This window comes from Clostridium sp. AM27-28 (assembly GCF_003480955.1).
Lineage (GTDB): Bacteria > Bacillota > Clostridia > Lachnospirales > Lachnospiraceae > Otoolea > Otoolea fessa.
Window position 1 is genome coordinate 115,344 of the sequence record NZ_QUJT01000008.1, and the last position, 51,542, is coordinate 166,885.

Consider the following 51,542-nt stretch of genomic DNA (forward strand, 5'->3'; position numbering starts at 1 on the left):
ATCTCATTTTCTGATACACATCCCAACGGCTCATCGACGCATGTTCTTCTAATTGATAGTTTCTTCCCAGCTGCCGGTATGCATGAAGCCCCAGTCTATGATATGGCAGAAATTCCAATTCCTGACAATTTTTAAGTTCCTGGCATAACTGCGCCGTTTTCCGAATATTTTCCACATCATCATTGACTCCTTCTACCAGCGGCACACGGACATGAATCGAATGCGGCGCGCAGATCGCATCGGCTTTGCGGATATTTTCCAGAATACAGGCATTGTCCTGCCCCGTCCATTTCTTATGCTTTTCCGGATCCATGGTTTTCACATCCACATAAAACATCTGCAGATGCGGCACGATCCGTTTCACATTTTCAAACGAAGTAAACATATCTAACTCTGCCGCCGCATTGATACAGGCATCATCACAGGCCTCCAGCAGTGCTTCCGCAAAATCCGTCTGACAGAACAGATCACCTCCTGAAAGTGTCACGCCACCACCAGAATAGAAGAAAAACATCTCATCCTTCTGGATCTCGCGCATTACCTCTTTTACGGTCATCTCCTTGCCATAGATCTGCTGTGCCCGGTAATTGCAGGCATCCACACACTGAAAGCACTGTTTACAGCTGCTGTAATCCCTCACGATCTCTCCCGTTTTTTCGCTCCGGCGAAGTGCCTGTTCCGGACAGACCTGGATGCAGGCACCGCATCCGGTGCAGCGCTCTTTCATATAGTAGACTTCCCGCTGCCCCGACTGTGACTCCGGTGTCGAACACCAGGCACAGCGCAGGGGACAGCCCTTAAAAAATACAACCGTCCGCATTCCCTTCCCATCGGAGAGGGATAACCGCTCAATCCGAAGAATATTTGCTTTTAATTCCATACGCTGTTCCTCCTGTCAAGTACACCTTGCCTGCTGCCCGCCACCGCGCATGATGCACATCCCCGGTAGCTGATTTGCCGTATTTTTTATGAAACACGGCAGATTTCACTCTTTTTCCTAGCAGATATTGGAATGTGAAGTTCTGGAAATGATATCGTCCTGTACTTCTTTTCCAAGCTCTGTAAAATATGCTGTATAACCAGCTACACGTACCAGCAGTCCGTTGTAATCCTCCGGATGCTTCTGTGCTTCTTTTAAGGTCTCCGTATCGATGACATTGAACTGTGTGTGGAATACGCCCAGGGAGCAGAGACTCCGCAGGTAGTTCATCAGTTCTTTTGTCGAGTTCGGGCTGTCGCGGAATACCGTATCCATCTTTACATTCAGCAGGGTTCCCTGATTGAAACGGCCATGCGGAATGTGGGAAATGGATTTCAATACAGCGCCCATGCCCTCGGTATCGGTTCCCTGGTTCGGAGATACGCCGTCTGCTAACGGTTTCCAAGCCAGGCGTCCGGACGGAAGTGCACCGACCTCCAGACCAAACGGAGTATTTCCAGATACCGGAAGAATACCTGGCGTCATCTTGCCGAATTTGCTGTGGAACGACTCGATATAGTCCGCGATAAAACAGAACATATCACCGGTCAGCTCGTTTACTTCGTCGTCATCATTGCCGTACTTCGGAGCTTCATCACACATCTTCTTGACATCCTCATAACCCACAAAGTTTGCATCCAGTGCATCCAGAAGACGCTGCATCGTTACTTTTTTCTCATCAAATACAAGTTTCTTTACTGCAATCAGGCTGTTGATCAGGTCTGCTACGCCGATCGCATCAATACCATTTCCAAGGTTATATTTCGCACCGCCCCATGCGTAATCTTTCGCATTCTCTACGCACTCATAGAAAGAAAGGGAAAGTGCCGGAACGACCCTCTGGAAGCCAATGTCATCGCATACATGGCTGGAAGCCACGGTTCCGCGAAGTTCATAGCGGATCTGCTCTTTGACTGCCTCTTCAAACTCTTCGTAGGTATTAAAGGCAGTCGGATCGCCGGTCGCCTCAGATGCCTGAATGCCATATTTACGGCTCTTGCCGTTTAACAGGGCAAATTCAACCGCAGAACCTAAGTTGAAGTCTGCATATGCGGTGTAGCATCTCTGTTTTCCTTCCAGGTTCGTCTCTACACAGCCGCATGGATTCCAGTTATATGCTTCTTTTAACGGGATTCCCTTGTTCAGGAGCATCTCGATACCAACTTCATCGTTGTGGAATGCCGGGAAACCGGTTCCAAGCTTGATAACCTCTGCAATCTTCTTTAAGAAGCTGCTCGGATTCTTCGCCATATTGTAGCGGACAGACAGGGACGGCTGATATAACTGTACTTCTGCGGTTGCCTGCAGAATCAGGTACGACACGTCATTGACTGCGTCCATGCCGCGCTCATCCACACCGCCGCAGCATACGTTCTGGAACATTGGGTAACCGGCGGAAAACTGTGCAGTTACCTGATCCTGGAACAGGCACTGCTCAGAGAATTTAACCCATAAGCAGTCCAAAAGTTCCTGCGCCTCTTCCTCTGTCAAACGGCCAGCCTCGATATCTGCCTTATAAAATGGGTAAAGATACTGATCCATACGTCCCGGGTTGTAGCTTGCTGCATTCTGCTCCATGAAAATACAGGTCTGGTAAATATACATCGACTGAATCGCCTCGCGGAAGGTACGCGCCGGTTTTTCCGGAACCTGATCGCAGGTCCCTGCAATCTGTAACAGTTCTTTTCTGCGCTTCTCATCCGGCTCTGCCTCTGCCAGCTTTCTCGCCTCTGCCGCATAGCGGTGTCCCAATGCGGAGATACCGTCAGCTGCCAGCTCCATCGCTTTCAGGTATTCAATCTTCTCATAGTCACCCGGACGGGTAATATCAAGTGTATCAAGCACTTTATGGATATGCGCCTTGATTCCCTCCATGCCTTCTTTAATGACTCTGGAATAACCCGCAGTCGTCTCGCCCCAGCCACGAACCGATTTACGGTTGATGTAAAGAGCGCCGCAGTCACGTAAGGTTGCCGCAAAATCTGGGCATTGTACCAGCCACTGCTCATACGTGGAACGTCCCTTCCAGTACGGGCGGATGATCTCCTCAAATGCCTTCCGATCCTCTGGGCGCAGATAGAATGGGTCATATGGACGGGTACTGATGGTATCCAGCTCCTCATCCAGAACCGACCAGCAGGTATCGACACTTAAAATACCGCCGCGCTGCTTGCTTCCGGCATTGCCGACAATCAGCTCATCCCCCCAGATTTTTACAGTTTTCTCCAGGCACTGTTTCTTAAATGCATATGCTTTCCGGATGCACAGCGGCTGTCCCTCTGATTCCTGGAAGCCCTTTGTCAGGATAATTGCATTTTCCAGATCCATCTCTGGCTTGGTCTTTAATACTCTCTGTTTTAATCGGTCAATCCGATCCATGTATGGTTTTCTTTCGATTGCTGCCATCTGATTTCCTCCTATTTTTTACTCACATTCCCATTCTGTGGGATTTATTTTTTTAGCACCTGATATAAATCTCTTTTCGTTTAAAAGTATAGCAATTCTTATGTGGAAATGGTACAATATCAATAACTAAAAATACCAAAATCTTAACATATTGAATTTTTATAGAAAGAAGGGATCCTTTGAAATCTACTTCCCAGTTACAGGAAGTCAACCACTATCAAGATCAAGATTTTCCGGTCAATGTCTACTATTCTGATATTCATTCCATGCAGCCGCCGGGACGCTGGCTGCGCGACTTCCACTGGCATGATGAGCTGCAGTTTACCCTCGTACTAAGCGGAACATTGACAATGCAGGCAGATAATCTTTCTCTGCCCGGACAGGCTGGAGATCTGATTTTCGTCAACACCTCCCTGATTCATGCCGTCACACAGATGTCGGAAGACGGCTCCTATGCGAGCCTCAATTTTCCTTACCGCCTTCTTGCCTTTTTTCCTGGAAGCCGCATGGATCAGGACTACGTCCTGCCCTATACCGCCGGCGGGAAATTCTCCGCTTTCTCTATTCACCCGGAATCCGAATGGCAGAAAGAGTTGATCGGACTGCACAAAAAAATAACCGATTTATTTCTTTCCAATCAGGTTAAAGGCAATGAATATTCTATCTGCATTAAGATTGCCTCGATGTGGAATCTGCTGATTTCCAATTTTCACAGCAGTGGGAATTCTACCTCTATTAACCTCCTGCGCCAGCAGCGCCTGCAATCCATTCTCCTGTTCATCTATGCACATTACGCAGATGATTTACAGCTCTCAGACCTGGCTGCATCAGCCAATATCAGCGTCGGAGAATGCTGCCGGATTTTTCAAAATATTCTTCACACAACTCCCTATGGATATTTAACTAATTACCGCATCCAGACCAGTGTTTCCCTCCTTCACCGCGATCTGCCCATCTCACAGATTGCCGGACTGGTCGGATACAACCAGGTCAGCAATTACATCGCCACATTCAAACGGATCATTGGCTGCACACCGGCACAGTACCGGAAACAGCACTTATCAAAACCAGATATCCCAAGCAGTTAATGGAAAACCGGTCGGCTTCTCTTTATCAGAGAAACCGACCGGCTGCTAAGGTGGTATAAAAATATAAAGGGGGGCTTTTTCAGGATGATGCAACGATTATTTTAATTTTCCAATTTCATCAAATCGTTTATAAGCATCGACAACTGCATTGATCACGCTGCTGCGGAATCCACGGTCTTCCAGTGTCTTCACACCGATCATCGCCGGACCAGCCGGAGAACACACATCATCTTTTAAATTCTCAAGATGCTTTTCGCTCTGTAAAAACAGCTGCACGGTTCCAAGGATTCCTTCCAGTGCATATCTTCTCGCCTGATAACGTAGAAGACCATTGTAAACGCCGCCGTCTGCCAGAGAATTAGCAAACATTGCGATAAACGCCGGGGATGTAGATGTTAATACTGTGCCTGCCACAAACTGGGAGGCCGGAAGGCTGTCAAATCCACCGGCTTCACGTAGAATATACCGGAATTCGTCCTCCTGTTCCTTCGTGTAGCTGTCGCCCTGTTCGATCAGGATAAAACCTTTTCCAATCAAGCAGGCTGTATTCGGGAGAATACGGATAACCGGAACATTCTTTCCTTCTAACTCTAATTCTTTCATATAGGTTGAAACCTCAACACCCGCTACAATCGAAACGATAATTTTTTCCTGCCCTTCTTCTGCACATGCCGCAAAGACCGGTTTCACCTCTTCCAGAACACTCTTTAAAAACTGCGGTTTTACACAGAACACAACATAATGAGCTGCCTTGATCGCTTCTCCATTGGTCTCAACAAAGTTGCATCCCAGCTCGTCCGCTAATTTCTGTCCTTTTTCTGTAACCACATCTGTAATCACAACTTCCGATGGATCAATTCCCTTGCAGGCTGCCGTTGCAAGAGCTGTACCCATAGTTCCACTTCCAATAAAAGCAATTTTTTTCATAGCTGGTCTCCTTTCAACTTAAAGTCCGAGTTAGTAATATACTTCAAATATATCTTATGTGGCTTATATTTCCCTTCGCCTTTCAGCGAAGGGAAGTTCCCGCTCTCAGCGGATAAATTTTTCTTTAAATGCCTGAACATGCGCTTTCTGAACCGATATCAATTTATCTACATCTCTCTCCTGAAGACAACGATAAATTTCCTCATGATGTCCAATATCCATATCATCAATCGAAGATAAATTAATCCGGTTTAAAAACAGAAGACGAATACTCAAATCCTGGTAATTATTCATCTCCCGCTCAAGAAACGGATTCCTAGTCATAGAAGAAATAATTCTATGAAATGCTCGATCCAAAAGAACTCTTTCTTCCGCATCTGTCTCCTCTCTCAGGACTTCCAGGCTGTCTTTCAGCCGCTTTAAATCTTCTTCCGTCCGATTCATAGCAGCAAGCTCTGATTCAAGTGGAGACAGAGCAAATCTCATCTGATAAATCGATTCCACTTCATATAAGGAAATCTCATTTACCATAATACATTGTCTCGGGACAATTTTCACAAAGTTTTCCCATGCCAGTCGATTCAGTGCCTCACGGATGGGAGTTCGTCCCATCCCCAGCTCTTCCATCAATTCAGCCTCTACTAATGTCTGTCCGGGGCGAAGTCTGGCTGTAATAATCATCATCTTAATCTTCTCGTATGCCACATCACTAACTCGCATTGTTTCCCTCATCTTTCTTGTAGAACAAATCTGTGATTTGCATCCAACTTCTTTTAGTCTACAGGAATGCTTATTTTTATAATAGCGCAAATAAGGATCAAATTCAATTAGACTTTTGTATATACCCCGTTTCTGATATAGTTACTGTTCACGCATACATGCCCAGTAACCTGATATGCCCTATTTTTTTTATAATTTTTCGACGCATCGCTTGTAATTTTCTTCCGCGTTGCCGCCCTTATGCCAGATATCCGCGATCGCTTCCGCGATTGGAAGCGGATCCGATTCATTGTACATAACATTTCGTCCCAGCAAGATTCCGCGGATATTGCTGCTGATTCCGATCTCTTTCGTGTACTCTTCTACAACCTCAATCGGCTCACTCTTTACCTCGTCTGGAACTACCAGCACCGGACAGGTGGTCGCCGCCGTCGGAACTGCATATTCATGATTCAGCGGAACTTCAATCCATTTGCCGGATGCACGGCAGCCAAGAGCGCCTACCACGCCGACTACCTTACACAGACTCTCTGAATCCGTCTTCATCGTAAACCCCGTTTCCGTTGTTTCTACATACAGCGCCTCGATAAAAATTGGAAGACCAGCTGACTCTGCTGCATTGACAGCTTCTGCACAGTACCGAACCGTATATTTGCTTCGCTCATCCATCGGATTCAGACGGATCATAAACTTTACACCGTCCATTCGAAGTTTCACTAGGCGATCGACTGTATAACAGGACGGCATATCGTCCATCTCCCATACTGTATTTTTCAGACCGCCCCGGTTCACAGTGCCAACCAGCATCTTCCCATCCAGAAACGCCTTTTCTCCACGTTCCCGCTGCAATTTATTGAGGATAAATAAATCTTCAATAATATCCGGTGTCGCCTCGATTCCATCAATCTGATCACTCTGCAGCATCCGCACCAGGCGGGATAAATACTCCCGCCTATTACTTAAACCAATCGGATTTCCTTTGTACTCATTGATCATTCTGGCATTGTGATCCGCTGCCGCAAATACCAGCTTATCATGCGGAAATCCCGGTTTTTTTCGCGCCGCCGCTTCCTGCTCAACAACCTCCGGAGAAAAGGCTTTTATCTTGTTTAATTCTTCAAAAATCTTGTCGTTCAAAAAACTTTGATAATCAAATCCCATATACACCTTTGCCTTTCTCTGTCACTGAACACATTTTATTTTCCAAAATTAACGATTGCGTCAATTTTATCTCTTCCGCCTACTTTATCGCCCCACTGATCATATACGCTCTGGGCTGCCTCGATAAATGGTTCGCGATCCGGCTCTGTGATTTCGATGCCCTCTCCCTTTAACAGTTCCAGGCACTCATCCTCAGATGCTGTATAAAGTTCTCTCTCTTTATCGATCATTTCTTTGGTGCACTCATCGATAATCTGTTTGTGCTCGTCCGAAAGAGAATCATAGAAATTCTTAGCAACTACGCAGATACCTAAGTCGTTGGTCCATCCAACCATTGCCCAGTGCGGCGCTGCCTCATAAAACTTCTTGGAATAATAGTTTGTATTGGCCGCTTCTGCACCGTCAATGATGTTCTGCTGCAGCGCTGTGTATAATTCGCCGTATGCCATCGGCAGCGGGCTTGCGCCGAATGCGGTAAAGGAATCCAGCTGTACCTGATTTTCCATGGTACGGATCTTGAGGTTCTTTAAATCTTCGATGCTGTTGATCGTCTTCTGCGTTGTCATGATATGTCTGGTTCCCAAATCCAGGAAGCCCATCAGATGGAAGCCTTTCTCCTCACAGTCACCGCTATAGGACATTCCAATCTCGTCAGAGTCCAGAACGGAATACATATGTTCCTTATCTCTCCAGAGGAACGGAAGGCAGAATATATTAACAGATGGAACAAAGCTGGAGAACGGCGCTACCGACGTCATCGCCATCTCTACAGTGCCAAGCTGCATACCCTCAATGACATCTCGCTCGTTGCCAAGCTGGTTATCCGGATATACTTCTACTTTAATTTCGCCATTGGAGCGCTCTTCCACAATCTCTTTAAAATACTCCGCTGCTTTTACCGGAGGTTCGGTTGCTGCCTGTGATAAGGAAACCTTTACGGTCACCGCACCACCGGATGAACCGCCTGTATTAGCCGCTGCCTTTGCGGACTCTCCTGTGGAAGCGCTGCCGCCTCCTCCACATCCTGCCAGAGAACCAGCTGCCACCAGCATCGCCATCGTCATGCTTACAAACCGTTTCACATTTTTCTTCATAACAATAAATCCTCCTTTCATTTCATCTTTTTATCCCATTAACTGCGGCAGCCATAAATAGGTCTGCGGGAAATATGTAACAATAATCAGTACAACTAACATTGCAAGAATCGTAGGAATTACAAACGGGAATACCTCTCTTACACTTTTGCCGGTCAATCCACAGGCAACGAATAAAGTTGCTCCATAAGGCGGTGTTACGTATCCAATCGCCAGGTTGATGCAGACAATAACACCAAAGTGAATCGGGTCGATTCCATAAGCGGTTGCTACCGGGAATAAGATCGGCATTAAAACGATAATTGCAGAGAAACTTTCCATAAACATTCCAACTAAGAACAGCGCAATATTTAAGAAAATAAGGAATGCAGTCTTACTTGTGATGAATGTATTCATAACCTGGATTAAGAGCTGCGGCAGCTGTTTTGCTGTGATAAACCATGCAAAGATATAAGCGCAGCCTGTGATAATCATGATGCCAGCCGCTGTCTGCGCGGACTTAACAAAAATACCAGGTAAATCTTTCAATGTAATTTCTTTGTAAATAAACATACCTACCAGGAAGCCATAGACAACCGCCACAGCCGCTGCTTCAGTTGCAGAAAAGATACCGCTGATGATACCACCGATAATGATAATCGGAAGTCCTAAACCAGGAAGTGCAGAAAACATCGTTCTCCGTACTTCTTTCGGATCAAACTTGGTTGTCTGGATATATGCATCTCCGCCCCTGGAAGCGTGAATATAGGAGTAGACCATCAGTGCCACACCAATCATAACTCCAGGAATAGCGCCTCCGAGGAATAACTGACCAACAGATGCACCTGTGGAATATCCAATCAGAACCATTAAGATACTTGGCGGAATAATCGGTCCGATACTTCCTGCTGCTGAGAGCAGAACCGTTACGAAACTCATGTTATAGCCTTTTTCTTTAAATGCAGGCGTCATGATCGAACCGATTGCTGCTGTTCCAGCCGTTGCTGAACCGGAAATTGCCGCGAAAATCATGGATGCCAGTACGGCTACCATCGCCAGACTTCCTTTTACAAAGCCGATCGACGCACTTGCAAAATCTACAATCCGTTTGGACATACCGCCCTGATCCATCAGATTTCCTGCCAGCATGAACATCGGAATCGCCATGATCGGCCAGCTGTCAAGACCCGCAAACATTCTCTGCGGTACCAGAACCAATGGGAAATTTCCCTCAAGCATAATCGAAAGTGTCGTTCCCATTCCGAGTGCAACAAAAATAGGGGCTCCGATTAGAAACAGACACAAAATACAGATAAATAAAAATCCTAACATATCGCAGCCTCCTTTACTAATCTATAAATTCTCTCGGTTCTTCCGGTGCATTCTTGTTTTTTAAGCGTTCGATAAAGGTAAGGAGCTGTTCCATAATCATCAAAACTCCACCGGTTGGGAATGCCGCGTAAATCAAAGCCATCGGAATCTGCATCGCCGGAGACGTCTGAGCCGTCGTAGACTGTACTACTTTGAACCCGAAATATGTCATAATACATAAGAAAACAATCGTTAAAAGATCTACAATCGCGGTCAAAATGCGTTTCGGCTTTTGCGGAAGTGCAGATGTCAGAACATCTACCTGAAGGTGAGAACGATTTCTCATCGCAATCGCCGATGCCATCAATACCAGCCATATCATCAGATATCTCGCTAATTCTTCGGTCCATCTAAGAGGACTCTGTATTACAAAACGAAAAAAAACCTGAATAATAACTGTAATTGTCATCGCAAGGAAAAGAACAACTACTACCGCATCATTTACATTTCGAATTATCTGGAGAAGTGGGTTCCCCTTTTCTTTCATAATGTATCCCCCTTTCCTGGATAGTTTTTACAAAGGCGGCAGCCGGTGAAACTGCCGCCGGTTTTTTATTAGATCTTTCTCTCTAAGCCGCGTTTCTCATAGTAAGAATCCGGGATATCTTTCGGATCTTTGTACATAACCATCACGCACTTACCGTCACTGCCGATAGTCGGCACATCCATAATGAATAATGGCCATCCAAACCATTTGTACCAACCAAACTCCCACATGGTTGTACAGTTCAGGCAGTAGCACTGGAATCCTTCCTTATTATAAGCTCTTGGATCCGGTTTATCTAAAGTCTGTACCTTGTCTTGACATTCGGTTACCAGCCAGCCGCCGCTGTTACAACGCGGAAGTGTAAAGGTAATCTTCTCCTCATCCTCTTCCCAAATCTGATCGCCGTTATCATGAAGAGCAGACCATAATACTGCACGGTTCTCCAGGAAATCTTCCATTGGGAAATCTTTATATGTAGCCTGACCCGCTTTATATTTCTCCATCCAGTCCTGCAGACATGGCGGATAGCACCATAATGCATAGTCTTCCATACATTCAAAGATCGCCTCATCCGGTGCCCATTTCTTGAAATTGCGTAATGTCTGATTTACCCAGCGGACTGCGAAATGGTGAAATCCTGTCTTTTTCTCTACATTTAATTTGTGCAGCTCCAGCGCTTTTTCCATATCACCGGCTTTGATCGCTGCCTCTAATTTATCAATATTGCGAACCGCATAATCATTGCGAACCTTTTCCAACGTCTCTGTATACATCTTCTTTTCCATAATCTATACCTCCTTATTACCAAGCTGTCTTCTTTCCGTATTTTTCATCTTCCTGGATCGGGAAATGCACTTCTTTACCAAGGTCGCTCGACTGATAAATCGCACGGATAAATTCAAGTGTTCTTCTTCCCTCTACGCCGTCTACCATCGGCTCACGATCTTCTTTGATCGCATGGATGAAATCAGTAAGCTGTCTTCTGTGATTTTCGGTTGCCACATAGCCAGCACCCGTTGCTGTATCACCAGAGTCAACTTTTACCTTGGTCAGGTAATCATCCTCGTTCATGCCTTCTACTTTCCATTCTACGATCTCTTCTTCCACAATCTTGATCGTACCTTTTTCACCATGGATTTCGATGTGACGCGGATAACCCGGACGGACTGCACTACTACTTACCAGGCTTCCCAACGCCCCATTCTTAAATTTGAATATTGCGTTGGCTACGTCATCTACTTCAATATCCGGATGCAGGGTTGTCATATAATTACCAGTCAGTCTCTCTACATCGCCGACTAAATAAAGCATTAAGTCAATAAAATGAACGGTCTGGCTAATCAGGGAACCGCCGCCCTCACCTTTCCATGTACCTCTCCATGCACCGGAAGCATAGTATTCATCGCTTCGGAAGCATTTTCCAGAACAATCAACCGAAAGAAGTTTACCAAGCTTGCCTTCATCCAGCGCTTTCTTGATCAGCTGAGCCTGATCCATGAAACGGTACATAAAGATAACACCAAATTTAACGCCCGCTTCTTTACATGCTGCAATCATCCTGTCAGCTGCATTACAATCGACAGAAATTGGTTTCTCACACATTACGTGTTTGCCAGCCTTCGCACAGTCCACAACCATCTGCTCATGCAGGAATGGAGGTGTTACTACACAGACAGCATCGATATCATCTCGTTTCAGCATCTCTTTATAATCCGTGTAATAAGACGGAATATTGTACTCTTTGCTGAATTCCTTTGCCACATCCTCTTTCACGTCACAGAATGCAACAACCTCTGCTTCCGGGATATCCCGAAGTGCTCCTGCATTTAACGGACCTGCCATACCGCCGCCGATAATACCAAATCTGATTTTGTCGCCCATACTCTTTTTCCTTCCTTTCTTTTTTAATCTTTTATTAGTACATGCACTTTGTTTTCTTTAATATATCTCAGATATCTTACTGATATATTAGCACTTTATTTTTTTATTTTCAAGTCGTTTTCTGATTTTATTTGACGAACTTTAAATCGTATTGATCTTTTATCATGTTTTATTTCATTGTATTGTACATTTCCAATCCATTTTCCCCCATATTTCCCTTATTGCATAAACAATCGGTCAATTTTATTCTCATTCAAATATTCTTCCGCCATTGATTCCACATAAATCTTGAACAGATTTCATAGAACAATTCTTTTCTACAAAACAAAGAAGAGCCATTTAATGTCTCTGCATCAAATGACTCTTCTCATTTTCAATTCTTTACTGCCCAATCTCCGCCGCCGGACCCACTGCCGGTTCCTGCGCCGGACCGTGTCCTGGTCCGATGTCGCTGCCCGGTCCTGCCGGCACGATCGTCGTGCTAGATTCTGCCGGATCTTCAACTGTCTCGGCAGGTGTTTCCGGCACCACCGCCGGGGCTGAATACCGTTTTCCTGCCGTACCCGTCTTGTGGATCCGCTGCATCCGCTCTTTGATGGATTCGCTCTTGATCTGCTCGATCTTGGCGCTGGCGTCTTCTTTTAACTCCTTGCTGCTGCGGCCGGAATCGCCGCTCTTTGCAGACTCCAGAAGCTTCGCCGCCTCATCCGAGAGCAAATGATCCCTTCTGAAATTCGCCGCGGTATATCCGCTGGTTGTGATTTCAAATGCATCCGGATGACCTGCCAGATAGGTTCCTTCTCCGCGTCCATTGTCCGTCTCCGGGGTATCAAAGGACGCCGCCGGAAGCCCCTCTACCATCTTTTCCATCGCATTTTTCCAGATCTTCGCCGGATACGTGCCGCCGTACAGGCTGGAAAGTGTCTTCTGCTGGTCGTAGCCAACCCAGACCGTCATCGTATAATATGGCGTCATGCCGCAGAACCAGCCGTCACGGCTGCCGTTGGTCGTACCGGTCTTTCCGGCCGCCTCTATATTGCCGCTCCACCCCATCGATGCCGCCGTACCTTTTGTGACAACTCCCTTTAAAATATCGGTCATCATCACGGCGCTGCTCTCCTGGTAAACCTGAACCGATTCATAATCTTCAAAAATATCTTCGCCCTGGTTATTGATCATCTTGATAATACAGGTCGGTTCGCGGTACTGTCCCCGGTCTGACAGCGCTGCATAAGCGCCCGCCATCTCCTCGGTCGTCATACCGGTGGTAAAGCCGCCCAGGGAGGTCGCCGGATAATAGTCCGCCGCCTGCACGCTCGCGAAGCGCATCTGGGTTAAATATGCCATGCCGACATCCGGTGTGATATCATCATAGATATACCATGCCACACCATTTTTACTTCGCTCGACCGCATTTCGAAGCTCCAGCCTCTCGCCGGAAAGGGACTTCACATCCACGCCCTTCTGCTTCGCCGCGTCAATATCGATATTCGGAATCTTTGTTTCCGATGTGTAACCATTTTCCAGTGCCGGTGTATACACGATCAACGGTTTGATAGAACTTCCCGGCTGTCTCGGGCTCTGGAACGCACGGTTTAATGTGTAGGTATCCGTCTCCTGACTACGTCCACCCACAATCGCCACGACGCGGTTCGTCTTGTTGTCAATAACGGTGGACGCGCCTTGCAGCTTGTAAACGCCGTTTTCGGATGTATTGCCATCAAAGGACAAAACTCCATCTAATGCATCCTGCAGGATCGTCTGCTTGTCCGGATCCAACGAGGTATAAAGGTTATAGCCGCCCGTGTAGAGCGCATCGCGCTCCTGGTTGTACACCTCGTTGTAATTGGCATTGTACTCTTTGTAAGCCTCGTCGCTGCGGAATCCATACTGGAATTCAAAGCCGTCACGGCGCATCAGATAGCGAATCGCACAGTCGATCGCATACGTCGTCTCATAGTTGTGCAGCGGCACTCTCTGGCGGTTGACCGTGATCTCCTCCGCCTTTGCCTCTTTGCACGCTTTCTCCGTAATAAATCCCATACTCAGCATATCTTCCAGAATCTTATCGCGGCGTGTCAGCGCATTTTCCGGATGACGGTACGGGTTGTAATACGTCGGCGAGTTCGGAATCGCACACAAATATGCCGTCTGGCTCAAGGACAGTTCATCCGCATCCTTGCCAAAATAACCTCTTGCAGCCGCCTGAAGCCCGTAGTACGTGTTCGCGAAGCTGATATCATTGATATAGAACTCCATAATCTGCTCTTTGGTGTATTTCTTCGTCAGATCTAAGGAAATCAGCATCTCCTTGATCTTCCGCTCCATCGACACCTCGCGGGTCAGAAAACGGTTTCTCGCTAACTGCTGGGTGATCGTACTCGCGCCGTGCTTTTCTGCTCCCTCAGTCAAAAAGTAATTGACTGCGACACGGAAAATACCTTTTATATCAATGCCTGGATTTTCCCAGAACGTCCGATCCTCGATCGCCACAAATGCGTTGACTGCATTCTGCGGTATCTGGTCATACTTCAAATAACTGGAATCCTCGTCTCCCGTCAGCTTCGCCAGCACATTACCGTTGGAATCATAAATATAACTTGCCTCCTGCAAACGGAATGTATCCAGCGTACTGTTTTCCACCACTCCCTCTATCTGGCTTTTATAGTCCTCATAGAGCGGAATCAGCTTATATGCTCCAAATCCGGCACCGCCAATCACCAGCAGTACCAGACACACCAGAAGCGTCTTGAACATGGTTCCAAAGATCCTTGCCATCGCATGGAACACGATCCGCCCACCGCTCCAGCTGTTATTTTTGCCCGCTTTCTTTCGCTTGCCGACATCGATTTTCCCGCTTTTCTTTGCGGTGCCCCGCCTGCCCGAAGATCGTGCGGATGAAGCTGCCGGTTTCTTTCGAACGCCGGAGGCGTCCTCTCTCGTCTGTTTCTCCCTCATCTCTTCCCTCATCTTCCTATGTATCTATGATTGCTGCCATTCTAATTTCATGCGGCACCTCAGGCTTCAATAATGCCAGTCTGCGGACAGCAACTTTTTATACTTTTCTGACAAAATCAGCTTGGACTCCATTTTATTATAAGTTTTTTTGTCCAAAAGAACAAGCCTGTTTTCGAAATCTGCCCAATCTCCTACCGCGTGTTACTGTTCACGCACACATGCCCAGTAACGGATTTTTCCGTGGCTTCAAAAATGCCTATCTGTAAACTGCATTTTCGCTATATCAATGCCGTTTCCGAAAAAGAAATGCTAGAAGTTCATGCACTAACAGCGGCGTGGCGGATAACAGGAGAAGCGCCAGCCACTCTGCCGGGCGCAGCCGCACCGTGTGAAGGAGTTTCATCAAAAAAGGAATCTCCGTCACCGCAACCTGCATCAGAATCCCCACAAGGACTGCCGCAAGCATCAGCGGATTTTTCCCAAGACTGCGTGAAAATGCCGAGCCCGTAAGCGAGCGCATGCCGACCGCATGAAAGAGCTCCGACAGCCCCAGAACGGTAAATGCATACGTCTGTGCCCGCAAAAGCTCCTGTCTGCTGAAAAATGCCCCCAGCGTGACTGCTGCAATCAGAGACCCGTAAAATACCATGCAGAACCACCCGCCTCCGGCAAACAGCGACTCGCCCGTCCGGCGCGGCGGCTGACGCATCAAGTTCTCCCGGTCGTTTCCATCCATGCCGAGTGCCAGCGCCGGAAGCGAGTCCGTAATCAGATTGATCCAAAGGATGTGCCCGGCTCCCAGCGGCGCCGGTATTCCGATAGCAACGGCGGCAAACATGGTTAAAATCTCCCCCAGATTGGAGGAAAGCAGAAACAGTATAGATTTTCGTATATTTTCATAGATGCCGCGCCCTTCCTCAATTGCCCTCTCGATCGTCGCAAAATTATCATCCGTCAAAATCATATCCGCCGCCTGCCGCGCCACATCGGTTCCGCCTTTTCCCATCGCGATCCCGATATCGGCTGATTTAAGCGCCGGCGCATCATTTACGCCGTCCCCGGTCATCGCCGTCACGCACCCGGCGCGTTTTAAAGCCCGCACAATCCGGACTTTATGTTCCGGCGACACCCGTGCAAAGACTGATACAGAACCGATTCGTTCCTCCAGAGCTCCCTCATCCAGCGTTTCCAGCTGCGCCCCCGTCATGCATTCTTCCCGCCGTTTGGCAATCCCCAGCTGCCTGGCGATCGCAAGCGCCGTGTCTGCATGATCTCCAGTGATCATGACCGTCCGCACAGATGCCCTGCGAAATGCCTCAACTGCCCCGGCTGCTGCCTCCCTCGGCGGATCCATCATGCCTGCCAGACCCAGAAATACCAGGTTCTGCTCCAGCTGTCCCACCTGTTTCTCCCACTTTCCATCCGGCATTTTTCCTGTTTGAAGCTCCCTATACGCCCCCGCGAGTACTCGCAGGGCACGCGCGGACATACGCGTGATCTCCGCCTCAATCTCTGTCCGCCTCTCCCTGGTCAGCGGCACAATTTTGTCCTCTTCCATCTCATAACGACACCTTTTAAGAATCACATCCGGCGCCCCTTTTACACAAGAAATCCAGTTTTCTCCCTGCTCATGCACCGTCGTCATTCTCTTCCGATCCGAATCAAAGGGAATCTCCCCTTTCCGCGGATATCTCCGACGCAGATGCTCCGGAGAAACACCACAATTTTCACAAAATCCGTACAGCGCCCGCTCGGTGGCATCCCCCACCGTCTCCCCGGCATCGCTGCACAGCGCAAATACCTCCAGAAGCCGTTTTCCCACTTCTCTTTCCTTAGAGCGCGCCAATTCCTGTTCCGTATACTCCTGTCGATTTACATAACATGTCGTCACCGTCATCTCATTTTTCGTCAGCGTCCCCGTTTTATCTGAGCAGACCACGCTGACTGCCCCCAGTGTTTCCACGGACGGAAGACGGCGCACGATCGTGCCAGCCCGCGCCATTTTCGTCACTCCCAGCGCCAGCACAATCGTCACCGTCGTCGGAAGCCCCTCCGGCACGGCAGCTACCGCCAGGGAAATCGCAGTGAGCAGCATTTCCATCACGTCGCGCTTCTGCCAGACGGCGAGGGCAAATAATAAAACGCACAGCCCGATCGTAAGAATACTCAATAGTTTCCCCAGATCCGACAGCCTTTTTTGCAACGGTGTCTCCTCCTCCGGCGCCTCGCGGATCAGAGAAGCAATCCGCCCTACCTCCGTATTCATGCCGGTGGCGATGACAATTCCCTTTCCCCGCCCTGCCGTCACGTAAGAAGTCATAAATGTCTCATTTTTACGCTCTGCCACCGGAAGCGCACCGGCGGCTAAAAAATGGCTGTTTTTCTCAACCGCCCGCGATTCGCCGGTCAGCGCTGATTCTTCTGCCCGCATTTCAGCTGTCTCGGTAAGACGCAGGTCGGCTGGAACCTGCCGCCCGGCATCGAGCACGACCAGATCCCCCGGCACCAGCTCCCGCGCGGCAATCTCCCGCTCTTTTCCTTCCCGGATCACAACCGCCTCCAGCTGCGTCATCCGTTTTAAGGATTCGAGCGCTTTCTCCGCCTTCCCCTCCTGAATCACGCCCACCGTGGCATTTAATACGACAACCGCCAGAATTACCCCCGCATCGCCGTACTCGCCCAAAAGCAGGGAGATCCCGGCTGCCGCAAACAACACAAAAATCAGGGAGTCGCAAAGCTGTGCCCCGATGCGCACAATCAGACTCCGCGGTGGTGCTTCCCGCAGCTCATTTTCCCCATAATGGCGCTGCCGCACCTCCACTTCCGCTGCCGATAAGCCTGTCCGCAAATCGACCGAAAACTCCCTGCACACCTCTTCCACCGTCCGGTTCTCATACATGCGCATTTCCCCCTTTTTCTGTCCCTGTTCTGTACTTTTCACAGACTGCATTTATTCATATGCGGAAAATAGGGGGGATTAGAACTGAATGGTTGGAATAAAGAAATGGAAAGCATAGTCCTGTTTGATGCTCAAATGGCATCGGAACTCTTATTGTTTCGATGCCATTCTATAAATTCTATGATTTAATTTTATCGTTCTGTTTCGGTCACATACCTTACACCTGTGGTTCCGGCTCCTGCGTCTGCGCGGCCGGTTTGCGCTCCATCGGCATATAACCTTCTTTCTTCCGCTGTATCGGCTGTACAGGCACCGTTGCTGCCGTATCCCGGAACGCCGGGAGGCTGCCTGTCTCCATGTAAGCGCGGAACGGAATTTCGCCCTGCGCCGGATCTCTCACGACCTCATTTTTCTCCACTTCTGGTCGTTCTCCTCTGCGCGGTGGACGGCGCTCAAACCGCTCCCGTCTTCCAGAAGCCGGGCGGTCTTCCCGTTTCTCATTTTCCGGCACCGCGCGGTTTCCGCTACGTCTGTCCGCTGCTCTCTCGGCTCCCGAAACACGCGCTGCCCTCTCTCTCTCTGAGCAAGCTCTTTCTCTGCCCTGCGTGCGCTCAGTATTCCCCTCAGCAGCACGATCCGCTGTACGGTTCCGATAGCTTCTCTCCGATCGTTCCGGTCTGTCACTGCCAGACGGACGTTCTTGTGCGCTGCGCTCCTGTTCCGGCTTTTCGGCTTTTTCCGGTGTTTCCAGACGTGTTCCCCTATTCGGACCACTTACGCCTCTTGGCGCCTGTGTCCGCTCCGAAAGAGGTCGAACCTGCATCTTATTTTTCTTTTCCTTCTCCCGGAAGCTTTTAAGTACGATCGCCGCCGAATACTGGTACGCATAGATACAGCTTTTCATCAGTTCCTGCTCTTCCTCCGTCTTGCAGGAACTCAAGAGCATCTCTTCCTCTTCTTTTTCCAGATATGCCTCTCCGTTCGTATCGCGTTCCTTTACCGGCTTGTAGATCCGGTATTTCTTGTAATACGGTGGACATGGAAACTGCTTATTCTTAACCGGTTCCGGTACAATCCGCAGTTTGTAGGTATCGGACATGCGCGCCAGAACATTATGTATTTTCTCACAATTCTCTCTCGTATTTGTCTCCCGCGCCGGGATACAAAGTAAATAATCCATCTATTTTCCCTCACATCTATCAAACGATCCTTTTCAAAATCGTTTTCTTCTCAAATTTTCTACATTTACGCCAATCTTTATTGTATCATGTCAGAGAAAAACGGGCAAGTGAAAAAGAATGTGCCTCACGACAATTTCCTGTTACACAAAAAAAGGCTGCCACACGAATGCCAAACGAACGATTTCCGTCCGGGGCCTTCTGTTTGTGACAGCCTGTCTTCCTTTATCTAACGCAGCCATATTTACCTGCGTGTTACTGTTCATGCATACGTGTCCAGTAACACCTGCGTTCCTCAGTCTCTTACACCATCCAGTCTTTCAGCACGCCGTGATCGCGCAGCAGCTTTCCAACCACCGTCTTGTCAATCTTCCGGAGAATCGGCTTTTTGAGTGCTTCAAGCGGCATCGGCAGCTTCATTTCCAGGGGCGATCTGCCGTCCATCAGCTTGACCGTGCTGTCCAGAAGCTCGCGGATATCGTAGACACTTCCCCATACCTCCGGTACGCCGCGGTCTACGCCGCACAAGCCGTACACCGCTTCCATCGCGGTGCGGACGGAATACTCGGTCGTGAAAATAGTATCACGCGGGGTCTCCGCAAACTGCCCCAGAAATGCCGCATTGACACATCCATCCGGGATAACGTCCGGGCGGTCTCCGGCACGCCGCGGCATAAAGAATGCTGTAATATACGGCATCATCGTCGGCGTACAGTTCGCATGGTTCTCAGCCAGTTCCTCGATCTGATCCTCCGGGATTCCGAGATGGTACAGCCATTCTTCGGTGATCTCCTTGCCCGTGCAGGCGCGCATCGGCTTCTTCACATAATCGCCCGGTACATCCGTAAATAAACTGTATACCCAGACGCAGATCTCGTCCTTATTCTGCGCTTTGAACTGTCCCTGACGGTTGATCGTCCAGCTGAGCAGCCAGCTTGAATCACGGCAGCTCACGATACCGCCTGTTACGACGCGTCCACTTCTCGGATCCCTGCGGCAAATCTTGCGGATCTGGGAAATGATTGTCTCATCCGAAGTCGTGACCGTCGCAGACTCCCAGTTCGTCTTCTGGATATCCGAGCAGAATTTCTCCGGATGTCCAAATGCCGGATCCTGCGCAGCAATCTGACGCCACAGACTCCAGCAGCCGCTGGTACGCACTTCCGCACCTTCTACCGGTGCCTGATTCTGGTCGCCGTAGATCGTTCCCTCAGTACAGCTTCCGTTCGTAATAAAGACAAAATCATCCTCAGTCAACGCGATTTCCTTCTTCTCGCCGCCCTTCACGTACTCGATCGCCTTCGCAACCTTTTTCTCACCCTGGATGTCAAACCGCACATTCGTAACCTCAGTGCCAAACTGGATCTGGACGCCTGCCGCCTCCAGATATTTCTGCATCGGCAGAATCAACGACTCATACTGGTTGTAACGCGTAAATTTGAGTGCCGAGAAATCCGGAAGTCCGCCGATGTGGTGGATAAAACGCTGAAAATAGCGTTTCATCTCTAATGCACTGTGCCAATTTTCAAACGCAAACATTGTTCTCCAGTACAGCCAGAAATCCGAATCAAACACCTCATTATCAAACACATCCTCAATGGATTTGTCATACAGATCCTCATCCTTCGTGAAGAACAGCTTCATGATCTCCATGCTGCCTTTCTGGCTCAAGCGGAATTTGCCGTCCGTGTGTGCGTCCTCGCCTCGGTTGACCGTCGCACGACAGAGCGAGTAGTTCGGATCGTGTTTATTCAGCCAGTAATATTCATCGAGAACTGATGCCCCCGGCACCTCCAGGGACGGGATGCTGCGGAACAGATCCCACAGGCACTCAAAATGATCCTCCATCTCGCGGCCGCCGCGCATCACATATCCACGGGTCGGATCCTGAATACCGTCACATGCACCACCTGCTACCTCCATCGCCTCCAGAATATGGATATTTTCTCCCGGCATCTGTGCGTCTCTCACTAGAAAACACGCCGCCGCCAGAGAAGCCAATCCACTTCCGACGATATAAGCCGATTTGCCCTCGATTCCCGCCGGTTTCTCCGGACGTGCAAATGCCTCATAATTTCCCTTTGAATAATAAATTCCCTTGCTGTTTTTCTCCTGGCTGCCGCGTTCCGTATTCCGGTAATCCGAAGCCGACTTAACCACTTTTCCTGCCTTTTTCCGCTTCGACGCCGCTGCCGCCAGCCCCGCTCCAACTGCCAGTGCCGATACCGCACCCGCTTTCCATGCTTTCTTATTCATGTCCTGATCGCCCCTGCCTTTCTTCAACTTTCAAACCACTTCTTTTTTACATTACCCCGATATCTAGTTTTTAATACTATCTAATAGTAGTTTGATAGTAAAACTTTTTTGGAGAAAAGTCAAGGGCATCATCTTCTGGCACTTCCTGTTTGCCTTTGGTCATTCCATTTTCTTACTACCTTTTGTACTGACTTTTCATGAGCTTTGGCTTTATACTTCTTGGCTTTGAATTGATTGTAAAATGTGAATCCCAAGTATTTTATCTCTATTGGTCTTCCTATTTTACTTTTCTTGCGATTTACTTTTAGAAGTAGCTTAGATTCAATATATTTTGTAATTGAGTCCATCACTCTTTGGGCAGTTTTCTGACTTATTACTTCTATGTAATGAATTATAAAAAGCTTTCATTTATTATTTTTTTGCCTTGCAAAAATAAAAAGCACGATTAATAAAATAACCGGGAACAATAGCCCAACTCCCATACCTGCACGAATATTGTCTCCTGCACTTTGTGTAACACGTCCAACAATCCCCGGACCTATGCTTCCACCCAGGTCCCCCGCCATAGCAAGCAAAGCAAACATAGCCGTTCCACCTGCCGGAAATCTTTCTGATGAAATACTGATTGTGCCGGGCCACATAATCCCAACAGAAAAGCCACAGATAATACATCCAATCAAACCTGATATCGGATTCAACGATACAGAAACAAGCAGGTAGCATATCACACATAAAATTCCAGATCCGATCATAAATTTCATCAGATCCATTTTATCACCATATTTTCCGAAAATTATACGACTGATCCCCATTGTAACAGCAAACATGCAGGGACCGGCCAGGTCACCAACTGTCTTTGACAGCCCCAGAGCAGCTTCCGCATAAGCAGATGCCCATTGTGCCATAGCCAGTTCTGATGCACCGGAGCAAATCATCAAGCATATGGAAAGCCAGAAAAGAGGTTTTCGAAACAGTTCTTTTATTCCCATTCCTTCCCCCTCATCTACCAAATGCTCGATCGGACAGGTTGCAAAATTATAGATATTTATGGCCGGAACAAGCGCCCATAAGACAGCCAGCCATTTCCAGCTGTCCATGCCAAACACCGCAAAAAACAGTGTAGAGATCACAATCGTTCCCACTGCTCCCCAACAATAAAAAGAGTGAAGCAGACTCATCGTTGCCTCTTTGTTATCAAATGGACACGCCTCCACGATCGGGCTGCAAAGCACTTCAATCAGACCACTTCCGACTGCATATACAATCACACTCAGGATAATTCCAACAAGCGGTTCCGGCAAAAGCTCCGGCAAAAAAGCCAGACCAACCAATCCTGCTGCGGAACATACCTCAGAAGTAACAATACAGATGCGATACCCTATTTTGTCCACAAACTTTGCACAAAACAGGTCTACCAACAACTGTGTAAGGAAAAAGCAGGTAGAAATCAACGCGATTTTTCCAAGTGCAATCTGATAATCATTATGAAATTTCAAAAATAACAATGGGGCAAAATTAGCTGCAATTGCCTGTGTAATAAATCCCATATAACAGGCTATTTTTGTTTTCCGGTAATTTGGCACGGTCATCACTCCTCGTTTTTTATTGAATTATATAACATAACATCTTTATTTTCATTGATTTATTTCCGAAATTTATTGTATAATATCGTAAAGTATGTTTCAAAGAGTGGGGTTTCTATGAATATAAATACAACCTATACCAAAATCATTACAGGTGAAGATTTGATGGAGACAGCTCAGCACGGAAGCACTCTCTATCCTTTCCAGTTTTACTATGAAGATCTGTCCGTTTTTGATTTCAACTGTATCGAATGGCACTGGCATACTGAATTGGAGTTTATTTATATTGAATCCGGAACCGTTACTTTGTGGATTGGAGAAGACCAATTTCATTTAACCGAAGGAAATGGCATATTCATTAATACAAAGGTACTCCATCGCCTTTATTCTCCCTCAAAAGCCCTCATTCCCAATTTTGTATTTATGCCTTCTTTTATTGCCCCTTGCGACAGCCTGATTTATCAGAAATATATTCTGCCGATCATTTCTTCCTCATTGCCATTTCTCGTATTTCATAAAAAAGTATGCTGGCAAGCAAAGGTTTTATCTATCATGCGGCAAATTATTTCTGCACAGGATTCCGTTCTATCCAAAGAACTCCTTACCAGTTCTCTCCTTCAGAATCTCTGGCTGGAAATATTTGAAAACACAGACATTTCATACCAGGAAGAACACAAGGATCATTCAACCGCTTCTCAAGCCCGGTTACAGCTCATGCTTCAATTTATCCATCTAAATTACTCACGGAGTATCTCATTGGATGACATTGCAGAACAGGCAATGGTCAGTAAAAGTACCGCTTTGAATCTATTTCGGAAATATTTACATATAACGCCGGTTAACTATCTCATTAACTACCGTTTAAAACAGGCCGGTCAGTTGCTTTCAAAAACCGAGAAAAAAGTCAGTCTCATTTCTTCTGAGACAGGATTTCATAACGTTGACTATTTTTGCAGATTATTCAAAAAACGCTACCAATTAACCCCAACGGAATACCGGAAACAGAAAAGCCGCTGATTGGGACGGCGCTGCATTTCCGGCTGCCATCCGCGGGATTCTGGTCAATGCCTTGCCGAAACTCATGCATCCGACACACAGCTTGGAGATTTGAATATCCTCTGCACCAAAAATGGCGATTTCCATATTTATATTTGAGATTCTGATAAGCATTACAGCGGCTTTTGAAAAATCTGTATTGATTTTTCTGAGCGAGGTGTTATAATCGGTATATACCGAAAATAAAAGGAGGAACGCGTCCATGCCAAGACCGCCACGGTGCCGTCGGATTTGTGGCGCACCACAAGTTGATACCTTCTGCCCCAATGGGTGCGAGAATACCAAGCCGATCCTGCTGACGCTAGACGAATACGAGGTCATTCGTCTGGTTGACTTGGAGCAGCAAACCCACGAACAGTGTGCCGCGCAAATGGACATTTCACGCTCTACCGTGCAGGAGATTTACGAAGTCGCACGGCGCAAGATCGCAGCGTGTCTTGTCCACGGGAAACCACTGCACATCACCGGGGGAAACTACCGCATCTGCGGAGGACAGGAGGCAGCCCACTGCGGCCGTTGGTGCCGGATGCAGAGAGCCAACACAGAAAAATCCAACAAAAAATGCAAAGGAGATTCCATTATGAAAATTGCAGTTACCTATGAAAAGGGTCAAATTTTTCAGCATTTCGGCCACACCGAACAGTTCAAGCTTTATGAAGCTGTGGACGGCAAAATCACTCATGTGGAAGTTGTTGATACCAACGGCAGCGGTCACGGCGCACTGGCAGGCTTCCTGATGCAGAACGGCGTGGACGCTTTGATTTGCGGAGGCATCGGCGGCGGTGCTCAGGCAGCACTCGCCGAAGCGGGGATCAAGCTCTACGGCGGTGTCAGCGGGGACGCTGATGCAGCGGTGAGCGCATTGCTCAGCGGAAATCTGGGCTATGACCCCAATGTTCATTGTGATCACCATGACCATGAGCACGGCGAGAAAGGTCACACCTGCGGTAACCACGGCTGCGGCAAGCATAGCTGCCATTGATATGGAACGAACACTGACACAGCTTCCGTTCTGGTCATCCTTGACCGAACACGAAATGGACACGCTTTTCTGATGTGATGTGGGCGATGCAGCAGATCATGTTCAAGGGATTGGATCGGCGGCTGGCAGAGTTTCTCCTTGCCGAAGCGGAGCGTACCGGCTCCGACACGATACGCATGACCCATGAGCAGATCGCGGCGTTGTTCCTTAAAACCGCTGACAACGAAAAGGAACACGCCAAGCTGTGGTTCAAAGAACTGAACGGCATTGGCGATACCTCTGAAAATCTTCTCTCTGCCGCTGAGGGCGAGAACTACGAGTGGACGGATATGTACGACGGCTTTTCCAAAACCGCCGATGAAGAAGGCTTTCATGAACTGGCGCAGCGGTTCCGTCTGGTCGCCGCCATTGAAAAGCACCACGAGGAGCGCTACCGCGCCCTGCTGCACAATCTGGAGATGGCAGAGGTCTTTGCTAGGAGCGAAGTCAAGGTGTGGGAGTGCCGCAACTGCGGTCATATCGTGATCGGTGAGAAGGCGCCCGAGATCTGCCCTGCCTGCAATCATCCCCAGAGCTACTTTGAAATTCACGCGGAGAATTATTAAAGAAAGAAAAGGAGAATCATCATGGAGCAGAAGTTTTACATTTGCAAGCATTGCGGCAACATCATTGCCAAAGTTAAGGACGCAGGTGTCCCTGTCATCTGCTGCGGCGAGCCGATGAGCGAGATCGTTCCCGGCACCACCGACGCCGCCGTGGAGAAGCATGTTCCCGTCTGGACGGTAGAAAACGGCATCGTCCATGTCAAGGTCGGCTCCTTGGAGCATCCTATGCTGCCGGAGCACTACATCGAATGGGTATCTCTCCAGACCAAGCAAGGCAATCAGCGCAAGGAACTGCATCCCGGCGAAAAGCCGGAGGTCTGCTTCGCTCTCTGCGAGGGCGATGAAGTCGAAGCGGTCTACGCCTATTGTAACCTCCATAGTCTGTGGAAAGCGTGATTCATCTTTCAAAAACCCGGTGCTTTTTGAGCACCGGATTTTTTTATCAATGTGACTTCGTCACAGAAAAATGCTTTGCCCTGCGGTATGATAAAGCCACAATCATGAAACAAGAAAGAGGTGGTGAACATGAAAATCAAGTTCAATCCCGATCCGGAGATTGTCAATACCATCAAAGAAGGACTCAAGCGCACCGACGGATACTGTCCCTGCCGCAGGGAGCGCACAGAGGCAACCAAGTGTATGTGCCAGGAGTTTAAGGATCAAATTGCAGATCCCGGCTTCGAGGGATTTTGCCACTGTATGCTCTATTACAAATCCTTGCAGGATTAAGGGAGGAACGCTATGCTGTCAAAGAAACTGACTGCCGTAGATAAGACGCGGTGCGTCGCCTGCGGTGTGTGTGAAAATACCTGTCCACTGGGGGCTGTCAGGGTGCGCCGCGGCTGCTACGCCGCCGTGGAGGCGGAACGATGCGTAGGCTGCGGCAAGTGTGTATTCATCCTACTTGTCACGCTGGCGAATGCGGCAGGCGCTTTGCTGATCCCTACCATCACCGCCGACAAGATCAACATTGCCGTGGAGGGCAGACACATGGATTGCGATCCTCGGCGGTGGGATGCTTATGAAAGGCAGCCTGACCCCCGGCACGTTCCAGGCCTTTTTCCAGTACATGAACATGTCCAGCGAACCGATCACAGAGCTTTCCTATATGACAAACTCTCTGCAATCGGCGCTGGCCTCCATGGAGCGGGTATATGAGCTGCTGGATGAGCCGGAGATGGAAGCAGAGCCGGAAGCACCGAAGCGAATCGGCCATGCGCTGGGAGCGGTGGAGTTTTCCCACGTTCGCTTTGGCCAATTATTGGTGAATCGACATTTTGTTTCCTTTATCCACTCATTTTTATGATGTTCCAAGCACTTGATTCAAGGCAGAAAGTCATGTCGCATCACTTAATACTACAGCCCCTTCTTTATTTCTTCAATTGTCATCTCATATACTTCTGTTACTTTTTCCATTGCTTCCGGTATCCCCGGCTGCTCTCCGGTTCTATCTCTCAAAAGTTCTGTCAACTCATGACTAACCTCATACAGACGGTCAAAAGAAAGATTCTGACACACCCCTTTCAGTGTGTGTGCACCGCGAAAAGCATCTTCATAATTTTTATTTTCCAATGCCTGTTTTAACTGTATATAACTCTGATCTTCAAGGAACTTTAATGCAAATCTCCGAATCAGTGCTTCGCTGTGAAGGCGTCCCAAGACAGCTTCATAGTTTCCTCCAATAGCTTCGTAACACTCTTGCATTGTCATATTTTAGTCCTCCTGTCAATTGTATTCCACTAATTCATGAACCTCTGCTAATCAATTATATACATACCTTAAAATCGTTTTTATAACTTCATCAATCACAATCGGCTTTGACAAATGTGCGTTCATTCCTGCATCCAGTGATGCCTGAACATCTTCTGCAAATGAATTAGCTGTCATTGCTATAATAGGAATGTTTTTTCCATCCGGTCTGTCATTCATTGCCCTGATTGCTTTTGCTGCTTCATAACCATTCATTTCAGGCATCATGATATCCATCAGGATTACATCAAATGTGCCTTCCGGATGATTTCTGAAAATCTCAACAGCATTCTTTCCATCCACAACTCTTTCTACATTCATCCCGAACTCTTCCAACTGCACGGCAGCAATCTCTGCATTCAGTTCATTATCCTCTGCAAGAAGGACATTCACACCTGTAAGATTCACCTTTTCAGAAATACCTGTGTCTGACTTATTACATTCCTTATCTGTAATTTCCAAAGGAATATCCACAGTAAATGTGGTTCCCTCATGCTTTTTACTCTGCACGGAAATGGTTCCACCCATCATATCTACATACTTCTTTACGATAGCCATCCCCAGTCCAACTCCATGGTACTGCGTTCTCACATCGGAATCTTCCTGTGCAAATTCCTCAAAAACTTCTTTTGTAAATTCCTCACTCATGCCAATACCAGTATCCGAAATGCGGTAACGCATATTTATATATCCATCCCCGCCCTTTTCCAGACACCGGGCTTCAAATGTAATCGTCCCTCCATCCGGAGTGTATTTTACGGCATTGCTCAGAATATTGACCAGCACATCACGCAGGCGTGCAGGATCCGCAAGTACATTTGGAATCTTTGCTTCTTCACGCTGAATCTTAAAGTTGATATCCCTGTTCGTAAGAAAGCCTTTTGTAATATCCAATGCAGAATCTGTAATGCTTTTCACATCCGCCGGTACCGGATTGTATTTCACTTTTCCACTTTCGATGCGGGTCAGATCTAATACATCATTGAGCAGCGACAGTAAATGCTCTGAGCTTTCGTCAATCTTTTCCAGACAATTTTTCACCTCGTCTGACGGATTGTTTTTCATTGCAATACCAGTAAATCCTATGATTGCATTCATCGGTGTCCTCATATCATGGGACATATGTGACAGAAATGCTGTTTTTGCCTTGGTTGCAGCCTGTGCATGCTCTGCCAATTCCGCCATTTCCTCAGCTTTCTCCTGGGCCGCCTTCTGCGCTTTTTTTCTTGCACTGAGACGCACCATTATCACAGCCATAGCAGTCAGCAGCCATCCAAAAATAAGAAGAACCCAAACAGTAACAGCAGGATGCAGACGGATCCAGTCAACAAATGTCAGCTCTGTTGCTTTGTGTGTAGTATACTGTGCTGCAAGATCTTCAATAAGATATTGTGGCATGGCATACATTGCTTTCGTCAGAATACCAGCCAGCGCATGGTTCTCAGTTGATGAAATTACCATGCGGTAGGTGAATGTAGGCTGCTCCAGCAGAGTATATGTCATGGTGCCCGTAGTGTCACTGTTCACAAACGCCTGTGCCATGTAATAGTAGACGAAGGTAGCATCTGCTTTACCCTTACGGACAGCTTCCATCATTTCCTGTCGGGTACTGCACATCAGCTTTTCTGCACCGGGTGCCATTGCATCTTCAATTGACTTTGATGCTGTCTGGTCAACAGTAGCAACAACATTAATTTTTCCATCAAAGTCACGCCGTGTCACCCTTGCCAGCTGCATCGTAATGAAAGGTGCAGTAATCCCCCATTTTTTCGTTTCAGCATAGTTATCTGTTTCCAGGCGTGCATCGATGCTCATATCTGTGGTTTCCGTATTTTTCTGATAAGCAATATACTCATCTCTGGTGGCAGGTGTAAGAAACTCATAGGAAATCCCGGCATAGTCTGCAATTTTCCGGAAGTAATCCGGGATAATACCCTTCATCTCACCATTTTCATTATAAGAATATGGATAACGGGTCGGATCACACAGAACATGAAGCGGGTTGTCCTTGGTATACTGTGAAATAATACTTTTTTCTTTCTCCGTATATTCCAGATTCTTAGTTTCGATGCTTTCATAATTTTTATTATAAAGTGTCGTTTTCCAGTCACCCTCAACTGCATTCATCTGGTCGATTGCATAATTGATCTCATTCAGCAATTCTGTATTACCTTTTTTAACAATGACATAGAAATCGCTGCTGCCAAATTTATCCACGATTCGCTCATTGTTTGTTTTTCTCAGAGAACTGGTAACAATCGCATCAACTTTTTCGCTCTGAAGGGCTTCCTTCATTTCTGCGGTCGTATCAAAATAAGATGGAACATATGTAAATCCTTTGTTGTCTGCAAAATCCGCAAACTCTTCATTCCGGGTGTTTCCGTTCAAAAGCGCCACACGCATACCGTTGTAAGTGCTGTAATTGCCGTCCACAATCGTGCTGTTGTCACTGAGGACGGTCAGCATCCCATAATTGGTTCCGATGGGACGTGAAAAATCAAACTTTTCTTCTCTGTCCGGTGTTTTGCGGGCAGATGTTACCATGTCGATCTCGCCATCTTCAAGCATCTGCTGCATATCATCCCAGCTCTTATCATATCCGACATATTCGTAATCTACATCCCAATAACGGGCCATCAGCCGAAGAAAATCATAGCCATACCCACTGCGGTTGCCTTCTTCATCCATCACATGATAACCATCCATGGCAAAGAAACCGACTTTGACAGTTTCATGCTGCGAACTGTCCTCGGCTGCATATGCAGTCTGGGGAGAAAATATCATACACACGCATACAAAAGTCAGTAACACTGCCACATATTTCTTAGCTCTCGAAATCATATTAAATCTCCTGGTCAACCTCCTGGTTTAATAAAATTGCACTGTCGCATCAAATCCATTTGTCACTGTTCAGTGACCTGCGGTTCGGTACCCCCCCCCACCAGATTTTATGCTTCTGATCGTCTTTTCCAGCACCTTCATCTCAACCGGTTTTGAAATATGTGCATTCATACCGGCTGCCAAAGAATTCTGAATGTCCTCCGAGAATGCATTGGCAGACATTGCAATGATTGGAATCTTCTTTGCCGCTTCATGGGAGCTTCTGCGGATTGCCTTCGTTGCATCATAACCATTCATAACAGGCATCTGCACATCCATCAGAATCATGTCATAATCACCTGGAGCAGACTGTTCAAATGCTTCCAAAATCTCTTCGCCATTTTCACAAATGGTACATTCCGCACCTTCAATTTTTAACAGTTCTATCAGGATCTCCGCGTTCAACTCATTATCCTCTGCACACAGGAATTTCATTCCCTGCAGAATATTTCCATCCTGCTCATCTGTTTCTTCTTGTGCCGCCAGAGCAACCGTTCTATCCTCTGCAATTTTCAGATCCAAGAGAACCTCAAAACAGCTTCCCTGTCCCAATTCACTCTCCACATCAATGGTACCTCCCATTGCCTCAACCAGATTCTTAGTAATCGCCATTCCAAGTCCGGTTCCCTGTATTTTATTTGTAAGGGAACTTTCCGCACGGGTAAACGCATCAAAAATTGTATCCTTGAAATCTGCCGACATTCCCATACCATTATCGCTAACTAAGAAACGGTACTTTGCATAGACAGATGACTTTGTCTCACATTCTTCTACAAAGAACTGAATTTCCCCACCTTCCTGGGTATACTTCACTGCATTGGAAAGCAGGTTGCTGAAAATCTGCATCAGGTGAACCTGATCCGCATTCACCCACTCATGCTGAATATTTTCTTTTATGATTGTAAGGGTCTGCTGCTTTTCATATATTTGAGTATGAAATATAGTGTCAAGTTCCTGTACAAGATCCAGAATAGAAAAGTCAGAATACTTGAAGACTGTTTTTCCTGCCTCAATCTTGCTCATATCCAGAACATCATTGATAATTCCTAACAGGTGCTGTGATGAAATGTCTATTTTTTCTGCATACTCTATAACTTTTGCTTTATTACCTGCATCATGTCTGATCAAAGATGTGATACCAATGATTGCATTCATAGGTGTACGAATATCATGTGACATATTAGACAGGAAATCCGTTTTCGCCTTATTTGCATTTTCAGCTGTCTGCAAAGCCTCTGTTGCAACGTTCTTTGCCTTTTTCAGTTTTTGATTGACTACTTCCATTTCCTTCATTGTTTGTAAATGAAGTTCATTATTTCTTTTTTCATATTCTGCTTTTTGATCTGCAAGACTAAGTCTGGAAATACTGTAGAATAATCCGGCAAAAAGTAAAAATATATAACCTGCCATGAGTATTGTTGTAAACAACACCGTTTTCTGGTAATCCCTCAGCACATTGTCAACAACTCCCCTTTCCACAATACATACCAAAATGGTGTTGTTGCTTTCTATCGGGCAATACCCCAGATAATAGGGGTTCTGTTTTCCCAAAAGTGCAACTCCGGATTCTCTGTTATCAAACTTCTTTTTGAACAAATCAGCCTCTTCTTCTGTAATAGCCTGTTCTCCTTTTAAATGTTTTAACAGAGAATAATTACGCAGGTATTTATCACCACTCTGGTTCGTATATGTAATATTTCCGTCATTATCCAGCATGAACAAATATGCTTTCCCGTCATAACCTTTCAGTTTTAACATGGAATCCAGTTTCGAATGATCAAACACAGCTCCAATTGCCGTATAAGTTTCCCCATTGATGGTATATTCCTGACATGGAATCGCAACCAGATAACCGTCTTTTTTCTTCTGAGCATAATCAAGACGCACCAGTTTTCCAATATTGTATCCGTTCTTTAAATCCAGCAGAAGTTTACTTGGCATATCAATCCGCATTTTTGTTCCACCTGCTGATATTGCCTGACCATTTTCCTGAAGGAATATAAGTGTACTTTTCAATTCTTTTTCCCATGCTTCAAAGAAACTTTTGTTCACATCCGTTTCAAGAGACAGCTCCCTCTCATGAAGTAAAAATTCCTCAACCAACTGCAGCTGGCTGTAGTACCCACTCACTTGAAGATCATAGGTCTGCTGCATCTGTTCAACAACAGCTCCCATACTGCTTTTTCCATTTTCACTGATATACTTGCTAGACTTACTTATAAGATACTTTATACAAACTACGCTTAAAAGAATAATAAGTAGTATAAGCAACAGCCTTGTTATTTTTTTTCTTTTATTTACCGTTTGTTCTATCTCCACTTTTACTGTTCAACCTCTATATAATCTTCCGGTGCTGACGGCTGCTGTCCTTTTGACATTGCTTCGATCCATGCACTTGATAATGTTGTATCTTTAAGCTGCTCAATCTCACATTTCGGATTTATTTTTTTCAAAACAGACATTGTGGTGTCTGTAAGAAGAATCGAGTATTCCTTTTCTTTGTCTATTTTCTTATCATTAACTGTCAAGTCCTTTAATGAAAATCCACTTTCCTCTTGATTGACGATCATTTTCATACCGGATGCAATTGGTAATTCGTATTTATTGGTTACATAAAAATTCTCATCCGCATCGGTGAAATAATTTTCCACGAGTTCACAAACCTGTTTACCACTAATTTTTGTAAAATATAATGCTGTATCTGAACTCTTTGCTGTCATCATGCCAACCCGGCTATTGGTGCATTCTCCTTTATATATAGAAGAAGTGAAATAATAATATGGTGCCAGAGCCAGCTGTGCATCATTTTCTTCTCTGATCGTAGTTAAAATGGAAGATGCTGCATCACGGCCATTTCTATCGTTCAGTGAAATGGAATATTCATTTTCAAAATTCACCGTTGCTTTTTCTTCTGGAGCTTTACGATTCATTACACTGCGCAAAGTATCATAAGCCTGCGTTTCATCCATTTCCCCTGACAGTAATCCGTGAACAGCCTCAAGACTTGCATCAAATGATTTTTGAGCGGAATATCGGATATAAACAGCATTATTTTTAATTTCCTCTTCCAGTCCAGGTACATCCTGCATCATGGTTGGAACGTCTGTATTCAATGAAATAACACCGCTTCCATCCGCAATCAGCTTTTGCCCCTCTTCTGAAATCATACAATCCAGCACATCCAGTGCAGTATCCAGTTTCTCCCGGTCTTTTTCCAGGTTTTTGTTAAATGCAATGTTTAATGACGGAGTCATGTACACATAGGATTCATCCGATGTCTGTGAAAAGTAAGGAATACGGAGCAGCTCCGCATCCATCTGTTTCTGCAGCTGCTGCATAACCGTCGGATGTCCATGAAACATTGCTGATTTTCCCTCGACAAACATCTGGGTTCCTGTATTGATGTCAATATTGATATCTTCTTTGCCAAAATGCGAGTCCTTAAGAAACTGACTGGTTTCTGAAAAAATACGTTTCCATAATATATCATCAAACTTCACTTCATCCGCTGCAGTCTCTGCACCGTTTCGCCATTCAATACCATCCAGGCTTGTAAACTCACCGATTGCCGCCGCCTGGATGATTTCATTATTAGACCAGTCTTCCCCAAGATCCATGGAATACGGTTTTATGCCCTTATCATAAAACTGCTGACAGGCCTGTACATATTCCTCATAATTTTCTGGAATCTTTACGCCATACTGATCAAACAGTGTTTTGTTGGCAATGATCGTCTGAGGAATACCACAGATTGGCAGCCACTGGATTTCATCCTCCGCATTCTTATAATATTGCACCGCATAGGAATAATACTTAGAAACAACATCATAAGAAGCAAAATCCATAAGATAAGGCTGTAAGTCCTGTGCATCTGTTCCGGAAAATCGACGTACTGTTATGATATCCGGTAATTCATCATGTTCTTTAAAATAACTGTATAAATCGGTATCATTGTTCCCAATAATAAATTCAATATCCTGATCAGGAAACTGTTCATGGATATAGGGTGCAATATTTTTCATCAAACGATTTTCCCACAGATAAACGGTAAGATGATCATCATTTTTAGATACTTCTTTCTTTGACTGTCCACATCCAGACAAGACAGCAGTTGCTACAAGTACACCTGACACCACTGCTATCAGACAATGTTTTGCCTTTTTCATACTTTACCTCTTTCTTTCCTGATAAAGTCATTATAGTTACGCCTATGAAATAACACCACAAAAAAGCACTGTCAGACAGACAGTGCACCTCATTTTATGCAACTGGCTGCCATTTTACAGGCCCTGTAGCTTTGCGTCCCAGACTTTCATCTGGTTTGCCGATTTCCTTATTATAGCTTTTAAACTTATGCAAAAAACTGGTTTTATTATACTATAGCGCTCTACTGTACACAAGAAAAACATTACCGTTTTAACACCTGAAAACAAAAAAAGAACAGCCGATATATATACTCGAACTGTTCTTCTACTTCCGAAGTCCACGAAGCATTGACATTACTGTTTCCTGCTCATTTGCATTCAGATTGTTCCATATCCCTAGAACTTCTTTCTGTTTTTCTGTCAGATTCTCTGAATTACCTTCCTGAAAAAACTGCGATAATGTCACGCCCAAAGCTGCACATATTTTTTCAAGTGTGATCAGCGACGGCAGGTTTTCCTGCGCCATGATCCTTCCCAGTGACGACTGGGAAATTCCCGACAGCTGCGATAATCTGTATTTACTGATATCACGCTTTTCACATAAAGATGTTATTTTATCCGCAATATACTTCTCTACCTGCAAGTAACTATACCTCATTTCCGCTATTACATGTTCTTATTGTACCTGTAATAATGAAAAAATATTAGTAATCAACTTTGCAAGTATTTATCCCCATCATGGGAAGTATACGGATAAAAAAATATAAAGATACTTTCGTTTCCGCAAAAGTCATTTTCGCTTATATCATTTTTATAATAACACAGACAGTTATGTTTGTCACATAAAAGTTTGAAACCCCAAACAAAAAAATAAACCTTCTCATACCGCAAAGCCGCATATCCACGGATAAATCCCCATCCCAGAGGGATCACCCTTCTGATGAATATAAAGGCTATTCGCAGATGGCTACGCAATCTGACATGGATGCCTTTTCACAGAAAGTTCACAGCTCATATAATGACACTATATTGACGTGACACGAGTATGTGAGTATACTGTAAGCCATGTGGAGGTTGTGCGTATGTCAGCAACAAATCTGAACATCCGAACGGATAAGGAAACAATTAAAGGATAAATCTGAAAAGCGAATCAGCTGATGGAAAAATGCACGCTCTGCAGATGCGGTATTTACATCAGCCCCTTCCACATATTTCTATGAAATAAAAAGTGGAGTCAAATTGAATGAAAACACAAGCAGACAAGAAGTCAGTCAAAGACATCCAAGAGTTAAAGCAGAGATTTACCAAGTTTTCCATAGGTTTATTTGCAATTTTGACGCTTTCAATCACATTGTTGGCATCAGCATATACATATATTCTGCAAAAATCGTATACAGATATCGCCCTTGAAACGGAACTCAAACGTGATATGGAAAATGCAGATGCAATTCATAAATTGGTAAATAAAAAAATCGGAAGAGAAGAATTTGCCACGCTCCGCCATCAATCTGATGAAAATACAGAAATGTATCACGAGGTTTCCTCGTTTCTAAATGAAATTCGAACGCTGAATTCAACCAGATATTTATACACCGCCACCCGAAATGAAGAAAACAGGCTGATCTATGTGGTGGACGGTCTGGATCCCAACGCAGGAGATGTCAGACATCCGGGAGACTATATTGAGGATGAAATGATTCCGTATATTAACAAGGCTCTTTCAGGAGAAACGGTGTATTCGCAGAACATTGTTGATACGACATGGGGTCCTATTTTCACAGCCTGTTATCCTATAACGGGCGATTCGGATGAAATAGTTGGTGCTTTATGCATTGAAATGGATATGCAGTCTGTGAATGGGCTTGTAGAGCGAACAAGAAGAGCATCCGTTTATGTTGGAGCTATGGCAGGATGTGTGCTGTTTTTGCTTTGTGCTGTCTGCTTTATCGGCTACAAAAGAAAAAGAGAAGATGAAATTGAACAGACGATTTTGTTGCGCGAGGCTGCGGAAAAAGCAGAGACCGCAAACAGAGCAAAATCATCCTTCTTACTTAACATGTCACATGATATTCGATCACCTATGAATGCTATTATCGGATTTACGGACATTGCACTGAACCAGACAAATGTATCTGAAATTCACGATAGTCTGCAAAAGGTAAAAATAAGTTCAGAGCATCTGCTGTTGTTATTGAATAATGTACTGGATCTTAGCCGTATCGAGAACGGAAAGGTAAGCTTCTCACCTGAGCCGGAGAATTTGCCTGTCCTAATAGATAATGTGATTGCTATCGTGGATGGACTCCTACTGAATCGTGATTTAACATTTGAGATACATCGCAACATCCCCAAAGAACTTTATGTTCTGACGGATGCAACAAAAATTCGTGAGATATTGACGAATCTTCTGAGCAATTCGGTCAAGTTTACAAAAGATGGCGGAACGATTACTTTTGAAATTAGTATCAAACCGGGCATAGACGAACGGCATATTGTAAGCAGTTATGCGGTAAAAGACAATGGCATTGGTATGAGTGAAGAATTTCAAAAAAGGCTGTTTGAACCCTTTTCACAGGAGGATAACGGCGCACGAACCCATTATGCCGGAACGGGGCTTGGAATGGCAATTTCCAAGCAATATGTAGAACTGATGGGCGGTACAATTACGGTTCACAGCAAGAAAGGGTGTGGTTCGTCTTTTACAGTAGAAATTCCTATGGAACTTGCAGACCCAAAACAGATACCTGAGCTGAATCTGATACAGAATGTCAGCCTTAATGGAGTAAAGGTTCTTCTCGCAGAAGATAATGAGCTGAATGCGGAATTGGCAATCACGCTGCTCGAAGAAGCAGGTATGCATGTAACTCGTGCAGTAGACGGACAGGACGCAGTTGCTTGTTTTGCCAACAATCCAGCAGACACATATGATGTGATTCTAATGGATGTCCTGATGCCTAAAATGAATGGGCATCAGGCGGCAAGGGCAATTCGTGCAATGAGCAAGGAGCGCCCAGACGCTGCGAAAATTCCAATCATCGCACAATCTGCAAATGCTTTCAAGGAAGATGTACAGGCATCCTTGGATTCTGGAATGAACGGACACATTTCAAAGCCATTCAATATAGATGCAGTGACCACTGCAATAAAACAAAATATAAAGAGATAGAAGATTGAGCAACAATCCGCTAACTATCAGAGCATCGTTCAAGGGTTATTTGGACGGTGCTTTTTCTATACCCATTTTGCAGAGAGGTGGTGCGCTATTTCATAAAGCAGCAGCCCGCACACCTGGAAGCTTTCGACGAAGCCCTGGTAAAGCGCTGGCTTGAGCGGATCATTGTCTGGGAGGACCACTTCACTGTGGAGCTTAAGTCCGGACTGAAAATTGATATTGGAGGGTAATCCCGTAAATGCACGAAACCCTCTCGACCATGATGGCCGGGAGGGCATTTTCTATATCCACAAACTAAAACTTCATTCCATTTGAATACTAATAATGCCGTATATTTGTCTCTAAAGGGCAAATATGCAGCATTTCTTTATTCTTTATGTGCGTGATCGTACATCTTTTGAATATCCTCCGGCAACTTATCCGGTATCATACTATGTACCCGATCTTCGTTGCCATCCTGCATGGCTTGTTCATAATACCAGCGCTTGAATTTAATCATATCCAACACACGACTTAAATGTTCAATTTCAGCTTCCACTGTTTTCTTTTGCTTCTCAAACAGTTCTTTTCGTTGAGGATAAGTAGCTACTCCCTCCACACACCAGTCCATAAACTGTTTAATATCCTTGATTTCCAGACCGGAGCGTTTCAGGCACTCAATTACACGTAATGTTTCAATCTCTTTCTCACTGAATTTACGGATGCCGGAAATTCTTTCCATTCCCGGAAAAAGCCCCTGCTTGTCATAATAGCGCAAAGTTGAAATCGGAAGTCCAAACATTTCCGAAACCTGTCCAATCGTATACATGTATGCCTCCACAAAAAGTTAACAAATTTATTTTGCAAACCTCTTGACCTAAAGTTAGGTTTAGGTTTTATCATTAGTATAGCAGTTATACAGAAAGATTGCAATGGCTAACATGGATTATGAAAAAAGTTATATCGTTGTTACTCATACTTTTCATGTGTTTTGCCTTATCTGCCTGCAATAGCAGTCAAAATGCCGAAACAACAGAAACTACCGGGTATACCGTTTCAGAAGAAAGTAATGCCGCAAAAGAAGAAAGTAGCAGCACACAACAAGATGAGAATGGAGATACAGAGACTATGAAAGTTCTAGTAGCATACTTTTCCCGCACTGGTGAAAATTATGGTGTCGGGCATATTGAAAAAGGAAACACTCACATAATAGCAGATATGATTGCAGAACAGGTCGATGCTGACCTATTCGAAATCAGCACCGTTGTGCCATATCCCGATGAATACGAAGCTTGTACAGAAACCGCAAGGCAGGAGCAGGAAGAAGATGCTCGTCCCGAACTGTCAGCTACCGTGGAAAGCATGGAAGATTATGATGTTATCTTTCTCGGTTACCCGATTTGGTGGAGCGACATGCCGATGGCAGTCTACACATTTCTTGAGAGTTATGATTTTTCGGGAAAGACAATCATTCCGTTCTGTACCCACGAAGGCAGTGGTCTTTCTTCCACCGACAGCAGCATTGCTGAAATCTGCACAGGTGCAGATGTTTTGGATGGATTAGAAATAAGAGGTTCTGTGGCACAAAATTCGCAGGATGAAGCATTAACAGCAGTTACAGACTGGCTTGATAAAATTGAAATTTTAGACGAGAACTAAGGAGATATTACCATCATGGAAAAATTAAATTTAACACAAGAATGGGACAAGGTGTTCCCGAAAAGCGACAAGGTGGATCACAAAAAAGTGACTTTCCATAACCGCTACGGCATCACACTGGCGGCGGATATGTACACGCCAAAAAGTGTGGTGGGCAAGCTTCCCGCTATTGCCGTCAGCGGTCCGTTCGGTGCGGTCAAGGAGCAATCCTCCGGTCTATATGCTCAAAAAATGGCAGAGTACGGATTTTTGACCGTTGCTTTTGACCCGTCCTTTACAGGCGAAAGCGGTGGTAGTCCTCGTTATGTGGCTTCTCCGGACATCAATACGGAAGATTTCTGTGCGGCTGTGGATTTTTTGTCCGTACAGGAGAATGTTGACACAGACAGAATTGGTATCATCGGTATCTGCGGCTGGGGCGGTATGGCAATCAACGCTGCTGCACAGGACACCCGTATCAAAGCAACTGCGGCAATGACCATGTACGATATGACCCGTGTAAATGCCAACGGTTATTTTGACAATGAAAACACACCCGAGGCTCGTTTCGCCAAAAAACTGGCAATGAATACCCAGCGTACTGAGGATTATAAAAATGGCAGTTATGCCCTTGCAGGCGGTGTCATCGATCCTTTGCCGGACAATGCCCCACAGTTTGTAAAAGATTATTATGCTTACTATAAAACCGAGCGTGGTTATCATCCTCGTTCTCTTAATTCCAACAACGGATGGAATGTGACCTCTCCTCTGTCCTTTATGAATATGCCAATTTTGCAGTATGCCGCTGAAATTCGGTCTGCGGTTCTACTGGTACATGGAGAAAAAGCGCATTCCCGTTACTTCAGTGAGGGAGCTTATGAAAAAATGGCCGGAGATAATAAAGAACTGCTTATCATTCCGGGAGCGAGCCATGTTGATCTTTATGACAATTTAGATGTCATTCCTTTTGAAAAGCTGAACAGCTTTTTTAATATGCATCTTAAATAAGGATAGAAAAATCTGAAAGCTTTTGTCAAGGGGGTGCGTGGATATTTTTCATATTACTTACGCAGATTCTCTCTCTGCTTCTGCCTGAATAATGCGTTTCAACCTGTCCTCCGCAGTCAAACCGCTACTATGGTCAAAAAACACTTTGACTTTATAATTTGTTTTGCCTTGCTTAATCACAAAAACTCCATCCGGTTTGTTTTTCTCCGAATGGTTATTTGGGGTGGGTAGTGTACTGTTCACAATATTTGTCATACGATATTCCTCCTTGAATGAAAAAGCCCGACAAGGAAAGGTCTGACAACGAAGTTCCGACAACGGACATCAGAAAACCTTTTTTCTTTATCGGGCGATACTATCTTTTTACTATTTCCTTTTTCTTTATAATATTGGTTGTCATGGTTGTCAGAGAGGGAAAAGTGCCGCAATATCAAGGCTTTCGGGATTTTTGCCCGACAACCAGACCGACAACCGGCTCGACAACCGAAGCGACAACGGGCTTTTATTTTTGCTTCAACCATTCTTCCGGAAGTCCTAACTGTTCCATTTCCTCTGTCGGGATTTCTTGAAAACCATCCATGCTGTTGTCAGGCTCGTTGTCATTCCTGATACGCTCCCAGCCCTTTTGTCGGCGGTAAGGCTCTGGAAAATACCTCGGATTGCTGAACGCCCTCCAGCCTGTGACAGCGTTATTCATAATGTCGTTGATCTCTCGCAGCTCCCATTGTTTCGGTTCGTCATAATCATGCCCCAGTGCTTCCTTGTAAAGCTGCTTAGAGCAGACTATGCTGCCGGAATAGCGTTCCAAATAGTCTAAAATCTGTCCTGCCTTTGTGTCCTCCGGCATAAAGTCCTTTTGGTGGGCTTTCAGATAAGCGTTCATAGCCGGACTGAATCTCAGACGGAAATTGCCACTTCTGTAAATCTCCATAGCTTCTGCCCACATCTGATTGATATACTCTCTGGAAGCCTGTTCATCTGCCAAAATATGAACCTCAGCCCTTTCAGGATAGACCATAACCGGAACGAAGCGGCGGTTGCCTGTTCGGTCAAGGGGAAGAAAGTCAAGGGTATTAGAAGAACCTCCAAACACACATTGTCTTTTTCTGTCTGCCGGATGTGTTTCATAGGGTATCTTATAGGTTTCCTTTTGGCGGCTCAGAAAGGACTTGATTTCTTCAATGCTCTTAGCGTTGGCGGTTGCAATCATTTCCGACATTTCAATAATCCAATGCCCCTGCATTTTGCGGTACACATTTTCATCATCCAGCTTTTTCAAGTCATCAGAGAACCAGTCATCATTGACCGCAAGCAAACGGAAGAAAGAGGACTTTCCGGCTCCCTGACCGCCCACAAGACAGAGCATAACCTCAAATTTGCACCCCGGCTTAAAAGCTCGTGAGATAGCACCCAGCAGAAACAACTTCAATGCTTCATAGGTGTAATCATCTGTATCAGAACCGAGAAAGCGGTGCAGACAGAAGCGTATGCGTTCTGTTCCGTCCCATTGCAAGGCATTGAGAAAATCACAGACAGGGTGGTAACGATTTTCATTGGCAATAACCGCAACTGCGTCTATGATTTTCTTCTCTACGGTCAATCCATAGTTTTCTTCAAAATATAGGAGCAGATATTTCACATCCACATCCGTCAATGTCGGGCTGTCACGATACCAACCGAGGGGCTTCACAATGTCGATTCTTTCGGTCAGAAGATTTTTTCGGATAGCCCCTTTCAAAAGTGGGTCATATTGCAGAACACGCTTATAATTTGCGGCAGTATTATAAACCTTACCTTTCTCGCTCTGCTCTAAGCTGTTTCGGATTTCTTCTACTGTGCATGGTTCTGTCTGCTGACAGTTCTGCAATTCGCTGTTCAAGTTTTAACACCTCCTTTCTCTGTTCTGCCACAAGTGCTTTTCGTTCCTCCAATGAACCATACAGAAGAATATCAAGTAGATATTCGATATAGTTCTTCTTATACAGTGCTTCTGCAAACAGGGGATTCCATTCCTCATCCGGCTGTTTAGGAGCGTATTTCTTTTCCCATTCTCTAAGAAGATGAAAATAATCCGTCAGCACCTTGTAGCAATGATTTTCTTCTTTTTGATACTTCTGTTCCGGTGTCGGCTCACGAATACGAGGGCGAATACTGGGCTTTTGTCGGCTGTCATAGTTAAGACCAAAATCTTCAGCAAGTTTGACAGCAGCTTCCCTCAGCCCGATACCGAATAGCTTCGCTGTCAGATCAACAGCGTCTCCAGTTGCTCCGCAGCCAAAACAGTAATAGCGTTCATCCAGCTTCATACTGGGGGACTTATCCGAGTGAAACGGACAGCACGCCATACCAGTGCGACCCACTTTCAAGCCATAGGCTTCTGCGGCTTGTCGGGCAGTAACATTTTCTTTTACAACTTCAAATACATTCATGTGACTCCTTTCCAGAAACGAAAAAAAGCACCTGTCATTTTCAAAACGAAAATAGCAAGTGCCTTAAAGTTCCATATCCTGTTTTTTGCTTTTCGCCGGAATTGTCCGGCTGACTTCACGCTCTGCCATTTCCTTCTTCTTGCGGCTCAACTGCTCTATAATGGAACTTTTGGCTTTCTTCTTGATTTGCTCCGTTCCGGCTTTTTTGACCTCCGGTTTCATCAGCGTAGTTTGGATTTTCTGAATAGTTGATTTCATAGCATTTGTGATTCTGCCAATCACGCCATCCAATCGTTTCACTGCATACTCAACTTCTTTCTTTGAAGCCTTACGCTCAGGGGAGAGAACCCACGCCTTAGACTGCTCCACCAGCTTAATATCCTCCTTGTGCGTTTCCAGTTTTACAGTATCAGCAACGACCTCAACCGCCTTGTCATAGGCAATATCGGCAACCTCGTCCACCAAAGCTTCCACATCTTCAATCTTCATCGTGAGTTCTTCCAACTTTTGCTCCTGTGCTGCCAGTTGCTCCTTTTGCTTGAAAAGAATATAGTCCTGTTTTTCCAGATATGCACGACCACCATATTCCGGTTCTTCTTCCAGTTGTAAGCCATGCTTTTTCGCCACATCAAACAGCAGCACTCGGCAAGCTGAATCGAAAGTCATCTTGCGGTTGTTTTTTCTTCCGACTGGCTTCTCCGGTTCCGGCAGTTCAAACCCCAATGCTTCCAAAGCCTTTTCCTGTTGTGGGGCAATCTCTCCATATTGATTTTCACAGTCGAACACATGACGCTCGTGAATATGAGGGGTGCTTTCATCCAAGTGCAGCGCCCAATTCAGGATATGGACATGAGAGCCGAAACGCTCATTTGCGATTTCCATAAATTCTGTGACGATCTCAATGAGCAATTCCGGCGGAACATGATTGTCAAGCGTTCCAATCTGATAGACCGTTTCCTCTGGACAGGTCTTTTTGCTTTTGAGTAAATCTCCAGTTTCCTTATTTCTTTCAGGGTGTCGGTTCTTCACATTTCTTTCATTCTGTCCTGTTACAAAATCATGATACCGCTGACGATAAAAAAGCTGTTCCACATCTTCAAAAGTGGCAGACAGCTCATTTTCCTTTTCGGGATTTTTGAAATTGCGAAAGCCATTGTAACAGTCCCAATAGAGATTTTGTTTGGCTCGTTCTTCGTCAATGTGTTCGCTGTTGGCAATGTCAAAACTGCGGTCATTGTGCTTCGGGTTATAAACGCCATTCTTTCCGGCTCGTCCATTGTGTCTTGTTAATTTCACATGAGTTCCTCCTTTTCTTTTTGATTTCCCCGACAGGGGAGAAGGGCAGCGAAGCTGATTCCTTGCGGCTTTCTGCGTCAAGTAATACCCAGTATTAAGTGGCGAAGCGCCACTTAACTGGGCAAGGCTGCCGCCCTTGACCTGCACAGGGGTATTGCATTCCCTGTACCCATGCACAAAGGGTTGCACCCTCTGTACTCCCGCCCGAACAAACTGACTTCGCCCCGTCCCAAGCTCTGTCAGTTCCTTCGGTTTTACAAAACAGTCCACCGGACTATTTTGCAAAAAGAAAAACCGACGCATGATCGCTTTACGCTCAATACATCGGTTTCTTCATCTGACCTTGACGGTCATATTCAGTTGTGGCAGATTAGCCAATTTAAAAAATTACTCTGGCACATCTACTGAATAACTTAGATTGTTTCCTCTCTTGTCGCTCTTTAAATCATCATAATACCATAGATACATCGTTCTGTCATATACATTGATTTCAATAACACCATCTGGCTTTTGACCTTCTACTTCTAATGAGTAAATTTCCTTATCATGTGCATAGCCAAAAACAAATCTGGTATCTGGATAATTTGGATTCAAGTCCTGTTGAAAATCACTTAATTTTAAAGATGAACGAATTAGTTCTGTAATATCAGATATAAGAATGCTATCCGCTTTAGTTGTAACCGGTGTAGCATTCATAAATGCATATTGTACACTTGCTTCCTCCACCTGTTTTTTGCAGCGTGCCATCACAAAACCTTGAACGGGATTGTTATCACTTCCTGCTCGATAGAAAATCGTATCATACTGTTTGCCATTCCATATATGCAATATTTCATCAACATGATTAAGAAAATCTTCTGGAACAGAAAATTCTTCATTTTCAGCATTCAAAGGAGAATTCAAAATAGCTTCTTCGACAGAACTATAATATATGAGTTCAGAATCCTTTTTATCGTAATCACTCAAATTGAATTCGACATATGCATTGTCTTTATTGTCATCTTCCGGAACATAAGTATAGCGACCATTTTCAATATGGTCATCATAATCAACAAACAGTCCAATACATATCAGCGCTGCAAAAATCAAAAAAACTATTCCTACAATGATTAGCAATATTTTCAAAAATTTTTTCATACAAAAGTCCACCTTCTTGCTTCATTTCAGTAAATTATATCATACCGATATGAACAATTCAATTCACGCTCTATCAAGTAGTTTTTTACTTACCTATAACGCACATTTCCGCAAAATCCATAGTCTCCGATACTTTCCTCACAGGCGATATACAGTCGGAATTCTGTCAGCTCATGAAATAAGAAAAACCGACGCATGATCGCTTTACGCTCAATACATCGGTTTCTTTATCTGACCTTGACGGTCATATTCAGTTGTGGCAGATTACAGGTAATCTACAAATTTCCCAAAACAAAATAGGATATTTATTTTTATTCTATTCAACTACATACCCATATTCTGTGTGTGGTAAATACCTTACAGTTATCTTATCTCCTAAATCGCTACCTGTTCCCCAATATTTTAATGAATGTTCTTCTCCAGTTTTCTCATCTCTAATATGTATTCTTCTTTCACTATTAGAGTTTTCTCCTGACATTGCACCTTGTGTAACTTCTCCGGTAACTTCAACTAAATTGTTAGATAGTAAATAAGGTATATCCAAGCAACAAGGAACAGTTATAAATATACCGAGAATCAATAACCCAACAACTGCCATCACATTGATTATTTTTTCCCATTTTTGATATTTTATTTTTTCTTCTTCATTGACAGCCTTTCGTTTTATAAACTTCCCATTTTTCTTTCTATGCAAAACATACATAATTAAGACTATAAATGATACTATAATCACTCCAAAAGTTCTAAACATCAATAATGCCATAAATTTGTACTCCTTTCAAAGCGACACGCTATTTATTAACAGCTTTATCAGCTAATCTTTTATCTCCCCATGGCGTTTTCAGCATAGGCTCATTATCAATAATTCCTGCTCTTAAAATTTCAAGGGGTTTTTCTAATTGTAAGATGTTTTTATTATCTATAATAATAGCAGTTTGAAATTCCTCAAAACTTTCAAAAACTCTGTCTTGAAATATAAAAGATATATTTTCTTTACATTCCTCTGCGTTAGCAGGTAAAACACAGGAACCCATCACATATTTTTTCTCATTATAGGAAAACTCAATAAGAGTAAAAGCCATATCATTATCATAATCAGACTTGATAATTTCCATTAGATCTTTTGCTTCAATAATGAGCGTTGGCTTTTCATTTTTCTTAAAACCAAACATGAATAACACCTCCAAGAATTAACTTTATCTTATTTTTCATTATACTTCATCAACTTAACGAATGAAAGAAAAAATTTGTGTGCAGAGTTCCTGTTCAAGCCTTGTAACGCGCATTTATGCAAAATCCATAGTCACCGATACTTTCCTCACGGGTGATATACAGTCGGAATTCTGTCAGCTCATGAAATAAGAAAAACCGACGCATGATCGCTTTACGCTCAATACATCGGTTTCTTCATCTGACCTTGACGGTCATATTCAGTTGTCTAACATCGTACTGTTATAAAATCTATGTCATTTACGATTTTTCTTATGCTGATTTGCCCAGTAAGATTTTACAGGGATTCTTCTTCTTTTTATGTCCTCCATAAATTCTTCTTTGTCAATATTACTATCAATGGTAAATAATTTTTCTCCATTTACATATACACGCATAGAACCTTTCTTTCTCTCGCAATAGGTAATATCTTCAAAGTGAAAAGTTCTCTTTCTGCCAAAAGTTGAACGCCATGTGATTTCATCTTCATCCACTTCCAGTTTCCACATAATCATATTCAATGAGCCTATAAAAAACACAACAAATGCAATGCCAAATACCAAGGGAGGAAATATATCATCCTGTTGGATAGCACTTGCTACAGTACAACCTCCTGTAAATAAAATTCCAAAAACAAATATAATAGTCAATGTTTTCTCTGTTTTTATTGTATAATGCGTTCTAATTATTCCCTTTTTCTGTTCTTCCTCTCGTTCTTTAGCTCTCTTTTGTTGAAGATTTACAAGATATTTCCAAAGAAGAAGTACAACTAAATAGGGGCCTATTTGTGTAATTATATTCAAACACATTCGTAAAAAATCATTCATTTTTTGCCCTCCATAGTTCCAGCTATATAAAAATGATTGTTTGAAATCGAGTATTAAAAACCTCAATTTTTCATATCTCATTATACTTCATCAACTTAAAGAATGGAAGAAAAAATTTTGTGTACAGAGTTCCTGTTCAAGCCTTGTAACGCACATTTCCGCAAAATCTATAGTCCCCGATACTTTCCTCATAGGCGATAGGCAACGGTCAAAACATCAGGTCTGTACCTGACATTTTAACCGCATATCAGTCCTGATTATCACATTATCCCTGCTGACTGTTCAGCCCATGCTTTTTCGCATATTCGCTGGCTTTCTGTCTGCGTTCCTCACTGTAAGGCGGCAGGAAGCGGATAGACAGACGGGACTTTGCCAGCTCATAAGAAACACCGCCTTGAACATTGGATTTTTCCAGTCTGCAAAGGTCAGGGTACTTCTTAGCAAAAGCAGCCAACCTCTTTTTCAATCCGGCGTTGTGGGTGTAGATATTTGCCTTGTCCTCGCCCTCATTAAAGAGAACGATTGTTTCTTTCTCAATCTTCGTAAGTCTCGCCATAACAGCCCTCCCTATGGTTTTTCAACACACGCAGCTTGCAGTAAAAGCAGCGATACCACCTTTCAACACCCTCAGCACTCAGCTTGACGGAAAGCATATAAAACAGCTTCTTCGCCACTGGATCGGGTGCAAGGGCAGCTACCATACGCAAACGCTCGACGGTTACTTTCAGGTTCGGACAGCCAAAGGCATAAAGGGCTTCCATTTCATTCCGGTTCATCTTCATTGTGTTTTCCTCCTTAAAGTTTGATAAATGAAAAGCGACAGACACTTCATAAGGAAATACCTGTCGCTTCGTTGACGATATAAAATTGTTGGTTTTAGACTTGATAAAATCAGCAGTAAATCATTTCCTGTCTGATGATTTCTTCGGCTCGGTTACGGATAGAGTTCATGGACTGTACCCACAACATCTGATTGTCTGCTTTCATGGTTTCGGTCACGCCCTCGGCTTTTTTCATCTGCTCAATGATAAGGCTGCACCTTTCCGCTGCCTGTTCGTTCAGGTCAGCAAGGTAAGTATGCAGTTCGCCGGATAAACAGAGGGCAGAGAACCTTGCAGGGCGGTACTGCTCCAAATATGTCCTGTGCAGTCTGCCCCACATACCGATAGGGCGGTGTTCCTCCGGCAGCTTCAAGTCCGGCACATAGTAATCGCCCACAAGAACATAGTCCAGACCGTTACATTCATCATGGATTCGTGGTTTCAATTCTGTCATGCTATTTTTTCTCCTTTCACTTTTTGCCGATTTGATTTGCTTGTGGCGTTCTGTTCAACACACACATTGCTATCAGAACTTTTTTCTTCTGCTATACGCTCATGCTCCGCAAATTCTTTTGATTTCTCACGAATCTTTTTCATATACTTACGATTGGATTCTCGTTTTCTGCGAAGTCGTTCCGCCTCTTTTTCAGCAGCAATCCTTTCTTCCTCGGTTGGTTCATGCTGCTCCACAGGTACTTGAAATTGCCCGACATAGTTAAGATATATCTCCACCTCTGTGGTGCGGTCTGCACCTTTGCCTTGTGGCTCGTGAACCAGTATTTTGTCGATAAATTCATTTATCATGGCAGGAGTAAGTTCTGTAATGTTCTCATACTTTTTAACCAGCTTTAGAAAACGCTCCACATTATTTTGACCGCCTATAATCCGTTGCATATCAGCGGTGTCAGTCTCAATAATCTTGTTTAGCTCTTTCTGCTCATTTTCATAATCAGTAAGCATACTCTGAAAAAGTCTGTCCGGCAATCTTCCAATCACATTATCTTCATAGATTTTCCTGATAAGCATATCCAGTTCGTGAACTCGCTTCTGATTTCTTTCAATGCGGTTTTTTACAGTTTCAGAAACAGCAATATCTTTCATCGCCGATTCTTCTTGCAGAGAATAGACAAACTCCTGCTCATTCAAAGAAACATAATGGCAAGTCTCTTGTATGGTTTTCAGAATGATGCTTTTAAGTGCTTTTGTTGAAATATGGTGGCAAGTACAGTGCCGATCATACTTCTGATAAGCAAGATTATAAGTGGAACATTCATAACAATCTGCCGGATTTGAATGGCTTATCCGCTTTTCGCCTTTGGTAGTATAGTATATTCTTTCACGCCCTTTTCGTTGCCTGTGATTATACATCGGCGCACCACAGTCAGCACAGTAAATCTTTCCGGTTAGAACATTAGGCTCGCCCATAGGATCTGCTTTTCTTACATTCTGTCTTAACTTTTGAGCAAGCAGCCATGTTTCTTCATCAACAATAGGCTCTTGTGTATCATCAAAAACCACCCAATCTTCCTTATTTGCCCTTTTCACTTTTTTGTCCTTATAGGAATTTTTGAATGTCCTGAAGTTGACAGTCTTTCCGATATACTCTGGTCGGGCAATCAGAGTAGTAACCTGATTTCCTCGCCACATATATGGATTTTCTTTGTCATAGTTGCTTGCATGATTTCCAAGTCCCTTTTTGCCAAGATAATAAGATGGTCTTTCAATTTTTTCTTCTGAAAGTTCTCTTGCTATCTGATAAGGTCCTTTTCCCTCAATAGTCATACGATAAATTCTGCGGACTACTTCAGCAGCTTCTTCATCAATAATCCAATGGTCGGGGTTTTCTGGGTCTTTCAAATAGCCGTATGGTGGGATATTACTTGTATGAGCGTTGCCGGAAGAACCTCTGGATTTCAGTACAGCTTTAATTTTCTTACTTGTGTCCCTAACAAACCACTCATTCATGATATTCAGAAAAGGGGCAAACTCACTGGTTTCTTGACGGTCACTGTCAATACCATTATTGATTGCTATAAATCGAACTTCCTTTTCTCTAAACAGAATGTCAGTGAAAAAACCTACTTGCAGATGATCTCTGCCAATTCTGGACATATCTTTGCAGATACAGGTAGTGATTTCTCCGTTTTTAACACCTTCAACAAGTCTGTTCCATGAAGGTCTGTCAAAGGTCGCTCCACTCCAACCATCATCGGTAAAATGAACAAGATTCGTAAAACCATGTTTCATAGCATAATCTTCAAGCATTTGCTTTTGATGAACTATACTGTTACTCTCTCCAGCATTATCATCATCACGAGACAGTCTTTCATACAAAGCAGTAATGCCATTGCTTCTATTTTTTTTTCTTCTCATGCTGAACTCCTTTCTTCAATTCCTATCCACTCCTTACGCTCACAAAATATCACATCAGTGTATAGGATAGGAGGAATGGAACATGGAATACGCTCTAACTGCTCGTCGAAATACTTCTCTGTCAGATACGTTCCTCGTTTCAGCCGTTCATCATCCATCACCCAGCCTTTTATGGTGTAGTCCTTGGCGATCTGGTTTACCCATTTACGAAACTGTACGGCACGCTCGGAATTGACCTTGAAGCCTACGGCAATGATCATTTGAAGGTTATAGTGTTTGGTATCGCGTGTGACCTGAATGTCCAGACGGATATGGAGTCTAAAAAAACTTCACGCAACTGACCGCCCGATGACCACACCATTGTTTCTGCTTCGCTGCGTACAGCTCGGCATCTCCATCCGGGATCTTGACTTACTCACAATCGGAATGGTGAACGACATGTACGCGGAAAGCAGCAATGATGAGTACAAAGCCTATTCGCAGATTGCTACGCAGAAGGACTTCGATGCATTTTAACAGAAAATTCACAGCTTGTATAATGACATTGTGTTGACATCACCCGAATTTCTGCATATACTATACTTGAATGGAGGTGTTCTGTATGGCAACAACTAATTTAAATATTCGTACAGACAAGGCAATCAAGGATCAGGCGGAGGAAATCTTCAATGAGCTTGGTCTGAATATGACAACTGCTGTAAATATATTCCTGAGAACCGCTATCCGTGAGCATGGTATTCCTTTTGAATTAAAACTGGAAGTACCGAATGATACCACAGCCGCTGCTATTGAGGACGGCAGAAAAATGATGAAGGATCCTTCTACTCCGCATTATTCCAGTATGGATGCGCTTAAGGCAGCTCTCGATGTATGAAATACGACATTTAGTTTACCAATCAGTTTAAAAAGGATTTGAAGCTTGCCAAAAAGCAAAATAAAAATCTTGATAAGCTGTTTGAGGTAATCGATATTCTGGCGAATGGCGGTATGCTGGAAGCAAAATACAGAGATCATGATCTTACAGGCAACTATAAAGGCACGCGTGAATGTCACATCGAACCAGACCGGCTGCTTATTTATGAGATTCGTGGAGAAGTTCTTCTTTTGATGCTTTATCGCCTTGGTTCACATTCTGAGCTGTTTAAGAAATAATCCCAAAATCGGAAGTTGTAGGAGGAAATTTTTAATGAATATAACGGTTTATCTTGGGGCAAATGAAGGAAATGACCCATGCTTACGAAAAGCAGTTGAGGAATTGGGGGCATGGAT

Annotated in this window: 45 protein-coding genes, 3 pseudogenes and 1 riboswitch (1 of these 49 only partly in view); of the genes and pseudogenes, 14 read left to right on the top strand and 34 right to left on the bottom strand. The window is 44.7% G+C overall.

What is annotated here, in order from left to right; genetic code table 11:
* Both DW720_RS10140 and DW720_RS10145 read right to left on the bottom strand, forming a co-directional pair.
* Positions 1-880, bottom strand: the 5' portion of a protein-coding gene (locus DW720_RS10140) for a glycyl-radical enzyme activating protein (RefSeq protein ID WP_118743141.1). Its footprint begins 107 nt before the window's first position; only the first 880 of its 987 coding nucleotides appear in the window; its start codon is at positions 878-880; its stop codon lies off the left edge, out of view.
* Between the two features lie 117 nt (positions 881-997).
* Positions 998-3,385 (bottom strand): formate C-acetyltransferase/glycerol dehydratase family glycyl radical enzyme, encoded by a 2,388-nt coding sequence (locus tag DW720_RS10145; protein WP_107001103.1) that lies wholly within the window; start codon positions 3,383-3,385, stop codon positions 998-1,000.
* Between the two features lie 179 nt (positions 3,386-3,564).
* On the opposite strand from DW720_RS10145, the gene DW720_RS10150 reads away from it, so the two are divergent.
* The gene (locus tag DW720_RS10150; protein WP_118749594.1) at positions 3,565-4,473 is read left to right on the top strand and encodes an AraC family transcriptional regulator; all 909 of its coding nucleotides are present in this window, start codon (positions 3,565-3,567) and stop codon (positions 4,471-4,473) included.
* A 96-nt stretch (positions 4,474-4,569) separates the two neighbouring features.
* Here the strand turns inward: DW720_RS10150 and proC are convergent, their stop codons facing one another.
* The 13 genes from proC to DW720_RS10220 all read right to left on the bottom strand — a co-directional run bounded on the left by proC (position 4,570) and on the right by DW720_RS10220 (position 22,973).
* On the bottom strand, positions 4,570-5,400 hold the full coding sequence (proC, locus tag DW720_RS10155) for a pyrroline-5-carboxylate reductase (protein ID WP_107001105.1): 831 nt from the start codon (positions 5,398-5,400) through the stop codon (positions 4,570-4,572).
* 105 nt (positions 5,401-5,505) lie between these two features.
* On the bottom strand, positions 5,506-6,120 hold the full coding sequence (locus DW720_RS10160; protein ID WP_181357223.1) for a GntR family transcriptional regulator: 615 nt from the start codon (positions 6,118-6,120) through the stop codon (positions 5,506-5,508).
* 189 nt (positions 6,121-6,309) lie between these two features.
* Positions 6,310-7,281, bottom strand: coding sequence for a hypothetical protein (locus DW720_RS10165; RefSeq protein WP_118522759.1), 972 nt, complete (start codon positions 7,279-7,281; stop codon positions 6,310-6,312).
* 35 nt (positions 7,282-7,316) lie between these two features.
* Positions 7,317-8,375, bottom strand: a complete 1,059-nt coding sequence (locus DW720_RS10170) for a TRAP transporter substrate-binding protein (protein WP_182426606.1) — start codon at positions 8,373-8,375, stop codon at positions 7,317-7,319.
* Between the two features lie 30 nt (positions 8,376-8,405).
* Positions 8,406-9,686, bottom strand: a complete 1,281-nt coding sequence (locus tag DW720_RS10175) for a TRAP transporter large permease (RefSeq protein WP_118467183.1) — start codon at positions 9,684-9,686, stop codon at positions 8,406-8,408.
* A gap of 16 nt (positions 9,687-9,702) precedes the next feature.
* Complete coding sequence (locus tag DW720_RS10180; protein WP_107001110.1) at positions 9,703-10,212, bottom strand: TRAP transporter small permease; 510 nt, start codon at positions 10,210-10,212, stop codon at positions 9,703-9,705.
* A 68-nt stretch (positions 10,213-10,280) separates the two neighbouring features.
* Entirely contained in the window at positions 10,281-10,997 is a 717-nt protein-coding gene (locus DW720_RS10185) for a hypothetical protein (RefSeq protein WP_107001111.1), read from the bottom strand.
* A 16-nt stretch (positions 10,998-11,013) separates the two neighbouring features.
* Positions 11,014-12,093 (bottom strand): Gfo/Idh/MocA family oxidoreductase, encoded by a 1,080-nt coding sequence (locus tag DW720_RS10190; RefSeq protein WP_107001112.1) that lies wholly within the window; start codon positions 12,091-12,093, stop codon positions 11,014-11,016.
* A 381-nt stretch (positions 12,094-12,474) separates the two neighbouring features.
* Positions 12,475-15,051, bottom strand: coding sequence for a transglycosylase domain-containing protein (locus tag DW720_RS10195; protein WP_233430244.1), 2,577 nt, complete (start codon positions 15,049-15,051; stop codon positions 12,475-12,477).
* Between the two features lie 283 nt (positions 15,052-15,334).
* Complete coding sequence (locus DW720_RS10200; RefSeq protein ID WP_118293924.1) at positions 15,335-17,950, bottom strand: cation-translocating P-type ATPase; 2,616 nt, start codon at positions 17,948-17,950, stop codon at positions 15,335-15,337.
* Positions 17,951-18,167: 217 nt separating this feature from the next.
* Positions 18,168-19,130 (bottom strand): hypothetical protein, encoded by a 963-nt coding sequence (locus DW720_RS16000; RefSeq protein WP_233430245.1) that lies wholly within the window; start codon positions 19,128-19,130, stop codon positions 18,168-18,170.
* A 301-nt stretch (positions 19,131-19,431) separates the two neighbouring features.
* Positions 19,432-21,384: an oleate hydratase gene (locus tag DW720_RS10210; RefSeq protein WP_118743177.1), complete on the bottom strand. Its 1,953-nt coding sequence runs from the start codon at positions 21,382-21,384 to the stop codon at positions 19,432-19,434.
* Between the two features lie 404 nt (positions 21,385-21,788).
* Positions 21,789-22,973 (bottom strand): MFS transporter, encoded by a 1,185-nt coding sequence (locus DW720_RS10220; RefSeq protein WP_118743139.1) that lies wholly within the window; start codon positions 22,971-22,973, stop codon positions 21,789-21,791.
* Positions 22,974-23,084: 111 nt separating this feature from the next.
* Between DW720_RS10220 and DW720_RS10225 the strand changes: the two genes are divergently transcribed.
* The 7 genes and pseudogenes from DW720_RS10225 (at position 23,085) to DW720_RS15750 (ending at position 26,916) form a co-directional block, all read left to right on the top strand.
* Positions 23,085-23,984 (top strand): AraC family transcriptional regulator, encoded by a 900-nt coding sequence (locus tag DW720_RS10225; protein ID WP_107001117.1) that lies wholly within the window; start codon positions 23,085-23,087, stop codon positions 23,982-23,984.
* A 241-nt stretch (positions 23,985-24,225) separates the two neighbouring features.
* A complete protein-coding gene (locus DW720_RS10235; RefSeq protein WP_118555861.1) occupies positions 24,226-25,005 on the top strand; it encodes a DUF134 domain-containing protein in 780 nt (259 codons plus the stop codon).
* 86 nt (positions 25,006-25,091) lie between these two features.
* Positions 25,092-25,610, top strand: coding sequence for a ferritin family protein (locus DW720_RS10240; protein WP_243023776.1), 519 nt, complete (start codon positions 25,092-25,094; stop codon positions 25,608-25,610).
* A gap of 21 nt (positions 25,611-25,631) precedes the next feature.
* The gene (locus DW720_RS10245) at positions 25,632-26,006 is read left to right on the top strand and encodes a desulfoferrodoxin family protein (RefSeq protein WP_118743137.1); all 375 of its coding nucleotides are present in this window, start codon (positions 25,632-25,634) and stop codon (positions 26,004-26,006) included.
* A gap of 123 nt (positions 26,007-26,129) precedes the next feature.
* On the top strand, positions 26,130-26,339 hold the full coding sequence (locus DW720_RS10250; protein WP_302386426.1) for a ferredoxin-thioredoxin reductase catalytic domain-containing protein: 210 nt from the start codon (positions 26,130-26,132) through the stop codon (positions 26,337-26,339).
* A 12-nt stretch (positions 26,340-26,351) separates the two neighbouring features.
* Positions 26,352-26,434: pseudogene (locus DW720_RS16220) on the top strand (4Fe-4S binding protein); the annotation flags it as partial.
* A gap of 197 nt (positions 26,435-26,631) precedes the next feature.
* Entirely contained in the window at positions 26,632-26,916 is a 285-nt protein-coding gene (locus DW720_RS15750; RefSeq protein WP_147352785.1) for an ABC transporter ATP-binding protein, read from the top strand.
* A 50-nt stretch (positions 26,917-26,966) separates the two neighbouring features.
* On the opposite strand, the gene DW720_RS10260 is transcribed toward DW720_RS15750, so the two are convergent.
* From DW720_RS10260 to DW720_RS10280, 5 genes are all read right to left on the bottom strand, one after another.
* Positions 26,967-27,320, bottom strand: coding sequence for an Hpt domain-containing protein (locus DW720_RS10260; protein ID WP_107001123.1), 354 nt, complete (start codon positions 27,318-27,320; stop codon positions 26,967-26,969).
* Between the two features lie 51 nt (positions 27,321-27,371).
* On the bottom strand, positions 27,372-30,200 hold the full coding sequence (locus tag DW720_RS10265; RefSeq protein WP_118570314.1) for a transporter substrate-binding domain-containing protein: 2,829 nt from the start codon (positions 30,198-30,200) through the stop codon (positions 27,372-27,374).
* A 69-nt stretch (positions 30,201-30,269) separates the two neighbouring features.
* On the bottom strand, positions 30,270-32,414 hold the full coding sequence (locus tag DW720_RS10270; protein WP_118743135.1) for an ATP-binding protein: 2,145 nt from the start codon (positions 32,412-32,414) through the stop codon (positions 30,270-30,272).
* A gap of 146 nt (positions 32,415-32,560) precedes the next feature.
* Positions 32,561-34,405 (bottom strand): ABC transporter substrate-binding protein, encoded by a 1,845-nt coding sequence (locus DW720_RS10275; protein WP_118570313.1) that lies wholly within the window; start codon positions 34,403-34,405, stop codon positions 32,561-32,563.
* Between the two features lie 94 nt (positions 34,406-34,499).
* Positions 34,500-34,575: riboswitch (cyclic di-GMP riboswitch) on the bottom strand.
* Positions 34,576-34,709: 134 nt separating this feature from the next.
* Positions 34,710-35,042: a helix-turn-helix transcriptional regulator gene (locus DW720_RS10280; protein ID WP_182427992.1), complete on the bottom strand. Its 333-nt coding sequence runs from the start codon at positions 35,040-35,042 to the stop codon at positions 34,710-34,712.
* Positions 35,043-35,627: 585 nt separating this feature from the next.
* On the opposite strand from DW720_RS10280, the gene DW720_RS10285 reads away from it, so the two are divergent.
* A complete protein-coding gene (locus DW720_RS10285) occupies positions 35,628-37,550 on the top strand; it encodes an ATP-binding protein (protein WP_118743134.1) in 1,923 nt (640 codons plus the stop codon).
* Positions 37,551-37,923: 373 nt separating this feature from the next.
* Here the strand turns inward: DW720_RS10285 and DW720_RS10295 are convergent, their stop codons facing one another.
* On the bottom strand, positions 37,924-38,364 hold the full coding sequence (locus DW720_RS10295; protein ID WP_118523259.1) for a MerR family transcriptional regulator: 441 nt from the start codon (positions 38,362-38,364) through the stop codon (positions 37,924-37,926).
* 119 nt (positions 38,365-38,483) lie between these two features.
* On the opposite strand from DW720_RS10295, the gene DW720_RS10300 reads away from it, so the two are divergent.
* Positions 38,484-39,194 (top strand): flavodoxin, encoded by a 711-nt coding sequence (locus tag DW720_RS10300; protein WP_118467160.1) that lies wholly within the window; start codon positions 38,484-38,486, stop codon positions 39,192-39,194.
* Between the two features lie 15 nt (positions 39,195-39,209).
* Positions 39,210-40,181 carry an alpha/beta hydrolase gene (locus DW720_RS10305; RefSeq protein WP_118743133.1) on the top strand — a complete coding sequence of 324 codons (972 nt, stop codon included), beginning with the start codon at positions 39,210-39,212 and terminating at the stop codon, positions 40,179-40,181.
* Positions 40,182-40,238: 57 nt separating this feature from the next.
* Here DW720_RS10305 and DW720_RS10310 read toward each other — a convergent pair whose 3' ends face one another.
* The 13 genes and pseudogenes from DW720_RS10310 to rhuM form a co-directional block, all read right to left on the bottom strand.
* Entirely contained in the window at positions 40,239-40,436 is a 198-nt protein-coding gene (locus DW720_RS10310; protein WP_005335835.1) for a hypothetical protein, read from the bottom strand.
* Between the two features lie 247 nt (positions 40,437-40,683).
* A complete protein-coding gene (locus DW720_RS10320; protein ID WP_044930255.1) occupies positions 40,684-42,060 on the bottom strand; it encodes a virulence-associated E family protein in 1,377 nt (458 codons plus the stop codon).
* Positions 41,972-42,610 (bottom strand): CHC2 zinc finger domain-containing protein, encoded by a 639-nt coding sequence (locus DW720_RS10325; protein WP_008371567.1) that lies wholly within the window; start codon positions 42,608-42,610, stop codon positions 41,972-41,974. Before DW720_RS10325 ends, DW720_RS10320 begins: the two co-directional genes overlap by 89 nt.
* Before the next feature lie 63 nt (positions 42,611-42,673).
* Positions 42,674-44,209: a serine/arginine repetitive matrix protein 2 gene (locus DW720_RS10330; protein WP_182428006.1), complete on the bottom strand. Its 1,536-nt coding sequence runs from the start codon at positions 44,207-44,209 to the stop codon at positions 42,674-42,676.
* A gap of 84 nt (positions 44,210-44,293) precedes the next feature.
* On the bottom strand, positions 44,294-45,043 hold the full coding sequence (locus DW720_RS10335) for a hypothetical protein (protein ID WP_118749595.1): 750 nt from the start codon (positions 45,041-45,043) through the stop codon (positions 44,294-44,296).
* A gap of 316 nt (positions 45,044-45,359) precedes the next feature.
* A complete protein-coding gene (locus DW720_RS10340) occupies positions 45,360-45,806 on the bottom strand; it encodes a hypothetical protein (RefSeq protein ID WP_003023134.1) in 447 nt (148 codons plus the stop codon).
* A gap of 28 nt (positions 45,807-45,834) precedes the next feature.
* Positions 45,835-46,215: a hypothetical protein gene (locus DW720_RS10345; protein WP_003023131.1), complete on the bottom strand. Its 381-nt coding sequence runs from the start codon at positions 46,213-46,215 to the stop codon at positions 45,835-45,837.
* Positions 46,216-46,509: 294 nt separating this feature from the next.
* Positions 46,510-47,079, bottom strand: a complete 570-nt coding sequence (locus DW720_RS10350; protein WP_118743272.1) for a DUF6560 family protein — start codon at positions 47,077-47,079, stop codon at positions 46,510-46,512.
* 265 nt (positions 47,080-47,344) lie between these two features.
* Positions 47,345-47,635, bottom strand: coding sequence for a hypothetical protein (locus tag DW720_RS10355; protein ID WP_007488503.1), 291 nt, complete (start codon positions 47,633-47,635; stop codon positions 47,345-47,347).
* Positions 47,613-47,861, bottom strand: a complete 249-nt coding sequence (locus tag DW720_RS10360) for a ferredoxin (RefSeq protein WP_117567278.1) — start codon at positions 47,859-47,861, stop codon at positions 47,613-47,615. Before DW720_RS10360 ends, DW720_RS10355 begins: the two co-directional genes overlap by 23 nt.
* A 109-nt stretch (positions 47,862-47,970) precedes the next feature.
* Positions 47,971-48,354, bottom strand: a complete 384-nt coding sequence (locus DW720_RS10365) for a TnpV protein (RefSeq protein ID WP_117567280.1) — start codon at positions 48,352-48,354, stop codon at positions 47,971-47,973.
* Positions 48,351-50,273 carry a recombinase family protein gene (locus DW720_RS10370; protein WP_118749596.1) on the bottom strand — a complete coding sequence of 641 codons (1,923 nt, stop codon included), beginning with the start codon at positions 50,271-50,273 and terminating at the stop codon, positions 48,351-48,353. Before DW720_RS10370 ends, DW720_RS10365 begins: the two co-directional genes overlap by 4 nt.
* Before the next feature lie 86 nt (positions 50,274-50,359).
* Positions 50,360-50,569 (bottom strand): annotated as a pseudogene (rhuM, locus tag DW720_RS10375) (RhuM family protein); the annotation flags it as partial.
* A 1-nt stretch (position 50,570) separates the two neighbouring features.
* On the opposite strand from rhuM, the gene DW720_RS15615 reads away from it, so the two are divergent.
* The 3 genes and pseudogenes from DW720_RS15615 to DW720_RS10385 all read left to right on the top strand — a co-directional run bounded on the left by DW720_RS15615 (position 50,571) and on the right by DW720_RS10385 (position 51,425).
* On the top strand, positions 50,571-50,789 hold the full coding sequence (locus DW720_RS15615; protein WP_147341928.1) for a hypothetical protein: 219 nt from the start codon (positions 50,571-50,573) through the stop codon (positions 50,787-50,789).
* A gap of 85 nt (positions 50,790-50,874) precedes the next feature.
* Positions 50,875-51,147, top strand: coding sequence for a type II toxin-antitoxin system RelB/DinJ family antitoxin (locus DW720_RS10380; protein WP_118743009.1), 273 nt, complete (start codon positions 50,875-50,877; stop codon positions 51,145-51,147).
* Positions 51,144-51,425: pseudogene (locus DW720_RS10385) on the top strand (type II toxin-antitoxin system YafQ family toxin). Before DW720_RS10380 ends, DW720_RS10385 begins: the two are co-directional and overlap by 4 nt.
* Positions 51,426-51,542: the final 117 nt, after the last annotated feature.

Coding starts and splice junctions, on each gene's coding strand:
- DW720_RS10145 (WP_107001103.1), bottom strand. CDS start 3,385: ATGGCAGCAATCGAAAGAAAACCATACATGGATCGGATTGACCGATTA.
- proC (WP_107001105.1), bottom strand. CDS start 5,400: ATGAAAAAAATTGCTTTTATTGGAAGTGGAACTATGGGTACAGCTCTT.
- DW720_RS10160 (WP_181357223.1), bottom strand. CDS start 6,120: ATGCGAGTTAGTGATGTGGCATACGAGAAGATTAAGATGATGATTATT.
- DW720_RS10165 (WP_118522759.1), bottom strand. CDS start 7,281: ATGGGATTTGATTATCAAAGTTTTTTGAACGACAAGATTTTTGAAGAA.
- DW720_RS10170 (WP_182426606.1), bottom strand. CDS start 8,375: ATGAAGAAAAATGTGAAACGGTTTGTAAGCATGACGATGGCGATGCTG.
- DW720_RS10175 (WP_118467183.1), bottom strand. CDS start 9,686: ATGTTAGGATTTTTATTTATCTGTATTTTGTGTCTGTTTCTAATCGGA.
- DW720_RS10180 (WP_107001110.1), bottom strand. CDS start 10,212: ATGAAAGAAAAGGGGAACCCACTTCTCCAGATAATTCGAAATGTAAAT.
- DW720_RS10185 (WP_107001111.1), bottom strand. CDS start 10,997: ATGGAAAAGAAGATGTATACAGAGACGTTGGAAAAGGTTCGCAATGAT.
- DW720_RS10190 (WP_107001112.1), bottom strand. CDS start 12,093: ATGGGCGACAAAATCAGATTTGGTATTATCGGCGGCGGTATGGCAGGT.
- DW720_RS10195 (WP_233430244.1), bottom strand. CDS start 15,051: ATGAGGGAGAAACAGACGAGAGAGGACGCCTCCGGCGTTCGAAAGAAA.
- DW720_RS10200 (WP_118293924.1), bottom strand. CDS start 17,950: ATGTATGAGAACCGGACGGTGGAAGAGGTGTGCAGGGAGTTTTCGGTC.
- DW720_RS16000 (WP_233430245.1), bottom strand. CDS start 19,130: ATGGATTATTTACTTTGTATCCCGGCGCGGGAGACAAATACGAGAGAG.
- DW720_RS10210 (WP_118743177.1), bottom strand. CDS start 21,384: ATGAATAAGAAAGCATGGAAAGCGGGTGCGGTATCGGCACTGGCAGTT.
- DW720_RS10220 (WP_118743139.1), bottom strand. CDS start 22,973: ATGACCGTGCCAAATTACCGGAAAACAAAAATAGCCTGTTATATGGGA.
- DW720_RS10225 (WP_107001117.1), top strand. CDS start 23,085: ATGAATATAAATACAACCTATACCAAAATCATTACAGGTGAAGATTTG.
- DW720_RS10235 (WP_118555861.1), top strand. CDS start 24,226: ATGCCAAGACCGCCACGGTGCCGTCGGATTTGTGGCGCACCACAAGTT.
- DW720_RS10240 (WP_243023776.1), top strand. CDS start 25,092: ATGCAGCAGATCATGTTCAAGGGATTGGATCGGCGGCTGGCAGAGTTT.
- DW720_RS10245 (WP_118743137.1), top strand. CDS start 25,632: ATGGAGCAGAAGTTTTACATTTGCAAGCATTGCGGCAACATCATTGCC.
- DW720_RS15750 (WP_147352785.1), top strand. CDS start 26,632: ATGAAAGGCAGCCTGACCCCCGGCACGTTCCAGGCCTTTTTCCAGTAC.
- DW720_RS10260 (WP_107001123.1), bottom strand. CDS start 27,320: ATGACAATGCAAGAGTGTTACGAAGCTATTGGAGGAAACTATGAAGCT.
- DW720_RS10265 (WP_118570314.1), bottom strand. CDS start 30,200: ATGATTTCGAGAGCTAAGAAATATGTGGCAGTGTTACTGACTTTTGTA.
- DW720_RS10270 (WP_118743135.1), bottom strand. CDS start 32,414: ATGGGAGCTGTTGTTGAACAGATGCAGCAGACCTATGATCTTCAAGTG.
- DW720_RS10275 (WP_118570313.1), bottom strand. CDS start 34,405: ATGAAAAAGGCAAAACATTGTCTGATAGCAGTGGTGTCAGGTGTACTT.
- DW720_RS10280 (WP_182427992.1), bottom strand. CDS start 35,042: ATGAGGTATAGTTACTTGCAGGTAGAGAAGTATATTGCGGATAAAATA.
- DW720_RS10285 (WP_118743134.1), top strand. CDS start 35,628: ATGAAAACACAAGCAGACAAGAAGTCAGTCAAAGACATCCAAGAGTTA.
- DW720_RS10295 (WP_118523259.1), bottom strand. CDS start 38,364: ATGTATACGATTGGACAGGTTTCGGAAATGTTTGGACTTCCGATTTCA.
- DW720_RS10300 (WP_118467160.1), top strand. CDS start 38,484: ATGAAAAAAGTTATATCGTTGTTACTCATACTTTTCATGTGTTTTGCC.
- DW720_RS10305 (WP_118743133.1), top strand. CDS start 39,210: ATGGAAAAATTAAATTTAACACAAGAATGGGACAAGGTGTTCCCGAAA.
- DW720_RS10310 (WP_005335835.1), bottom strand. CDS start 40,436: ATGACAAATATTGTGAACAGTACACTACCCACCCCAAATAACCATTCG.
- DW720_RS10325 (WP_008371567.1), bottom strand. CDS start 42,610: ATGAATGTATTTGAAGTTGTAAAAGAAAATGTTACTGCCCGACAAGCC.
- DW720_RS10330 (WP_182428006.1), bottom strand. CDS start 44,209: ATGCGTCGGTTTTTCTTTTTGCAAAATAGTCCGGTGGACTGTTTTGTA.
- DW720_RS10335 (WP_118749595.1), bottom strand. CDS start 45,043: ATGAAAAAATTTTTGAAAATATTGCTAATCATTGTAGGAATAGTTTTT.
- DW720_RS10340 (WP_003023134.1), bottom strand. CDS start 45,806: ATGGCATTATTGATGTTTAGAACTTTTGGAGTGATTATAGTATCATTT.
- DW720_RS10345 (WP_003023131.1), bottom strand. CDS start 46,215: ATGTTTGGTTTTAAGAAAAATGAAAAGCCAACGCTCATTATTGAAGCA.
- DW720_RS10350 (WP_118743272.1), bottom strand. CDS start 47,079: ATGAATGATTTTTTACGAATGTGTTTGAATATAATTACACAAATAGGC.
- DW720_RS10355 (WP_007488503.1), bottom strand. CDS start 47,635: ATGGCGAGACTTACGAAGATTGAGAAAGAAACAATCGTTCTCTTTAAT.
- DW720_RS10360 (WP_117567278.1), bottom strand. CDS start 47,861: ATGAAGATGAACCGGAATGAAATGGAAGCCCTTTATGCCTTTGGCTGT.
- DW720_RS10365 (WP_117567280.1), bottom strand. CDS start 48,354: ATGACAGAATTGAAACCACGAATCCATGATGAATGTAACGGTCTGGAC.
- DW720_RS10370 (WP_118749596.1), bottom strand. CDS start 50,273: ATGAGAAGAAAAAAAAATAGAAGCAATGGCATTACTGCTTTGTATGAA.
- DW720_RS15615 (WP_147341928.1), top strand. CDS start 50,571: ATGTCCAGACGGATATGGAGTCTAAAAAAACTTCACGCAACTGACCGC.
- DW720_RS10380 (WP_118743009.1), top strand. CDS start 50,875: ATGGCAACAACTAATTTAAATATTCGTACAGACAAGGCAATCAAGGAT.